Below are 57671 nucleotides of genomic sequence, written 5' to 3'. Positions count from 1 at the left end.
CAAATCCATCTTGAACAATATGCTTCCAGGTTTCCCCAAACTCAGGCGACAAATGCATACCGCTCACGATAACCTGCAGTTCCAGTGCAGGTATATCCTTTAGCCCTTTCATCAGCCAATACAAAAGGCCGTACTCGGCCCTTGTGCCGGTGAATACCGCCACCTTACCGACCACGTTGAAACTCCGGCAACACGCTACTTGGCAAATTTACTACTCGTGACTCCAGCCACAATGAATTAGTTAAGTCGCCTTTCATGCATTGACTGTACAATGGCAAATGACACATGAGCTTCCAGATAGGACGAGTCATCACACCCTTATCGTTTGTCGCTTTAAGAAGAGCATCACGGCGCTCAACCGAGTCACAAATAACTGTATTTAACCAATAATTTGAACGACACTCAGGTGGCTCTGTAAAGAAAGTCAACTCACTGCCAGCCAATAGCGCTGCATAACGGGACGCCAATTCGCGCTTGGCCATAACGAACATATCAAGTTGCTCTAATTGCGCGCAGCCTAAAGCAGCATTCAGGTTTGGTAATCTATAATTGAAACCCAATGCATCATGCACATATTCATAAGCGTGGGGTTGCTTGGCCGTCGTAGTCAGGTGTTTGGCTTTAACGCCGATTAGTTCATTCGATAGAATGGCACCCCCCCCACCAGTGGTTATAATTTTATTACCGTTAAAGCTGAGCACCCCTAAGGAGCCAAAAGTACCAGTATGTTGCCCTTTGTAATAACTCCCAAGCGACTCCGCTGCGTCCTCTACCAGAGTAATATTCCAAAGCTTACACACTTTCGTCAGCTGGTCGATCTCCACAGGATGCCCAAAAGTATGCATAGGCAGACAGGCCCGAATGACTTGACTAGTGTCTTTATTACGGCAAAGACCTTCATCATCTAAATAGGCGTGCTCTTGAAGCCATACACTCATCGCCGAAGGGGAAAAACCCAGAGTATGCAAATCAACATCAATAAACACTGGCATGGCACCGCAATAGGCAATGGCGTTGCATGTGGCCACGAAGGTCAAGGCCTGGGTCAATACCAAGTCACCTTCCTTCACATCAGCCAATATCAACGCCGTGTGCAGCGCTGCCGTACCGTTCACCGTGGCCGTAGCCCTGGGGCTGCCAGTATAAGCAGCCAAGTCTTTCTCAAAACGGTCAACAAAAGCCCCCACGCTCGACACAAATGTAGATTCAATCGTTTCAACTACATAATCACGCTCATGTCCGTTAAAGACTGGCGCATGAAGTGGAATGAAATCATTAGTGGCGTATTCGTCGCGCACAAATTTAATCAATGAATCGAACATGAGACTGCCTCAGACGTTGTATATATCAGCTTTATATTTAGCCAAATTTTCGGGAATGAGAAGCCAGTCGATTGTCGCTTGCAGACCCTCAGCAATAGAATAACTAGGCACAAAACCCGTCAAACGTTTGATTTTGGTGTTATCGCACCACAATCTAAAAACTTCCGATTTACCAGGGCGAATACGTTGATCATCAGTCAAAAACTCAACATCACTATTCATGAGTTCCTTGATGAGATTAAGTGTATCTCTCACCGATATTTCGTAGTTCGAACCGATATTCACCACCTCACCGATTGCCTCTTCGCATCTTGCCAATTGCAAGAAGCCCCGGCAGGTATCGGCTACGTAGTTGAAATCCCTCGTCGGAGAGACATCGCCCAACTTAATTTGTTTTTGGCCACTGGCTATCTGGGTGATAATTGTTGGAATAACGGCTCTGGCCGACTGCCTAGGACCGTATGTATTAAAGGGCCTGGCAATGGTCAGCGGCAAATCAAAAGAGTTGAAAAAACTCATCGCCATAGCATCAGCGCCTATTTTTGAAGCGCTATATGGAGATTGAGCTTGTAGAGGATGTTTTTCGTCGATTGGGACGTATTGGGCCGTACCATAGACTTCACTGGTAGACGTATGAATCACTCTTTTTACATTATTTTCCAGGGCTGCCTGGCAGATATTCAACGTCCCTTTTACGTTTGTATCTACATAGCTATCCGGAGCAACATACGAATAGGGGATTGCTATCAAGGCCGCGAGGTGAAAAACCACATCGACGTCCTTGGTTATGTGCTTGCAAAAGTGCGGATCTCTTACATCGCCACTGACCACTTCAACCTGACCAAGGCAGTTGATGTTCTCCAGCCAACCCCAATAGTTAAACGAATTGTACTGGGACAAGGCTTTTACGTGGTAGCCTTCTTGCACCAACAACTCAACCAAGTGAGAGCCAATAAAACCATCGGCGCCCGTCACTAAAACCTTATTCAATTTCCACCTCAGTACTGGTTGAATATTTAAATTTAGCACTGGTAGCTTTAGCTGGGCGACTCTGCTGCAGCGCTAGTCCAAAGCTAAAAACTAAATCTGACAAATTACCGCCCCAGAATTCATCGTTTCCCTGAAACAGGAGATCACTCAAACAACCTAGACCAACTGCATAATTTTGAGCTTCTTTGGCAAGCTCAACTGCCTTTGTTGATTCAATGAACTGATCAAAAGTATAGCTCCTTTCTTCTCCATTGAGAGCTACACAAATTACATCGATCTCCATGATGCAATTTCCTCCTCGGCATAGCCCATCCCTGACCTTGAATAATCCTGTTACTGAATCCGGCTGACTGGGGCGATTGCTTCACCAGGTCATCGCTGACTCGAGGCCACCCTCTAAAAGATACCGCCCCTCTTTGGCGCTCTGGATCGAACGCATGGGACCCTAACCCCTTTCTGCGGCGCGTGAGCGGAGAGAAAGCCAGAGGAGAACTCCACCAGCGTCGGTTATGCGCCGGCCATTCACCCACACATAAATCGCTAAGAGCAGCAATGATAGCGAGGCCAAGCCATTGGGCAAAATGGTTTTTTCAGACATACGCGCTGGCCCGCCATTGAACGACGCAATCCAGGCAGTATTTAGCAACAAATCAAATGGGACGATAGGGAAATCACCTGCATAGCCATCAGCCACTGAAAGCATCTGGCCACTATCGTAGAGGTGAGAACTGATGACAAGCCTGTCACTATATATTCCGAAATAGCCGTCGTCGCAGAATATCTCAACGACAATGGACTCCTCAGGTAAACGACTTTTTCAAGCTATTACTGATGCCGCCTTAAAAAAGCGAATCAAGGCAATGAACCTTCCAAGAATCAGGCCGACAACAGCGCCCAGGAACAAGTCAGCCCTTTATTCGGCTTGATCGGGCCTTCTGGCACCTCAGGGCTGCCATCCTGCCGCTGTACAGGAACACTCCCAGAGTCGACTTCAACTTACGGTAGAAGTTGTATCGCATCTGCAGTGATCGCAGATCTGATATAAATGCATCATCAGATGACCTTGGGCTCCAGCGCCTCGACTTCCACCGTCAAGGCTTCACTACCTGGCCGGCAATCCATTTTATTACCTGCCTCTACCGTTATATCAACCGCCGCCGTAGAGCTGATAGTCGGTGAAGTCAAACTAGTGATCCTTACCAAGACTACCGGGCTCACACATTCATTATTTCAATCGTCGACGCGCACTCACGAACCATGCGAGCAACGGCCCTAGCATCATACCGACGAGAAGGGCCAGTATCACGAAAACCGAAACAGGAAGCTGCGGAGCTGTCCATCCCAGAAATATCAGTGCCAGTGGCTGATTGTTTTCAAGCACGAACAGGACGATCGCTGAGGCCACGAGCAGCGCAAGTAAAACAAGGGCGAGGCGTTTAAAGTTCCGCATGTGGATTCCTTTGTTTTGGCGCTCCGTCAGAGCTCATCCCCCTCCTCCTCGTTCACACGATCCCTAAGCTCTTTACCCGGCTTGAAATGAGGAACAAATTTACCATCAAGGCTGACAGACTGACCGGTCTTGGGATTACGACCGACCCGCGGGGCGCGATAGTGCAGGGAAAAGCTGCCGAAACCACGGATTTCAATACGATCGCCCGTAGCCAGGCACTGGGACATCTGTTCAAGCATGGTCTTGATGGCCAGTTCCACATCCTTGGATGAGAGCAACCCTTGATGGGTGACAATTCGTTCGATCAACTCCGACTTCGTCATATTTTTCCCTTCTTTTTCAAGCAGCTAGGAAAATCGCTTGAAAAGGTTTTAGCATGACCGGAGTGATTTGAACAGCCCAAGTATTGACATTCTTCTTTGCTCCCTAGCCATCTCTTTCCATACAGGCAGGGAGACTTTCTTAAACTATCGACAGATGACCAGCATCGTGCGAGTCAGATAGCCAGCCGGATTAAAACCAAAGGGGTATTGATCGTTATCCTTGGCATCGTCGGATCGGGTAATGACTTTGTAGTCGGCACCCTTGCACTCTCTTGCCGCTCTCTTATGGCACTTCTCCCAGCCAGAGCCCAACCCTGAGCAGTCGACCTCAATACCGCTAACGCCATGCACTGCGTGAGTCTTGGCGCTTGTGGTGCAACCTGCCAATGCCAATATTGCGAATATCAGGATGAGTCTGCTCATTCATCTCCTTAAATATCCATCACTCGGCTGGGTGGCGCCTGATCTGACGCTATCGCGAGCAAGCTCGCTCCCACATCGCCCCAAGAAAACCAGGACATCTGTGGTCCAACCTTGATAGATGGTTGATCCGCTTAAAGAAAGAGACAGCTAGGCTGCAAGATTGGTTTCACAGCGAGACCAGACAGCGCACCTAGAACGAGTAAAGTCTGGCTTTCCCGAATCGCACCCACAAAAAAGGGCGACCGAAGTCGCCCTTTTTTATGGTCTGACAGAACTCAGTTCTGTTTTTCCATCTGTGCACGCAGCAGGTCGCCCAGAGTGGTAGGACCAGCAGCAATGTCAGCGGCTGGCTTGTCGCGCAGGCTCTGGATTGCTTCTTTCTCTTCAGCATCGTCTTTCGACTTGATGGAGAGCTGGATTACGCGGCTCTTGCGGTCAACGCTGATGATCTTGGCTTCTACTTCTTCGCCTTCTTTCAGAACGTTGCGCGCGTCTTCAACGCGGTCACGGCTGATTTCGGAGGCTTTCAGAGTCGCTTCGATATCGTCGGCCAGAGTGATGATGGCGCCTTTGGCGTCAACTTCTTTCACGATGCCCTTAACGATTGCGCCTTTGTCGTTCTCTTGAACGTACTCGGAGAACGGATCGCTTTCCAGTTGCTTGATACCCAGGGAGATACGCTCGCGCTCTGGGTCAACCGACAGGATAACGGTGTCCAGCTCGTCGCCCTTCTTGAAACGGCGTACGGCTTCTTCGCCCACTTCGTTCCAGGAGATGTCGGACAGGTGAACCAGACCGTCGATGCCGCCGTCCAGACCAATGAAGATACCGAAATCGGTGATCGACTTGATGGTGCCGGAGATTTTATCGCCCTTGTTGAACTGGCCAGAGAAGTCTTCCCATGGGTTGGACTTGCACTGCTTGATGCCGAGGGAGATACGACGACGCTCTTCGTCGATGTCCAGAACCATGACTTCCACTTCGTCGCCGACTTGTACGACTTTCGAAGGGTGGATGTTCTTGTTGGTCCAGTCCATTTCGGAAACGTGTACCAGGCCTTCAACGCCTTCTTCCAGCTCAGCGAAGCAGCCGTAGTCGGTGAGGTTGGTAACACGAGCGGTAACGCGGGTGCCTTCTGGGTAACGGGCTTTGATAGCGACCCATGGATCTTCACCCAGTTGCTTGAGGCCCAGGGAAACACGATTGCGCTCGCGATCGTACTTCAGAACCTTGACATCGATCTCGTCGCCAACGTTGACGATTTCCGAAGGATGCTTGATACGCTTCCAGGCCATGTCGGTGATGTGCAGCAGGCCATCGACGCCACCCAGATCGACGAATGCGCCGTAATCGGTGAGGTTCTTGACGATACCCTTGACCTGCTGGCCTTCCTGCAGCGATTCCAGCAGAGCTTCACGCTCGGCGGAGTTCTCGGCTTCCAGGACACTGCGACGGGAAACGACAACGTTGTTGCGCTTCTGGTCCAGCTTGATGACCTTGAATTCCAGCTCTTTGCCTTCCAGGTGCGTGGTGTCGCGCACTGGACGGACGTCAACCAGGGAACCTGGCAGGAACGCACGGATGCCGTTAACGTCGACAGTGAAGCCGCCTTTAACCTTACCGTTGATAACGCCCTTGACCACTTCCTCAGCTGCGAAGGCCGCTTCCAGAACGATCCAGCACTCGGCACGCTTGGCTTTTTCACGGGACAGCTTGGTTTCACCGAAGCCATCTTCAACCGAATCCAACGCAACGTGAACTTCGTCACCTACGTTGATGTTCAGTTCGCCAGCGTCGTTGTAGAACTGCTCAAGCGGGATCAGCGCTTCAGACTTCAGACCAGCGTGAACGGTTACCCAGCGAGCCTGGTAATCGATATCAACGATAACGCCGGTGATGATGGAGCCTGCCTGAAGGTTCAGGGTTTTCAAGCTTTCTTCAAAGAGTTCCGCAAAGCTTTCGCTCATTTTAATTCCTGTTGATTAGGGCGAAGTAAACGCCCATCTCCACACCCCAGACGGTGTGGGTTAGTTTCATATAAAAGAAGCACTACAGGACTATGACTGGTCCCCTGCGGAGCTTCCTGGTCACCCGGCGATATCGCGAATGGCGATCTCGCTCATGATGCGTTGCAACACCTGATCGATGGACAACTCCGTGGAGTCCAGCTGTATCGCATCGGCCGCCGGCTTTAGCGGGGCTACTGCGCGCTGGGTGTCACGCTCGTCGCGCGCACGGATCTCATCTAGCAGACTCGACAGACTAACATCCTCGCCTTTGCCCTTCAACTGCAAATATCGGCGACGCGCCCGTTCCTCGGCGCTGGCGGTGAGGAAAATCTTCAGCGGCGCGTCGGGGAAAACCACCGTGCCCATGTCGCGGCCGTCAGCCACCAGCCCCGGCGGTTCCTGGAATGCGCGCTGACGCTGCAGCAAGGCTTCGCGTACCGCCGGCAGCGCGGCGACCTGGGAGGCCCCGGCGCCTACGCTTTCGGTACGGATGACATCGCTGACTTCATCGCCTTCCAGAATGATGCGCTGGAGCTGACCGTCGGTCGCCGCAATGAATTGCACGTCCAGGTGAGCAGCCAGTGCCTTGAGCAGTTCTTCGTTGGTCAGGTCGACGCCATGATTGCCGGCGGCGAACGCCAGCAGACGGTACAAGGCACCCGAATCGAGCAGGTTCCAGCCCAGTTGCCTGGCCAGGATCCCGGCGACGGTGCCCTTTCCCGAGCCGCTTGGGCCATCGATAGTGATGACCGGTGCCTTGATGTTCACGACTGTGCCTCTTGTGCTACTCGGATACCAACCTGTGCGCATAGCGCCAGGAAGTTCGGGAACGACGTCGCGACGTTGGCGCAATCATGGATGCGAATGGGCGCGCTGGCGCGCAAAGACGCAACACTGAAGGCCATGGCAATGCGGTGATCGCCATGACCATGGACTTCGCCGCCGCCGATCTGGCCGCCGTCGATGATGATGCCATCCGGGGTTGGCTGGCATTTGACGCCCAGGGCGAGCAAACCGTCAGCCATCACCTGAATGCGATCCGACTCCTTGACCCGCAGTTCCTCGGCGCCCGTCAGCACGGTGCGGCCTTCTGCGCAGGCGGCCGCCACGAACAGCACCGGGAACTCGTCGATGGCCAGCGGAACCAGCGCCTCCGGAATCTCGATACCCTTGAGTTTAGCCGCTCGTACGCGCAAGTCCGCCACCGGTTCGCCGCCCACTTCACGCTGGTTTTCCAGTGTAATGTCAGCGCCCATCAGACGCAGGATGTCGATCACACCGGTACGGGTCGGGTTGATGCCGACGTGTTCGAGCACCAGGTCGGAGCCTTCGGCGATCGAGGCGGCCACCAGAAAGAACGCCGACGACGAGATATCGCCCGGCACTTCGATGTGGGTCGCGGCCAGCTTGCTACCAGACTCGACGGACGCCGTGGCGCCATTCACCGTGACCGGGTAGCCGAAGCCACGCAGCATGCGTTCGGTATGGTCGCGAGTCGGGGCCGGCTCGGTGACGGTGGTCTTGCCTTCGGCGTAGAGACCGGCCAGCAGCAGGCAGGACTTCACTTGGGCGCTCGCCATTGGCATGGTGTAAGTCAGGCCCTTGAGCTTGTTGCCACCGCGAATGACCATGGGTGGACGACCGTCAGCGGCCGTCTCGATGACTGCGCCCATTTCCCGCAACGGGTTGGCGACGCGATTCATCGGGCGCTTGGACAACGAGGCGTCGCCGGTCAGGGTGCTGTCAAAGTCCTGCGCAGCCAGCAGGCCGGACAACAGGCGCATCGAGGTCCCGGAGTTGCCGAGGTAGATCGGCCCGGGGGCCGGTTTGAGCCCGTGCAGGCCGACACCGTGAATGGTTACGCGGCCGTGGTGCGGACCTTCGATGACCACCCCCATGTCGCGAAACGCTTGCAGCGTCGCCAGGGCGTCTTCACCTTCGAGGAAACCTTCCACCTCGGTCACGCCTTCGGCCAGGGAGCCGAGCATGATCGAACGGTGGGAAATCGATTTATCGCCCGGTACACGAATACGCCCACTCAGGGAGCCACCAGGTTGTGCCAGGAAAATCAGATCGTTGGAGTTCATAGCGTCCACATAGGCCCGACGGGCCAGGATTTTACTGAAATGCTCGCGGGCCACCCTGGCGCGTGTGAAAACGCCCAGCAATTGGTGCCCGTCCCCTGCATCGACCGCGTCGCGCAAGGCGTCGAGGTCGCTGCGAAATGTATCGAGTGTGCGCAGGACAGCTTCGCGGTTGGCGAGGAAGATGTCGTGCCACATGACCGGGTCGCTTCCGGCGATTCTCGTGAAATCGCGGAAACCGCCGGCAGCGTAACGGAAGATCTCAAGATTTTCATTGCGTTTGGCCAATGAATCCACCAGGCCGAACGCCAACAGGTGCGGCAAATGGCTGGTGGCCGCCAGTACTTCATCGTGTCGCTCGACCTGCATGTGCTCGACGTCGGCGCCCAGCTCGCGCCACAAACGGTCCACCACCTTCAGCGCAGCTGGATCCGTCTGGTCGAGCGGCGTGAGGATCACTTTGTGACGACGAAACAGTTCGGCGTTGGAGGCTTCCACCCCGCTCTGCTCGGAACCGGCAATCGGATGACCGGGCACGAAACGCGCCGGCATCCCGCCGAAAGCCTCGGTGGCGGCGCGCACGACGTTGCCCTTGGCACTGCCGACGTCGGTCAGGATCGCTTGCCCCAGGTCCATGTTGGCCAGGCGTGCCAGCAGCTTTTCCATGGCCAGGATCGGCACCGCCAGCTGGATCACATCGGCGCCCTGGCAAGCGATCGCCAGGTCATCCTCGCAGCGATCGACCACGCCCAGCTCCACGGCCAGCCTGCGCGACTGCGGATCCAGGTCGACACCGACCACCTCGCGGCACAGGCCGCTTTCACGCAAACCCTTGGCAAACGAACCGCCGATCAACCCCAGGCCGACCACCACCAGGCGACCGATCATAGGGGCAGCAGGTTGCAGCGAAGTGACATCAACCACGAACCAGGACCTTGCTCAACGCCTCGAGGAAACGGCTGTTTTCCGCCGGCAGGCCGATGGTGATGCGCAGATGGTTCGGCATGCCGTAATTGGCCACCGGACGCACGATTACGCCTTCGCGCAACAGCCCCTGGTACACCGGCGCAGCGACGCGCCCCAGGTCGACACAGATGAAATTGCCTTTCGATGGAATCCAATCCAGGCCCAGCTCACGCAGGCCTGCTTCCAACTGCGCCATACCGGCCGCGTTGAGGCGACGGCTTTCAGCCAGGTAGGCTTCATCCTGCAAGGCAGCACAGGCAGCAGCCAGGGCGAAGCTGTTGACGTTGAACGGCTGGCGCACGCGATTCAGCACATCGGCCACCACCGCGGTGGACAGGCCATAGCCGACCCGCAGCGAGGCCAGGCCGTAGGCTTTGGAGAACGTGCGCGAAACCAGCAGGTTCGGGTAGGCCGCGAGGAAATCCAGGCCATCGGGCAGATCGCTGCCCTCGGCGTATTCGATGTAGGCCTCGTCCAACACTACCAACACGTGCGCGGGCACGTCCTGCAGGAAGTCATCCAGTGCCTGGGCATCGAACCAGGTACCGGTCGGATTATTCGGATTGGCAATGAAGACCACGCGAGTGTTGGCGTCGATGGCCGCCAGCATGGCCGGCAGGTCGTGCCCCCAGTCCTTGGCCGGAACCACATGGGCATCCGCGCCGACGGCCTGGGTCGCGATCGGGTAGACCGCGAACGCGTGTTCACTGAACACCGCGTTGAGACCTGGCGCCAGGTACGCACGGGCGACCAGCTCAAGAATGTCGTTGGAACCGTTGCCCAGCGTCACTTGGTTCAGCTCGACGCCACAGCGCTCGGCCAGCAGGCTTTTCAGCGCAAAGCCATTGCCGTCGGGGTAACGGGTCAGCTCGGCCAGCTCGTCGCGGATTGCCGCCAGTGCCTTGGGGCTCGCACCCAACGGGTTTTCGTTGCTCGCCAACTTGACGATGCTGGCCGGATCCAGGTCCAGCTCGCGGGCCAGTTCGTCCACGGGTTTGCCCGGAACGTAAGGCGAGAGTTGTTGCACGCCTGGCTGCGCCAGTGCGAGGAAGTTGCCACTCATTTGCTATCCGCCCTTAAAGAACTGCCTTGGGGTAGGAACCCAGCACCTTGAGTGCCACTGCTTCCTGACTGATTTTCTCCAGCACACCTTTTACCAGCGGATCACGATGGTGGCCGACGAAATCGATGAAGAACACGTAGGTCCATTTACCGCTGCGCGACGGACGGGTCTCGATCCGCGTCAGGTCGATACCGTTGTCATGGAACGGCACCAGCAGCTCATGGAGCGCGCCAGGCTTGTTGCTCATGGAAACGATGATCGAGGTCTTGTCGTCGCCGGTCGGCGGGACTTCCTGGCTGCCGATCATCAGGAATCGCGTGGAGTTGTCCGGGCGATCCTCGATTTTTTCGGCCAAACGCGTCAGCCCATAGAGACCGGCCGCCATGTCGCCGGCAATCGCCGCCGAGTTCCACTCGCCCTTGACCCGCTTGGCCGCCTCGGCGTTGCTCGAGACCGCCACGCGCTCGACGTTCGGGTAATGAGCGTCCAGCCACTTGCGGCACTGGGCCAGCGACTGGGCGTGGGAATAGATCCGGCTGATGCTGTCGGTCTTGGTGTTCTCGCCGACCAACAGGTGGTGGTGGATACGCAGCTCGACTTCGCCGCAGATCACCATGTCGTGTTCGAGGAAGCTGTCCAGCGTGTGGTTGACTGCGCCTTCGGTGGAGTTCTCCACCGGCACCACGCCAAAATTCACCGCACCGGCGGCGACTTCACGGAACACTTCATCGATAGCTGCCATCGGCTTGCTGATCACGGCGTGACCGAAGTGCTTCATGGCCGCTGCCTGGGTGAAAGTGCCTTCCGGGCCCAGGTAGGCAACTTTCAGCGGCTGCTCGAGGGCCAGGCACGACGACATGATTTCGCGGAACAAGCGCGCCATCTCTTCGTTGCCCAGCGGTCCCTTGTTGCGTTCCATGACACGCTTGAGCACCTGTGCTTCACGCTCGGGGCGATAGAATACCGGCACTTCGCCTTCGGCCAGGGAAGCCATCTTCACCCGGGCAACTTCCTGGGCGCAGCGCGCGCGCTCGCTGATCAGCTCCAGGACTTTCTCGTCCAGGGCGTCGATGCGCAGACGCAGCGCCTTGAGTTCTTGCTCAGACATCAGCCATGTTCCTTCTCGAACTCTGCCATGTAGGCGATCAGCGCATTGACGGCGTTGATGTCGACGGCGTTGTAGATGGAGGCGCGCATGCCACCGACCGAACGGTGGCCCTTGAGATTCAGCAGGCCGCGTTCGTCGGCACCGGCCAGGAACGGCTTGTCGAGACGGTCGTCGGCCAGGCGGAACGGCACGTTCATCCACGAACGATCGGTCTTGTTGATCGGGTTGCTGTAGAGGCCGCTGGCGTCGATGAAATCATACAGCGTGCGCTGCTTCACTTCGTTGAGCTTGCCGATGGCTTCGACACCGCCCTGCTCCTTCAGCCATTCGAACACCAGGCCGGACAGGTACCAAGCCAGGGTCGGCGGGGTGTTGTACATCGAGCCGTTGTCGGCCGCGACCTTGTAGTTGAGCATGGTCGGGCACAGCGAACGGGCGCGGCCCAGCAGGTCTTCACGAATGATGCTGACCAGGATGCCGCTTGGGCCGATGTTCTTCTGGGCACCGGCGTAGATCATGCCGAAACGGGAGATATCCACAGGGCGCGAGAGAATGTCCGAGGACATGTCGGCCACCAATGGCACGTCGCCAGTTTCCGGGATCCAGTTGAATTCCAGGCCACCGATGGTTTCGTTCGGCGCGTAGTGAACGTAGGCCGCGTCTTTGGACAGCTTCCACTCGTTCTGGCCGGGGATCGCGAAATAGTCGTAGGGCTTGGCGGTGGCCGCCACGTTGACGTGACCGTAGCGCGAAGCTTCTTCGATGGCTTTCTGCGACCAGATACCGGTGTCGATGTAGTCGGCGCTGCCGTTTTCCGGCAACAGGTTCAACGGGATCTGGGCGAACTGCTGGCTGGCGCCGCCCTGCAGGAACAGTACCTTGTAGTTGGACGGGATGTTCAGCAGATCACGCAGGTCCTGCTCGGCCTTGGTGGCAATGGACACGAACTCATCGCTGCGATGACTCATTTCCATGACCGACAGGCCCTTGCCGTGCCAGTCGAGAAGTTCACCCTGGGCACGCTTCAGGACCGCCTCAGGAAGCGCCGCCGGGCCGGCACAGAAGTTATAGGCTCTCTTGCTCACATCCAATCTCGCTCTGATCTGGTGGTCACTTAAATCTTCTGATCTACACACAACTCCCACAGGGGTACCGCTTACTCAAGACATGGATGAATCCGTGGCGAGGGAGCTTGCTCCCGCTGGGCTGCGCAGCGGCCCCTCTTTTTTGTGAGCGCTTCGCACTCAAGCGGGAGCAAGCTCCCTCGCCACAATGAATCAAACAAACCTCAGGAGAGCAGCATTACCCCGGCAGGGGATGGTGCAGTGTCGCAAATTTTCAAACGCAACAAACAACAAGGGGGCGAATCTTCATCCGCCCCCTGTGTGTCCGCTTAGTCCTGCGGTTCTTCTTCGTCTGCGGCAGCGTCGAGCGGTTGGTCGCCGACCGTGTCGTCGACATCGGAAACAAGGGTGCCGTCGAACGCCACGCCTTCTTCGCCTTCTTCGCCTTCCTCGCCTTCCAGCTCCTCGCCTTCGACTTCCGACGGTTCCTGAACCCGCTCAAGCCCCACCAGCGTTTCGTCGCTGGCCAGCTTGATCAGCGTCACGCCCTGGGTGTTACGGCCCAGGCTCGAGACTTCGGCGACCCGCGTACGCACCAGCGTGCCCTGGTCGGAAATCAGCATGATCTCCTCGCCATCGAGCACCTGGACAGCACCGACCAGGCGACCGTTACGGTCGTTGCTGACCATGGCGATCACGCCCTGGCCGCCACGCTTGTACTCGGGGAACTCGCTGATGGCGGTACGCTTGCCATAACCACGAGCCGAAGCGGTGAGGATCTGGCTGCCTTCTTCGGGGATCAGCATGGAAATCAGCTTCTGGCCTTCCGGCAGGCGCATACCGCGCACACCGCGGGCGGTACGGCCCATGGCACGCACGTCGGATTCCTTGAAGCGCGTAACCTTGCCGCCGTCGGAGAACAGCATGACTTCACGCTCGCCGTCGGTGATGGCAGCGGAAATCAGCACGTCACCTTCGTCCAGCTCCAGGGCGATCAGGCCGACGCTGCGCTGGCGACTGAAGGATTCCAGCGGGGTCTTCTTCACGGTGCCGTTGGCGGTGGCCATGAAGATGTAGTGACCCTCGGTGTATTCCTCCACCGGCAGCATGGTGGTGATGTACTCACCGTCGTCCAACGGCAACAGGTTGACCAGCGGACGGCCGCGGGCGGCTCGGGACGCTTCCGGGATCTCGTAGGTCTTGAGCCAGTACACCTTGCCTTTGCTGGAGAACAGCAGCAGCGTGGTGTGGCTGTTGGCGACCAACAGGTGAGCGATGTAGTCCTCGTCCTTGACGCCGGTCGCCGACTTGCCCTTGCCGCCGCGGCGCTGGGCCTGGTAGGCAGCCAGCGGCTGGGTCTTGGCGTAGCCGCCGTGGGAAATGGTCACCACGCGCTCTTCTTCCGGGATCATGTCGCCCAGGGTCAGGTCCAGGCGCGCATCGAGAATCTCGGTGCGGCGCACGTCGCCGTATTCGGCGCGGATCACTTCCAGTTCTTCGCGGATCACTTCCATCAGGCGCGTGGCGCTGTTGAGGATGCGGATCAGCTCGCCGATCTGGTTGAGGATTTCCTGGTACTCGGCCAGCAGCTTCTCGTGCTCCAGGCCGGTCAGGCGGTGCAGGCGCAGTTCCAGGATGGCCTGGGCCTGTTCCGGGGACAGGAAGTACTTGCCTTCGCGCAGGCCGTATTGCGGATCGAGATTCTCCGGGCGGCAGGAATCGGCACCGGCGCGCTCGACCATCGCCACCACCGCAGAGGATTCCCAAGGGGTGCTGACCAGCGCTTCCTTGGCTTCCGACGGCGTTGGCGAGGCCTTGATCAAGGCGATCACCGGGTCGATGTTCGACAGGGCAACGGCCTGGCCTTCGAGAATGTGACCACGCTCGCGAGCCTTGCGCAGTTCGAATACGGTACGGCGGGTGACCACTTCGCGGCGGTGACGCACGAAGGCTTCCAGCAGGTCCTTGAGGTTCAGGATCCGCGGACGGCCGTCGATCAGCGCAACGATGTTGATGCCGAATACGCTTTGCAACTGGGTCTGGGCGTAGAGGTTGTTGAGGATCACCTCAGGCACTTCGCCGCGGCGCAGCTCGATCACGACGCGCATGCCGTCCTTGTCGGACTCGTCACGCAGCTCGGTGATGCCTTCGAGCTTCTTCTCTTTCACCAGCTCGGCGATCTTCTCGATCAGGCGGGCCTTGTTCAGCTGGTAAGGCAGCTCGGTGATGACGATCTGCTGGCGACCACCGACCTTGTCGATGTCCTCGACGGTTGAGCGGGCGCGCATGTAAATGCGGCCACGGCCAGTGCGGTAGGCTTCGATGATGCCGGCGCGACCGTTGATGATCGCGGCGGTCGGGAAGTCCGGACCGGGGATGTATTGCATCAGCTCATCGACGGTCAGCTCGGGATTGTCGATGAGGGCCAGGCAACCGTCGATGACTTCACCGAGGTTGTGCGGCGGGATGTTGGTCGCCATGCCCACGGCGATACCGCTGGAGCCGTTGACGAGCAGGTTCGGGATACGGGTCGGCATGACCGCCGGGATCATTTCGGTGCCGTCGTAGTTCGGCACCCAGTCCACGGTTTCCTTGTGCAGGTCGGCCAGCAGCTCGTGGGCCAGCTTGGTCATGCGCACTTCGGTGTATCGCATGGCCGCGGCGTTGTCGCCGTCCACGGAACCGAAGTTGCCCTGGCCGTCTACCAGCAGGTAGCGCAGGGAGAATGGCTGCGCCATACGAACGATGGTGTCGTACACGGCAGTGTCGCCGTGGGGGTGATACTTACCGATCACGTCGCCGACGACACGGGCGGATTTCTTGTACGGCTTGTTGAAGTCGTTGCCCAGCTCGCTCATCGCGAACAGCACGCGCCGGTGCACGGGCTTCAAGCCATCGCGCGCATCCGGCAGCGCCCGCCCGACGATTACGCTCATTGCGTAGTCGAGGTAGGACTGTTTCAGCTCGTCTTCGATATTGACCGGGAGGATTTCTTTGGCCAGTTCGCCCATGAGAAGCCTGATTCCTTTTTCTGGTGAAACCTCGTCACATCCAGATGGGACGAACGAAGCTCGCCGCTGCAGAACAAATGCCATGCAGCGACTTACGACAAATCAACGAGTTATGCCATGGATCTGCGCAGTAAAGGCCACCTCGCGAGGCAGCCTTGGAAACCGCCGGATGTTATCACAAGAGCCGCCACGCACCTATCCCCCAGATGCGCATGGTGCGTAGTTAGTTGACCGGTGACAGGCTGATATGGGACCAGAGGGGCTTAGAAGCGCTGCGGATGGAGATTCAGGGGCCAAATGCAAGGGATTTGTTGCCTTTTAGGGCCTCATCGCGAGCAGGCTCGCTCCCACAAGGGTCCCTTATGCCTGAAACTTTAGACACACTCACTATCCACTGTGGGAGCGAGCCTGCTCGCGATGGCGGTGAAACAGACACCAAAAGTCTTCAGTGCAACCGCTTGCGGCACATCAACTGCGCCAGCTTGGCGGTGTCCGGACGCTCGATGATGCCCTTCTCGGTGACAATGACATCGATCAAATCCGCCGGTGTGACATCGAATACCGGATTGAAGGCGTCCACGTCCGCGCCGAGCCCCTTACCGCCGATTTCCAGCAGTTCGCGCTTGTCGCGCTCTTCCATCGGAATGTCGTCACCGCTGGCCAGGCTCATGTCGATGATCGAGCTCGGCGCCACCACCATGAAGCGTACGCCATGGTGCATGGCGCAGACCGCCAGCTGATAAGTGCCGATCTTGTTCGCCACATCGCCATTGGCGGCGATGCAATCGGCACCGACGATCACCCAGGTCACCCCCTTGGTCTTCATGATGTGGGCAGCGGCAGAGTCGACGTTGAGGGTCACCGGGATACCCTCGCAAGCCAGTTCCCACGCCGTCAGGCGCGAGCCCTGCAGCCAAGGCCGGGTTTCATCGGCATAGACGCGCTCCACCATGCCTTCAATGTACGCACCACGGACAACCCCCAGGGCCGTGCCGAAACCGCCGGTGGCCAGGGCGCCGGTGTTGCAGTGCGTGAGGATGGCCTGGGCGTTGCCCTGGTGCTTGCGGATCAGGTCCACGCCCAACTGGGCCATGGTCAGGTTGGCTTCGCGATCGCTCTCGTGGATGGCGATGGCTTCGGCCTCGAGCACCGCCAGCGGCTCGGCCTGCTCTTTCAAGCGCCCCAGCCGGTCGCGCATTCGATCCAGCGCCCAGAACAGGTTCGCCGCCGTCGGCCGGGCTTCGGTCAACAAGGCAAAGTCGGCTTCCAGCGCTGCTTGCCAGTCGCCGCCCTCGGCCATCCTGGCCCGCGCCGCTAGCACAACGCCATAAGCCGCACTGATGCCGATGACCGGTGCGCCACGCACTACCATCGAGCCAATGGCCTCAGCCACATCGGCGACACGGGTACAGGCGATCCAGTTCTCCTCGAACGGCAAGCTACGCTGATCCAGCAGGTACAGGACGCCATCACGCCAATCGATGGCCTTCACCTTCTCCGCAGCCAATAGTCGATCGCGCATCCTTCACCCCGTACTCATGAACAAAAGCCGCCGATTATAGCGATCCCTCCGCGAAGACGCTCGGGTATACTTCGCCATCCTTTATACCCCATGGAACCGTTCCACGATGCCCAAGCCTGCCGTTGCGCTCGACTTATTATTGCTGCCGACCTGGTTGGTGCCTGTCGAACCCGCCGGTGTAGTGTTCAAGGACCATGGCCTGGGCATTCGCGACGGTTGCATCGTGTTCATCGGCCCACGGGCAGAAGCATTGAAGTGTGACGCGGCCCAGGTCCGTGAGCTGCCCGGCATGCTGCTCAGTCCCGGCCTGATCAACGCCCACGGTCACGCGGCCATGACCTTGTTCCGCGGCCTGGCCGACGACCTGCCCTTGATGACCTGGCTGGAGCAACACATCTGGCCGGCCGAGGCCAAATGGGTCGATGAAGATTTTGTCCGCGACGGCACCAACCTGGCGATCGCCGAGCAGATCAAGGGCGGCATCACCTGCTTCTCCGACATGTATTTCTACCCCAAGATCGCCAGCACGTGCGTCCACGACAGCGGGCTCCGTGCGCAGATCGCCATTCCGATCCTCGACTTCCCGATCCCCGGAGCCGCCAGCGCCGACGAAGCCATTCGTCAGGGCATCGAGTTGTTTGGCGACCTCAAGCACCACCCACGGATCAAAGTCGCATTCGGTCCGCACGCGCCCTACACCGTAGGCGACGAGAACCTGGAGAAAATCCGCGTGATCGCCGAGGAACTGGACGCCGCCATTCACATGCATGTTCACGAAACCGCCTTCGAAGTGCAGCAGGCTGTGGATAACACAGGTGAGCGGCCGATGGCTCGCCTTGGGCGCCTTGGCCTGCTGGGGCCGCGCTTCCAGGCCGTGCACATGACTCAAATCAGCGACGAAGACCAGGCCTTGCTGGTAGAAAGCAATTGCAGCGTGATCCACTGCCCGGAATCGAACCTGAAGCTGGCCAGCGGTTTCTGCCCGGTGGAACGCCTGTGGCAAGCTGGCGTCAATGTCGCCCTTGGCAGTGACGGTGCGGCGAGCAACAACGACCTGGACCTGCTCGGCGAAACCCGCACCGCCGCCCTGCTGGCCAAGGCGGTCGCCGGTTCGGCCACGGCCCTGGACGCCCATAGGGCGCTGCGCATGGCCACGCTCAATGGCGCCCGGGCGCTGGGCATCGACGCGACCGTCGGCTCGCTGGAAGTCGGCAAGGCCGCCGATCTGGTGGCCTTCGACCTGTCGGGCCTGGCCCAGCAGCCGATCTACGACCCGGTGTCGCAGTTGATCTATGCCACCGGCCGCGATTGCGTCAAGCACCTGTGGGTGGGCGGCAAGCCGTTACTGGAAGATGGCCGTCTGACCCGCATGGACGAATCGAAACTGATCGCCACGGCCCAGGCCTGGGGCCGTCGCATCAGCGGCCACAACGAATAACCATGCCCCTTGAGCCATGGCTCGGGACACCTGATTTTTCAAGCTTTTCGAGGATCTGCACATGAGCAACGTCGACCACGCCGAAATCGCCAAATTCGAAGCCCTGGCCCATCGCTGGTGGGACCGCGAAAGCGAATTCAAACCACTGCACGACATCAACCCGCTGCGGGTCAACTGGATTGACGAACGGGTCAACCTGGCCGGCAAGAAAGTCCTCGACGTCGGTTGCGGTGGCGGCATTCTCAGCGAAGCCATGGCCCAGCGCGGGGCGACGGTGATGGGCATCGACATGGGCGAAGCGCCGCTGGCGGTGGCACAACTGCATCAGTTGGAATCCGGCGTCAGCGTGGAATACCGGCAGATCACCGCCGAAGCCCTGGCCGAAGAAATGCCCGGCCAATTCGACGTGGTCACCTGCCTGGAAATGCTCGAACACGTGCCGGACCCGTCCTCGGTCATCCGCGCTTGCTTTAGCATGGTCAAGCCGGGCGGCCAGGTGTTCTTCTCCACCATCAACCGCAACCCGAAGGCCTACCTGTTCGCCATCATCGGCGCTGAATACATCATGAAGCTGTTGCCACGCGGCACCCACGACTTCAAGAAATTCATCCGCCCTTCCGAGCTGGGCGCTTGGAGCCGCATGGCCGGACTGACGGTCAAGGACATCATCGGCCTGACCTACAACCCGCTGACCAAGCACTACAAGCTGGCCGCCGACGTTGACGTCAACTACATGATCCAAACCCTGCGCGAGGAGTAATTCGATGCGTCTCAAAGCGGTTCTCTTCGACATGGACGGCACGCTGCTCGACACCGCGCCGGATTTCATCGCCATCTGCCAGGCCATGCGCGCCGACCGTGGCTTGCCACCGATGAACACCCAGCACATTCGCGACGAGATTTCCGGCGGCGCGCGGGCGATGGTCGCGGTGACCTTTTCCATGGACCCGGAATCACCGGGGTTCGAGGAACTGCGCCAGGAATTCCTCGACCGCTACCTCAAGGGGTGCGCGGTCCATAGCCACTTGTTCGACGGCATGGCCGAGGTACTGGCCGATATCGAAGCGGCCAACCTGATCTGGGGCGTGGTTACCAATAAGCCAGTGCGTTTCGCCGAACCGATCATGCAGCAACTGGGCCTGGCCGAGCGCTCGAAAGTGCTGATCTGCCCTGACCATGTGAAAAACAGCAAGCCGGATCCGGAACCGTTGATCCTGGCGTGCAAGATGCTCGAACTGGACCCGGCCAGCGTGCTCTTCGTCGGCGATGACCTGCGGGACATCGAGTCCGGCCGCAGCGCCGGCACCAAGACCTGCGCGGTGACCTACGGCTATATCCACCCGGACGACAACCCCAAGCACTGGGGCGCGGATGTGGTGATCGATCACCCATTGGCCCTGCGCGAAGTGCTGGATAACGCGCTGTGCGGTTGCTGAGCTGATATCGCTTTTTGTGGCGAGGGAGCTTGCTCCCGTCCGGCGGCGAAGCCGTCGCCTGGGGACCGCTTCGCGGTCCAGCGGGAGCAAGCTCCCTCGCCACAAAAAGCTCGTTCGCCTTGAGCGCTGTGCGCCACCGCCCCCGTGCCGCTTTATTTTGTTGAGGTTTTTTTATGTTTGATTATTCCGCCCCCCCCGACCTGCTCAATGGCCGGGTGATCCTGGTCACCGGCGCCGGTCGCGGGATCGGGGCCGCTGCGGCGAAAGCCTACGCCGCCCATGGTGCCACGGTACTGTTACTGGGCAAGACCGAAGCCAACCTGACCCAGGTCTACGATGAAATCGAAGCGGCCGGTCATCCGCAACCGGCGGTGATCCCGTTCAACCTCGAAACCGCCCTGCCGCATCAATACGATGAACTGGCGGCGATGATCGAAACCGAGTTCGGGCATCTGGACGGCCTGCTGCACAACGCCTCGATCATCGGCCCGCGTACGCCACTGGAACAGTTGTCCGGTGAGAACTTCATGCGGGTGATGCACGTCAACGTCAACGCGATGTTCATGCTCACCAGCACCTTGCTGCCCCTGCTCAAGCTGTCCAAGGATGCGTCCGTGGTATTCACCTCCAGCAGCGTCGGCCGCAAGGGCCGGGCGTACTGGGGCGCCTACGGTGTGTCCAAGTTCGCCACCGAGGGGCTGATGCAGACCCTGGCCGACGAAGTCGATACCGTCGCCGCGGTGCGCGCCAACAGCATCAACCCCGGCGCCACCCGCACCAGCATGCGCGCCCAGGCCTATCCGGGAGAAAACCCGCTCAATAATCCAACGCCCGAAGCAATCATGCCGGTCTACCTTTACCTCATGGGCCCGGACAGCACCGGCGTCAACGGTCAGGCGTTCAACGCGCAATAATGACCCGGGCCGGCGTCGTGACGATTTACCGTCACAATGCCGGCCTTGGTCGATGCCAAACCAGGCGAACCGCCAAACCCACGTCGCGAAGCTACCGCAAGCTGTTTTCAATCCATTGATTCCTAATCGGTTTTTACCGTAATGAACCGAATGGCACGACTTTCGCTCTAACCTCTTCAAACATGCCATGTTCGGCAGGTAATGGACGTTGAGACGAGACTTATGCCTGCCATGGAAAGCGGACTAAACTCAAATCAGTTGTCCTACGGGACTGATGGACCAGTACGACGCGCAGCCCAAAGCCGCCACACCCAGCCTGCGGGACAGATTTAGCTTAGGGGCTAACGCCATATGAAAACGCCCACCCAGATCAACGCGGTCGATTTTGACAGCGCCAAATTGCAGCGCCTTGGCCTTGCCCAGCCGTCACCGCTCGCGGCACGCTCTGTCAGTCTTTCGCAATTGCGCCAGCAACTGAACCAGCAACTGCAGACCAGCCTGGAGCCCCAGCGCATCCTGGGCCTGTTTTTCCGGGAAGTTCAGCAAGTGGTGCCCCTGGATGCGTTGGCCTATCAGCATCAGGCCAGTGACCTGCGCCTGGAATTCGGGCAACGCGGGCATCACTCTCTCAGCTATAACCTCAGCCATGAAGGCGAACAGCTGGGGGAACTGGTATTCCGGCGCAACCAACGCTTCACCGAGGCAGAACAGGGCGACCTCGAATCCGTCATGTCGACGCTGCTGTATCCACTGCGCAACGCGCTGCTCTACCGTGCCGCCACCCAAAGCGCCCTACGCGATCCGCTGACCGGTACCGGCAACCGTATCGCCATGGACCAGACCCTGATGCGGGAAATCGACATGGCCAAGCGTCATTCGCAACCCTTGTCGGTGCTGATGCTCGACATCGATCATTTCAAGCGCATCAACGACAGCCATGGTCATGGCGTTGGCGACGAAGTGCTCAAGGCTGTTGCCGAGTCGATCAAGAGCCAACTGCGCAACGTGGACATGGTGTTCAGGTTTGGCGGTGAAGAATTCTTGATCCTGCTGGCCAACACCAGCCGGGATGCGGCAGCCATGGTGGGTGAACGGTTGCGTTATGCGGCCCAGGCCCAGGATTACTTCGCCGCAGGCACCCGGATCGAGCTCACGGTCAGTCTGGGGTGCGCCACCCTGCTACCGGGGGAATCCTCGGAAAGCCTGCTGCGCAGGGCCGACAGCGCGCTGTATGTGGCCAAGCGCGAAGGCCGTAACCGACTGGCGATGGCCGGCTGAAACAACGAGAGAATACAAGAACACCGACACCCTTGTGGGAGCGAGCTTGCTTCGGGCGGCGATCCGACGATGACGGCAGTACATCCAACATCTGCGCAAGCTGACCCAGCGCTATCGCGAGCAAGCTCGCTCCCACAGGGATTTGGGGTAGGGTTGAAACCAGCGCTCACCCAAAAACAACTGTGGGAGCGAGCCTGCTCGCGATAGCGGCCTGTCAATCAACCTCCCCGTCGACTGTCAGACCTCTTCGCGAGCAGGCTCGCTCCCACATGGGTTGTGGCTATCTGTAGCGGTAGTAATCAGCTCCCGGCCAATGCCAGGCGCTCACGCGTCGATGACGCCCTGCTGGCAGGCTCCGACTGTTCCAGTTGCATGCATCGCTCCAGGAACAGATACATGTAGTCATAGCTCTTGCACACAGCCTGGCGCAGCTCCGTTTGCAAGGCCTTGCTCGGGTTCATCCCCGCCAGCGTACAGATGATTTCCAGGGCTTCCCAAGGATGGGCATCGTCGTACTGGGCATGCATCTTCAGCCATTTCATCGCGCGCTTGCGGTCTTCCTCGGCGAAGGCCGCCGCGTAGACACCGCTGGAACACACCAGCGCCGACCACTCTCCCGTGGCGCCCTCGATGGCATAGTTGGTCGCGGCGATGGCCACGATCAGCGAGTCCGAGGAACTGGTGTGCCAGCACCAGTGGCTCAAGGCATGAAGCTCAGGCGGTACCTGCTGGGCCTGCAAATCTTCCAGGGTCACGCCATGGGCGGCGCTCCAGTTGACCCAGTAGTCGGCATGGTTGAGTTCGACACGAATGTTACGCATCAGCCAACGACGCGCCATGTCCTCGCCGGGATGGCGGGCAAAGCGGGTCTTGGTGAGGTTCTGTGCCATGTATAAAGCAAACTGTTCGACGACCGGCCAACCACCAATGAGGTAGTGGCGCATGGTCTTGGCGCTGAGCTTGTTGTCGCGCATGCGCTGATACAGTTCGTGTTCTACAACCCGGCGCTTGCTCTCGCTGCAATCGGTAATGAGCTGCTGTGCCCATTTCGGATAGCTTGTGGCGTCCATGAGCGGGCCTGTTCGGTTGAATGTGTCGATCACTGTCGGGCTCCTTTTGATTGTGATTTCTTCGGATCAACAAGCGTTTCAGCGGAACGTGCCGGGCGCCTTGAACAACAGCGGCTGGGGCCGGGCCGGCCGACATTGCAACGTGTCGCAGGTAAACAATTGCGGGCGTTCGATCACATACCCCTGAGCGTAGTCCACCCCTATCTCCAGCAATGCCTGCTCGATCTGGGCGGTTTCTACAAACTCGGCAATCGTGCGCTTACCCATCACATGGCCGATGTGATTGATCACTTCGACCATTGCACGGTTAATCGGGTCGTCCAGCATATCCTTTACGAAACTCCCGTCGATCTTCAAGAAGTCTACAGGTAAATGTTTCAGGTAAGCGAATGAAGACATTCCGGCGCAAAAGTCATCCAGCGAGAAATAACATCCCAAGCTCTTGAGTTCATTGATAAAGCGGATCGCACTGCCCAAATTCGAAATAGCGCTGGTCTCTGTAATTTCAAAACAAATCATTTCCGGCGGAATCGAGTAGGCGGCGAACTGTTTACGCAAGAAGTCGAGGAACGCCTGATCTCCGATAGTTGTGCCTGACAGATTAATCGCACACATCGCCATGGGACCCTGTCGCGATTCATTCAGGCACTGGCGGATGATCTTGAAGACGTTCTCCACCACCCAACGATCCAGGGAAGTCATCAGGCCATAACGTTCCGCCGCCGGAATGAAGCTGTCCGGCAGGATCATCCGCCCGGCTTCGTCATGCAGGCGCAGCAGGATCTCGATATGCCCGCCGCCATGGTCGCCCGGGCCCAACGCAGCGATTTCCTGGGCGTAGAGGCAGAAGCGGTTTTCCTCCAGGGCCATGTGCAAGCGCTGAACCCAAGCCATCTCGCCAAAGCGCAGGGACAACTCCGAGTCGTCGGCGTGATAGACCTGGACCCGGTTGCGCCCCTTCTCCTTGGCCATATAGCAGGCCATGTCGGCGGCCCGCAGGGATGCCTCCAGGGTCGTCGGCGTCTGGGCGATATGCACAAGACCGATGCTCACGGTGGTCACGAACGGCCGGCCTTTCCAGACAAAGTGCAGGTTCTGCACGGTCTGGCGCAGGCCATCGGCGATCTTTTCCGCCGCCTCCGGCGAACAATTCTCCAGCAGGATCCCGAACTCATCCCCACCCAACCGGGCCAGGGTGTCATTTTCCCGCAACCCTGATTGCAGCAAGGCGCAGATATGCCGCAACAACTCATCGCCCGCCGCATGGCCACAGGTGTCGTTGACCAGCTTGAACTGGTCCAGGTCGAGGAACATCAAGGCATGGCGCCCGACCTGGCGCGTGAGGTTGTGCAACGCCTGTTCGAGGCGATACTCGAATTCCCGGCGATTGGCCAGGCCGGTCAAGGCGTCATGGGTGGCCTGCCATGACAGGTTGGCGATGTATTGCCGCTCCTGGGTCATGTCGTGCAGCACCAGCACCGCGCCACTGACCTTGCCCGCATGGCGGATCGGCGCACCCACCAGGGTGACCGACACGGTGCTGCCATCCAACCGCTGGATCAGTTTCGAATGTTCGCTGGCGCCGCTGAGCCGACCACTGAGGATGTGCTCGATCAGTGTCAGCCCCTCGGTCTGGGCATTGTCATCGAGCAAATTGAACAGCGCGGCCAGGGGCAAGCCCGTGGCGTGTTCGGCCTTCCAATGGGTCATCGCTTCGGCGGCGGGGTTCATGTAGGCGATGGCGCCCTCGACATCGGTGGTGATCACCCCGTCACCAATGGATTGCAGGGTGATCTGCGCCCGCTCTTTCTCCATCTGCAGCGCATTGGCGAATACCTGCCGCTGGGCCAGCAACTTATGGGTACGCAACAACGCCAGGACGATCAACCCCAGGGCGGTGGCGAAATTGGTCACCAACAACAACCGCAGGATGAAACGCGAGCCCTCGCCCAGCGCGTCGCTGAACGCCTTGGCAGCCGGGGTGACTGAATCGTTGATGGCAAATATCTGGGCCTTCCAGCCGCGGATATCCGTCTCCGAAGCCCGGCCTGCAGTAATGCTGCTGTGCATCTGCCGGGCGACGTTATCCAGCTCGATCAGATAGCCGTCGCCCACCGTCCAGAGATCGATGGCTTCTTCCAGGTAACTGAAGTGACGGAAATTCAGATAAAGCCAGATCAGGCTGGACACATCGTCCGGGTGATTGCCACCCTTGAGGATACCCGCCCGCGCCGCTTCCAGGTCCGGCGGTGCGCGATCCAGCGCCACCCGCAGTTCATGGCCGCCCTCGGGTACGGCGATGGCTTGCTGGTATTTGCGGAAAATCGCCTCGTCGCGGCTGTCGGCGTAGAGGTTGAGGTAATAGATGGCGTCTTTCTGCCCCTTGGACCAGAGACTTTCCCCCGCCACGTAGCCGCGAACCGCGGACAACACGTAGAGGCTGACACCGCCCAGCAATGCCTGAAATAGCACAACGGCGATAAAGGGCCAGACGATGCCCAGCAGCCGTGGCGTTCCGAGAGTCTGCTTTTGCTTCATGAGGTCCCTTGCACAGGTATTGCCGGACGAACACCCGCCAGAATTCCGCTCCTGACTCAATAGCCTAGGCTAGTTTTCGACCCTTCGAATGAATGGATGAACAGATCGACAGACTTTGCGTGGAATTTGGGAAAAACGGTGGGTTTGCCTGCTTTTTTTCGATACTAAGCGCAGAAAACCGCTGGAAACTCAAGGCTGCTGTATCTGCTGCAAATGACCGTAGAGTCGAGCGTACAGCCCTCCCTCGGCAATCAACTGCAAATGGTCGCCGTCTTCGGCGATTTGCCCACCGTCGAACACCAAGACCCGATCAGCCTGTTTCACCGCCGAGAGCCGGTGGGCAATGATCAACGTGGTGCGCGCACTCAAAAAGCGCGCCAGGGCCTGATGAAGGTTGTACTCGGTGGCCGCGTCCAGGGCCGAGGTAGCTTCGTCGAGAATCACCACCCGTGGGTCGGCCAGTACCATGCGGGCGATGGCCAGCCGTTGGCGCTGCCCGCCCGACAACCGCACCCCGGAACGCCCCACTACGCTTCCCAGGCCTTGGGGCAACGCCCGTACCGTGGCGTCGAGCTGAGCGATTTCCAGTGCCCGCCAGCAATCGTCGTCGCTGCACTCGCGGCCCATGGCGAGGTTGGCCCGCACCGTGTCGTTGAACAGCGCCGGATGCTGCAACACCACGGCAACATTCTCCCGGATGGTTTCCAGGCCAATCTCCTGCTGCGTGGCGCCACCGAAACGAATGCTGCCCGACTGGGGCGTGTACAGCCCCAGTAACAACTGCACCAAGGTGCTCTTGCCGCCGCCGCTGGCCCCGACGATGGCGACTTTCTCCCCTGGCGAGATGGACAGGTTCAACTGGTCGAGCACCAGCTCCTCGCCGTAACCGAAACTCAACCCCCGGATCTCGATGCCCACGGTGTCACGGCCCTTGAAGGGGTCGACGACGCCCGTATACTGCGGCTCGTCGGCCCGGGCCAGCAGCTCATTGATTCGATTCAAGGCGCCGCCGGCCGCGTAATAGGCGTACTGCAGGTTCAACAGTTGCTCGACCGGACCGATCATGAACCAGAGGTAGCTGAACACCGCCAGCATCTGGCCGATGGACAGATCGGAAAAGACTACGGTGAGCATGGCCGCCGCGCGAAAAATATCGATGCCGAACTGGAACAGCAAGCCACTGGCGCGGTTCGAAGCGTCGGTTTTCCACTGTGAGTTCACGGCGTAATCGCGGACTTCCTTGGCACGCCCCCCCAAGCGCCCAAGGAAATAGCCCTGGCGGTTGCCGGCGCGCACTTCCTGGATGGCATCCAGGGTTTCGGTCAAGGCCTGGGTGAAACGCGAAGTGCTGTCGTTCTCCAGTTTCTTGAGGTGCTTGACCCGCTTGCCCAGTTGCACCGTGGCGTAGATCACCAGCGGGTTGAACAGCAGGATCAACAGCGCCAGCTCCCAGTGCATCCACACCAGGATCCCGGCAGTGCCTACCAGGGTCAGCATCGCCACCAGGAAACGGCTGAGGGTTTCGCCGATGAATTTGTCGAGGGTGTCCAGGTCGGTGACCAGGTGGGCCGCCACGGTGCCGCTGCCCAGGCTTTCGTACTCACCCAAGGAAATTCGCTTGAGGCGTTCGATCAAGCGGATGCGAATGCGATAGACAAGGTCCTTGGCCAGCCGGGCGAACAAGCGCGCCTGCACCACGTTGAACAGCAAGGCGCCACAACGCAGGGCCAGGGTCGCCAGCAACATCAGCCCGATATAACCGGCTGAGCTCTGCCACGCCGTGGGCAAGGCATGGTTCATGACTTTCAAGGCTGCATCGCCGTGGCCCAGCAGGACTTCGTCCACCAGCAACGGCAACAGCAACGGAATCGGCACGCTGCACAGCGTCGCCAACACGGCCACGCCGTTGGCGATCCATAGGGCTTTTTTATGCTTGAGGGCCAGGCGACGGATCTCCGCCCAGCTCAACCGGTCGATGCGCGGCGCCGCCGATGGGTCTGGCGGCCGCTCAGGCACAGGTCGCGCGCTCCAGCCAGCGGCCCAGCAACGGCGACAACTGGCTCAGGGGCTGGTAGCCATTGGTCAGCAAGGCCAACTGGCCGTCGCGCTCAGCCAACAGCGTGGGGAACCCGGCAATGCCCAAGTCCTGTACCCAGGTGAAATCCGCCGCAGTGGCCGCATGTTGGTCGGCGCGGTCGAAGGCCGCGGCGAATTCGATGCGTGGCAATCCGGCCTGTTCGGCCAGCTCGACCAGGACGCTGGCGTGGGTGACGTCGCGGCCTTGCACATAAAAGGCCTCCTGGATCAGCTTCACCAGCTTCCAGGCCAGGTCCGGGGCCAGGCTGCGGGCCGTCACCAATGCCCGGCAGGCCGGCTCGGTGTCGTAGACGAAACCGTCCGGCAACGCGCCTTCAAGCTTGAAGGGCTGGCCAGTGGCCTGGGTCACGGCCTGCCAGTGCTCAAGGATGTAGCGCCGGGTGGTCGGCTCCAGCGCCGAACCGCTGCCGGTGCGCAAACCGCCCACCACCAGGTGCAACTCCACACCCGCGGCGTGCGCCTGCTCGACCAATGCCTCGGCCACCGGCGCAAAACCCCAGCACCAGGAACACATCGGGTCCATCACATAGAGCAGGCGTGACGCCATGGTTCAAGCCTCGGAAGATGTCTGCTTGTAGTTGTAGCCGATCGGGTGCGGCATGTTGCGCGCCTTGGCCAACTCGATCTGCTTCTGCCGGTCGATGGCGCTGCGACGGGTTTTCTCGCTCAGCTTATCCCAGCAATGCGGGCAACTGATGCCAGGCACATAGTGCTCCGAAGCGCGGTCTTCGACGCTCACCGGAGTACGACAAGCGTGACATTGATCGTAGTCCCCTTCGCTGAGGTCGTGGCGAACGGTCACGCGGTTATCGAACACGAAGCAGTCGCCGCGCCACTTGGTTTCTTCCCGAGGGACCTCTTCGAGGTATTTCAGGATGCCGCCCTTGAGGTGATAGACCTCGTCGAAACCCTGGCCGAGCATGTAGCTGGAGGCTTTTTCACAACGAATGCCGCCGGTGCAGAACATCGCGACTTTCTTGTGCCTGGCCGGGTCGAAGTGGGCCTTGATGTACTCGGGGAACTCGCGAAAGCTGGTGGTCTTGGGGTCGATGGCGCCTTCGAAGGTGCCGATGGACACTTCGTAATCGTTGCGGGTGTCGATCAACAACACTTCCGGATCGCTGATCAGTGCGTTCCAGTCCTGCGGCTCGACGTAGGTGCCGACCTGCTTGTTCGGGTCCACACCTTCGACGCCGAGGGTGACGATTTCTTTCTTGAGCTTGACCTTGGTGCGGTAGAACGGCTGCTCGTCGCAGTACGACTCTTTATGGTCGATGTCGATCATGCGCGGATCGTTCTTGAGCCAGGCCAGCAGGCCATCGATGCCTTCGCGGGTGCCGGAGACGGTGCCGTTGATGCCTTCTTGGGCGATCAGCAGCGTGCCTTTGATGCCGTTGTCGAGCATGGCCTTGAGCAGGGGCTCACGCAGTTCGACGTAATCTTCAAGGGTGACGAACTTATACAGTGCCGCCACGACAATGGGTTGTGCCATGGGTGTTTCTCCAGGTGGCTACCCTCGTAAAGGGTGAACCGGATGCGAAAAAAAACGCGCCGGGTGAGCGGCGCGTTGCGGATTCTAACAAAAACAAGGTGGCTTTAGGAGGAGCCTTTGTGGCGAGGGAGCTTGCTCCCGCTGGGTTGCGCAGCAGCCCCAAAAACTGATTGGGATCAGCCTGACACGACGCTGATTGGCTTGGGGGCCGCTTCGCAGCCCAGCGGGAGCAAGCTCCCTCGCCACAAAAGCGCCCTCGCCATAACAGGTTGCCCAGTCAGGGCTTGCTGCCACCGGCACAGGTCGGCGAAGCCGGCGCGGCGTCGATCTGCGCCCACTCCTCTGGCGTGTAGGTGTGCAGCGCCAACGCATGGAATTCGCCCATCAGCTCGCCCAGCGTGCCGTAGACTTTCTGGTGGCGCTTGACGCGATTGAGCCCTTCGAACTGCTGGCTGACCACCACGGCCTTGAAGTGAGTCTGCAGGCCACGACTGTGCATGTGGCTTTCATCCAGCACTTGCAAGTGCTCGGGCTGCAAGAGCCCGAGCGTCGATTCGATGCGTTGTTGCATGCTCATACCGGGCTCCGCTTACGGCTTTTTCTTGGCTGGAGCGGCTTTTGGCTCGAGCTCGGCCGTCATGTCCGCCAGCAGCTTGTTGACCACTGGCACCGCGCTTTCAAGCTTGGCCTGGGTCAACTGGGCCGATTGCTGGGTCAGTTGCGGCATTTTCTCCAGGACTTTCTTGCCCAGTGGCGACTGGTAGAAAGCGACCAGGTCCTTGAGCTCCGACTCGCTGAAGTTGCTGGTGTAGAGCTTGACCATGTCCGGCTTGAGCTTGTTCCAGCCGATGGCTTGGTCCAGCGCGGCATTGGCCTTGGCCTGGTAGGTTTCCAGGGTGGCTTTTTTCGACTCAGGGGCTTTGGTCTGCTCAAAGCGCTGGGCAAACATCTGCTGCACTTGCATGTACACCGGCGTGCCGAGCTTGTCAGCATGCGCCAGGGTCAGGAACGCTTCGGCGCTGGCGTTGTGGCTGGCGGTATCGGCGAAAACAGGGCCGCTGGCACACACCAGAGCAACTGCGGTACAGATGGCACGAAGACGGGTCATCGAGTTTCCTTTCATTACAGGCGAGGTAAAACCCCAAGGGCGACCATTCTGCGCCTAAAAAACGCCGGGCCTCAACCCCGATGCTTGTCGGGTCCGATTGACGGGCCGGAGCGACTGCTCCTAGATTGAGGGAACCGGTGCCGCCCATCCGGGCCTAAACTGCGCATTCAGCCTTTAAGGAGTTTGACCCGATGAGCCGTATCGAAACCGACAGCCTTGGCCAGGTTGAAGTCCCGGACGACGCCTACTGGGGCGCCCAGACGCAGCGTTCCATGATCAACTTCGCCATTGGCAACGAACGCATGCCGCTGTCGGTGTTGCACGCCTTGGCGCTGATCAAGAAAGCCGCCGCGCGGGTCAATGATCGCAATGGCGACCTCCCCGCCGACATCGCCCGCCTGATCGAACAGGCCGCCGACGAAGTGCTGGACGGTCAGCATGACGACCAGTTCCCGCTGGTGGTCTGGCAGACCGGCAGCGGGACCCAGAGCAACATGAACGTCAACGAGGTGATCGCCGGGCGCGCCAACGAACTGGCCGGCAACCCCCGCGGCGGCAAGAGCCCGGTACACCCCAACGACCACGTCAACCGCTCGCAGAGTTCCAACGACTGCTTCCCCACGGCGATGCATATCGCCGCCGCCCAGGCCGTCCATCAGCAATTGCTACCGGCTATCAGCGAACTGTCCGGCGGCCTGGCGGAGCTGGCGGCGCGCCACATGAAGCTGGTCAAGACCGGCCGCACCCACATGATGGATGCCACGCCGATCACCTTCGGCCAGGAACTGTCGGCGTTCATTGCCCAGCTTGATTACGCCGAACGGGCAATCCGCGCCGCGCTGCCGGCAGTCTGCGAACTGGCTCAGGGCGGCACAGCCGTGGGCACCGGGCTCAATTCACCCCATGGTTTCGGCGAAGCGATCGCCGCTGAACTGGCGGCGCTGTCGGGCCTGCCATTCGTCACCGCACCGAACAAATTTGCCGCGCTGGCCGGCCACGAACCGCTGACCTCGTTGTCCGGCGCGCTGAAGACCCTCGCCGTGACCCTGATGAAAATCGCCAACGACCTGCGCCTGCTGGGCTCCGGGCCACGGGCCGGGTTCGCCGAGGTGAAATTGCCAGCCAACGAACCCGGCAGCTCCATCATGCCCGGCAAGGTCAACCCGACCCAGTGCGAAGCCTTGTCGATGCTGGCCTGCCAAGTCATGGGCAACGACGTGACCATCGGTTTTGCCGCCAGCCAGGGGCATTTGCAGTTGAACGTGTTCAAACCGGTGATCATCCACAACCTGCTGCAATCGATTCGCCTGTTGGCCGACGGCTGCAGCAACTTCCAACAGCACTGCATCGCCGGACTCGAGCCGGATGCCGAACAGATGGCCGCGCACTTGGAGCGTGGGTTGATGCTGGTGACCGCGCTGAACCCGCACATCGGCTATGACAAGTCAGCGGAAATCGCCAAGAAGGCCTACGGCGAAGGACTGACCTTGCGCGAGGCGGCGCTACAACTGGGGTACCTGACCGATGATGAATTCGATGCCTGGGTGAGGCCGGAGAATATGTTGGAGGCCGGTAGCCAGGGCTAACGCCAGCCCTGTGGGAGCGAGCTTGCTCGCGATGAGGCGGGCAGGCTCGACATCTCTATTGCCTGTCAGACCGCCATCGCGAGCAAGCTCGCTCCCACAGGGGGCTAACGCCCCACACGCCGGGCCCTGAGCCCGGCGATCAGCGAGGGCCCCAGCGCGACCAGCGCCGACCCCAGCACCACCAGCACCGCCCCGCCATAGCCCAACAGATTGATCTGCTCGGCATGGACATAAGCAGGCCACCACCAGGCCGCCATCGCCACCGCGGCGAAGGTCACCAGCGGCGTGATCGCCAGGGTCGCGCTGACCCGCGACGCTTCCCAGTGGGCCAAGGCTTCGGCAAACGCGCCATAGGCAATCAGAGTGTTGAGGCAGCAAGCGAGTAACAACCAGCCTTGCAGCGGACTCAATTGCAGCGCCTCCAATGGATGCACCCAGGGCGTTAGCAGTAGCGCGCAGAACAGGTAGATCACCATCATCACCTGCAATGAATTCCACACCGTCAACAATTGCTTCTGGCCCAGGGCATAGAAGGTCCAGACCGTCGACGCCAGCAACACCATCAGCACCCCGGCGGTGTAGTCACTCAGGGACGTCAGCAACTCGCCCAGGCGCTGATTGAAAAACAGGGTGAAACCGATCAGTAGCACCAGCAGGCCAATGCCCTGCCCCACGCTGAACCGCTCCTTGAACACGAACAGGCTGGCGACCAGCAACATGATCGGCCCCATCTGCACCACCAGTTGCGCAGTCCCGGGGCTCAAGCGGTTCAGGCCCATCAGGTACAATACATAGTTGCCCACCAGCCCAAGCACGGCCATCGCCACCAGCCAGCCGCCGCGCGGGCCGAGAACCTTGCGACTGGGCAGGCGCCGAGTGGCAGTCAAATAGATGAACAGCAAACCGCCAGACACCAGCAAGCGAAACCAGGTCACGGTGACCGGGTCCATCACCTGCAGCACTTGCTTGAGCTTGATCGGCAGGATTCCCCAGAGCAGGGCCGTCAACAGGGCGAGGAACAAGCCGTAGACCCAGCGACCGGACGATATGTGCATGCAACCCTCGAAGCCCAAGACAAAGAACGCATTCTAGGCATCTATCGCCAAGCAACACAGGAACAGTTGGGGATTAATTGGACCGGCCATGGACATGGCACATGGCCGCCTATCGGCTGGCCAAGCAGCCATCAGCGTCTGGTTCTAAACTTCACTCAACCTGTTCCCGCCGCCCTTTTTGGAGCCCCTCATGCTTGGCAAACGCGCCCAGGACCTCGCCCCTGCGATGGTCTTTCCCAGTGACCGGATTTGCCGCATCAACGGCGAATTTTACTTCAATACCCGGGAAGGCACCCAGGAAGGGCCATTCGCCAGTCGCGAGGAGGCGATGCGGGAGGTGGAGGCGTATGTCCAACGGATGCTGCAATTGACTCAGGTCGCCAGCTAAACACTCCCACGGCTGGCGCAACACTCTTGTGGCGAGGGAGCTTGCTCCCGCTGGGTCGCGAAGCGGCCCCCTGCACCATCGATAAACCGCATCGACCGGTTGACGACTGCTTCGCTGCCGAGCGGGAGCAAGCTCCCTCGCCACAAAAGCTCCGTGGCCACAAAAGCCGCTGGCACCATGAGCCCGTGGTTATCTCACCGCCTCGAACAACCCCGTAGCCCCCATCCCGCCGCCCACGCACATGGTCACGACGCCATAGCGCAGGTTGCGCCGTTGCAGCTCGCGCACCAGATGCCCGACTTGCCGCGAACCGGTCATGCCGAACGGATGGCCGATGGAGATCGAGCCGCCGTTGACGTTATATTTCTCGGGATCGATTTCCAGCCGATCGCGGCTGTACAGGCACTGGGAAGCAAACGCCTCGTTGAGTTCCCACAGGTCGATATCGGCGATCTGCAAGCCCTTGGCCTTGAGCAGCTTGGGCACCGAAAACACCGGGCCGATGCCCATTTCGTCCGGTTCGCAACCGGCCACGGTGAAACCACGGAAAAACGCCTTGGGCTTGAGCCCCAGCGCCAGAGCTTTTTCCAGGCTCATGACCAAGGTCATCGATGCCCCGTCGGACAGTTGCGACGAATTGCCCGCGGTCACCGAACCGTCTTCGGCGAACACCGGCTTCAGGCCCGCCAGGCTTTCATAGGTGGTGTCCGGGCGGTTGCAATCATCGTGATCGACCACGCCATCGAGCACCTGCACCGCGCCGGTCTGCTTGTCCTCGACCCGGTACTTGATGGCCATCGGGATAATTTCATCATCGAACAATCCTGCTGCCTGGGCCTTGGCGGTGCGTAGCTGGCTCTGCAACGCGTAGCGGTCCTGTTCCTCGCGGCTGACCTGGTAACGGCGGGCGACGATCTCGGCGGTCTGGCCCATGGGGAAATAGATCCCGGGCACCTGCTCCTTGAGCAGCGGGTTGATCAGGTTGTCGGTGTTGACGCTTTTCATCGTCAGGCTGATGGATTCCACACCACCCGCCACAATGATGTCGCTGCAACCGGAAGCGATCTGGTTGGCGGCGATGGCAATGGCTTGCAGGCCCGAGGAACAGAAGCGGTTGAGGGTCATGCCGGCCGTGCCGATGCCCAACTGCGAGAGCACCGCCACGTTGCGCCCTATGTTGTAGCCCTGGGCGCCCTCATTGGACCCCGCCCCGACGATGCAGTCCTCGACACTGGCCGGGTTGATGTCGTTGCGCGCCAGCAAGGCGTTGACGCAATGGGCCGCCATGTCATCAGGACGGGTCATGTTGAACTTGCCGCGAAAGGACTTGGCCAGGCCAGTCCGTACGCTGTCGACGATCACCACTTCACGCATGGCTGTACCTCATTGTTCTGGTCAGTTGAGAGTGGATCGAGCATAGATCCACTGGATAACCGACCGCGACAATCATTCACCTCGCGTATGCGTGCCCATCGCCCTAGCGCTTCTTCTTGCGAGCCTGCCTGGCACTCCGCTCGAAAGCCGCCTCCAGCGCCTGGTTGAGGGTGCGCAACACCTTGACCCGCGCCCAGCGCTTATCGTTGGCCTCCACCAGGGTCCAGGGGGAAATCTCGGTACTGGTGCGGTCGACCATGTCGCACACCGCGGCGCGGTAGGCGTCCCACTTGTCGCGGTTGCGCCAGTCATCCTCGGTGATCTTGAAACGCTTGAACGGGATCTCCTCACGCTCCTGGAAACGCTCCAGCTGGGTTTCCTTGTCGATGGCCAACCAGAACTTGACCACCACCACACCGGCATCGGCGAGCTGTTCCTCGAAGTCGTTGATTTCACCGTAGGCCCGCAGCCAATCGGCCTGGCTGCAAAACCCTTCGACCCGCTCCACCAACACCCGGCCATACCAGGAACGGTCGAACATGGTGAACTTGCCGCGGGCAGGAATATGCCGCCAGAAACGCCACATGTAGGGGTGGGCGCGCTCTTCTTCCGTGGGGGCGGCAATCGGCACGATGCCGTATTGGCGCGGGTCCAGGGCCGCCGTGACCCGCCGGATCGCCCCGCCCTTGCCTGCCGCGTCATTGCCTTCGAACACCGCCACCAGGGCATGCTGGCGCATGCGTTTGTCCCGCAGCAGGCCGGCGAAGCGCGCCTGCTCGGTGATCAATTGTTCTTCGTAGTCGGCCTTGTCCAGGCGCCGGGTCATGTCCAGGCTGTCGAGCAACGTGATCTGGCCGTCCAGCTCCGGCAGCGGCGCCACGCTGACCTTTTGCGGCTTGACCTTGGACCGGTCCAGGGCCTGGCGCAAACCGTCGAGCAGGATCCGCCCGACGGTGAGGCTGCGATAACAACTGTCCATGCCTTCGATCACATGCCAGGGCGCGTAATCGCGGCTGGTGCGGCGTAGCACCCGCTCGCCATATTTGACGAACTTGTCGTAGGTCTGGGACTGCTGCCAATCCAGCGGGCTGATGCGCCAACTGTGCAGCGGGTCATCCTTGAGCCCCTTGAGCCGGGCCTTCATCTGTTTCTTGGAGAGGTGGAACCAGAACTTGAAGATCAGCGCGCCTTCATCGCAGAGCATTTTTTCCAAGCGCTCGGCACCGGCGATCGCCTGGTCGAGTCGCGGGTCCTTGAACTCGCCATGGACCCGGCCCTGCAACATCTGGCTGTACCAGTTGCCGAAGAAAATCCCCATGCGCCCCTTGGCCGGCAGCATTCGCCAATAGCGCCACGCGGGAGGCCGCGCCAGTTCCTCGTCGGTCTGCTGGTCGAAAGTGCGCACCTCGATCAGCCGCGGGTCCATCCATTCGTTGAGCAATTTCACCGTCTCGCCCTTGCCCGCGCCTTCGATGCCGTTGATCAACACGATGACAGGAAAGCGGCCCTGCTGCTGCAGTTCGAACTGCGCTTCCAGCAGTGCTTCACGCAGGGCCGGCACCTCGGCCTCAAAGGTGTCTTTATCGATCACATGACCGATTTCAGCGGATTCAAACATGGGCAGCTCCTTCCAAGGATGGCTCAAGACTAGCGGATTGGATGCGGCCCGTGTGTTTGTGTAGGAGCGTACGCACGAGAGCAATTGGCAATTGATCGGCTAGAATGGCCGCCGTAGTTTTTTCCGAGCCAGCCATGACCCCCATCCAGCAACACGCCCAACTCGACTGGGATGACCAGGGGCGCCCGCGCTCGCGGGTGTTCGACGATGTGTATTTTTCCGACCAGTCGGGCCTGGACGAAACCCGTTATGTGTTCCTTGAGCAAAACAACCTGGCCGAGCGTTTCGCTGCGCTGGCCGATGGCGAGCGGCTGGTGATCGGTGAAACCGGGTTTGGCACCGGTTTGAATTTCCTCTGCGCCTGGCAATTGTTCGAACAGTGCGCGCCGGCAGGTACCCGACTGCATTTTGTCAGTGTCGAGAAATATCCCTTGAGCCCCGAGGACCTGCGCCGGGCCCTGGCCCTGTGGCCGCAACTCAGCCTTCAGGCGGAGCAGTTGCTTGGGCAATACGTGGCGATCCACCAAGGTTTCCAGCGCCTGGTCTTGGCCAATGGGCGGGTGACGCTGACCTTGTTGATCGGCGATGCCCTGGAGCAATTGCCGCAGCTGGACGGGCAGATCGACGCCTGGTTCCTGGACGGCTTCGCACCGGCCCGAAACCCCGAGATGTGGACCGCCGAGCTGTTCGCCGAATTGGCCCGGCTGGCCGCGCCCGGCGCCACCCTCAGCACCTTCACCAGCACTGGCTGGGTCCGGCGCTTGCTGAACGCGGCGGGCTTCAAGATGAAGCGCACGCCAGGCATCGGCCATAAATGGGAAATCCTGCGCGGCGTGTTTCTCGGCTGGCCCGAGCAGACGCCCGCGCCATCCCCGGCGAAACCCTGGTACGCCCGCCCCTTGCCGCTCACCGGCGAGCGCCGGGCCCTGGTGATCGGCGGAGGCCTGGCCGGTTGTGCCAGCGCGGCGAGCCTCGCCGCCCGTGGCTGGCAGGTGACGTTGCTGGAGCGTCATGCCGGGTTGGCCGAGGAAGCCTCAGGCAACCCCCAGGGCGTGCTGTATCTCAAGCTGTCGGCCCATGGCACCGCGCTGTCCCAGATGATCCTCAGCGGCTTCGGCTACACCCGACGGGTGCTGGAGCAACTGCAACGCGGCGTTGACTGGGATGCCTGTGGCGTCTTGCAATTGGCCTTCAACAGCAAGGAAGCCGAGCGCCAGGCGCAACTGGCCGAAGCGTTTCCAACGGACTTACTTCACACCTTGGATCAATCCGAGGCCCAGGTTCGGTCCGGCATCGGCCTGGCCTCGGGTGGTCTGTTCTATCCCGAGGGCGGTTGGGTGCATCCACCGGCGTTGTGTCGCTGGCAAGCCTCGGGGCCAGCGATTGATGTGCACCCCCATCATGACGTACTGCAACTGCGCCGGGTCAACGGCCAATGGCAGGCGTGGGACGGCGAACGCTGCCTGGCCAGCGCGCCGGTAGTGATCCTCGCCAGCGCTGCCGAGATCAAACGCTTCGAACCGGCTGCCAACTTGCCGCTCAAGCGCATTCGCGGGCAGATCACCCGACTGCCGCAAACCCGTCGCAGCCAGAGCCTGGCGACGGTGGTTTGCGCCGAAGGTTATGTCGCCCCACCACGGTTGGGCGAACACACCCTGGGCGCCAGTTTCGATTTCAACAGCGACGACCTGACCCCCACCGCGGCCGAGCACGCCGGCAACCTGCAGATGCTCGAAGAGATCTCCCAAGACCTGGTGGAGCGCCTGGACGCTGGCGCCCTGGACCCGCAGCACCTTGAAGGCCGCGTGGCGTTCCGTTGCACCAGCCCGGACTATTTGCCAATCGTCGGACCGTTGGCCGACCGTCAGGCTTTCACCGAAACCTACGCGGCACTGGGCAAGGACGCCCGCCAAGTGCCAGACGCCCCGTGCCCCTGGCTCAATGGCCTGTACATCAATAGTGGCCACGGTTCCCGAGGCCTGATCACCGCCCCCCTGTCGGGCGAACTGATCGCCGCCTGGCTGGACAACGAACCGCTGCCACTGCCCCGCAGCGTGGCCGAGGCCTGCCATCCGAACCGGTTCGCGTTACGGGCCTTGGTCCGGGGCAAGGCCTGACACCCATTAAAGGCTTTCCCCAATCCCCTGTGGGAGCGAGCCTGCTCGCGATAGCAGTGTGTCAGTCGCCTCAAACGTCACTGATCCACCGTCATCGCGAGCAAGCTCGCTCCCACAGGTTCTCTTCTTATCCTTGAGTCATACGGCAGGCCCCCACCCCGTCGGCTTATAACGCATCGATCTAAAACTCACAGCAATCCCTCCGGCCAGTTTCAGGGTACCCGTCCTTTCGGCGCGTGCGGCTTGCCCCCATCGAATACCCTCCTTACGGCGTTCTGCCGACCGTTCAATCCATCCCATGCATGACCCCATTCAAAGCAGCCACCTGATCCGGTATGATCCGCCGCCTGTTACATTCTGAAGCACCCCCTATGATGTGATCGCTACCGGCAATGGAATGGCTTGCACATACCGCCCAGCAAATCAAGCTAACGTACTTGATTATCTGGTTTATGGAAGCTCAATAGAACGAGTTAACGCATGTATATATTTAACAACAAGACTAAGACAGCAGCATTGATATTAGTCGGCCCTCTGGGATGCTATATCGCCTACCAAATACTGTTCATCGGACGATATCTCAATCCTGAAAAATACCCGCTACTTACTTCCACATACATGAATAGCGCGACGATTATAGACTCGGTCTGTGCGCTTGCTGTCGCCCTACTGGGATTCCTGCTTTCTCGACGCTTAGGTCTTCTCGACGATTTCTCCCCATCGCTTGAGCGTATATCGACACTCTCTCTTGCGTTGATAACAACAGGTATTCTAGGCCTTCTGGCACTGAGCATGTATCGGGTTTTTGGGACGCTCTCTCCTAGCTATGTCGTTCAAAATTACCATACGTACAGTTTCATGGTAACCAACGGCGCTGCCTGGATAGTCCTTGCAATGTATTCTGCCTTGCTTCTTCAGCTGATGAATATGTATTTCAGTGGCGTCACTTTGAAGAATGGTATTTTCCTACTGCTGAGTCTGCTTATCGTGTCGTTCAGCGGTGGTCGCGGAATTCTAATTCTATTCGCGCTTATGTTCATCGTCATGCTTATGTTCCAGCGCGTAAGCCTCTTGAAATTTTTGATCGCCTCCACTCTCGCAGTCGCTTCGATGGGAGTGTCATACGCTATCGTCACCAATATGCGCGCGCCCTCGGCGCCCAGTGAGACTATGTCGCGTGTAGAGAAGATAGCCGGCAAGGAGGCTACTCAAGGGGGGATCGGAAAATCAGTGGCTGTGGACCCCACGAACAGTTTTGAGGACCTGAATTACAACGCCGCATTCATTTCAGAGGATGTCTTGAGTGCGATCCAGAATAACAAAATTGAACCCAGGGCGTATGCCATTGAAGATGCGATGACGCTATTCATACCTCGTCAGCTGATGCCAAGCAAACCAATCTCCACGGCCGAGACCCGTGCACTTTATCCTAAGGTGGCTAGCCGCGGTACGAACATCACTTTCCCGCTCAAGGCGAACATGCTCATGCACTTGGGAGGCTGGGCGTTCTATACAGACTGGATCGTGGTAGTGATCTGTCAGTCGCTGATGATATTGGGCATTTCCCGGCGCACTAGCGCGCCCAGCATACTTGGGTTCGCCATGCTGTTCTGCGGTATCGGATTCACGCTCATCGCTCGCGGCGGAATATTCAATGCCCGTCTACTGGTGATCGTACTGTGCATATTCGCAGCCTATGCGGGATACCGTGCTTTGTTGCACATTCAGACTGCTTTGTATGCGAGCAGACGCGGACGCCTTGCTGGCCCGCCTTCGGCCACCTGATGAACATCGGTCCACAAAGACAGGAACGTCTTTGTGGACCGCTTCGCCTAAAATCGGCCTACAGAATATGAATACTATTGGGTATCAATCCTCGCAGGAGCGTTTGATAAACAAGTCATTCACAGCGTTCTGGCAGGATCGATCGGCACTCATTCGCCTGGGACAGGGACAGGGACAGGAACAGGGACAGCTACTTGCCGTCTAGTCCTTGCGACTTCTTTTCCAGCCTGAAAAGGCCAGAATGACACCAACCATAATCAGCATCACTCCGGGAATTTCAATCGATTTCGATCTCAAAAAGAAGTTGATTGATATCCCTATTCCGCCTAACGAAAGCAAAACTCCAGATATAAATGTTCCACTTCTAAGCACCTTGTACATTGAAATCCCCTTCCATGATTTCGCCCATCTTACACAAAGCCGCTATGTGCGGAATGGCGCTCAGGCTCGAAGCAAAGCCCGTCAAACCACGATGGATGCCTTACCTGGCCCATTACCCACTCGACAAAATCACGCCGGTACTGAGATGAGCTGATTCTGAGGAATCCGGCGAATTCAATCCCCCAACCAGGGTGGTCAAACGAGAGATCGAGCCGTTCAGTCGAGAGGAAGCAGATGATCCGATCGCCAGACTGTGCAAAGTGACGAGCGGCCTGCAATCAATTTACGCGTGTTTTTTCGAGTTCTCTTTCTATACAGGCATGCGTCCTGGCGAGGCGGTGGCCCTGCGCTGGAGCGAGCTTGATACGCGCCAAGGTGTGCCGTATCAGGCTGCACGGCAAGATCAAGGAAAGGACGAAGACGAGGGTGTCGCGGAAAGTTTTATTGAACGAACAAGCGCTACAGGCACTCGAAAAAGCCAGACCTCTTACGGCGGCGCGCTCTGATTATGTTTTCGCGCCGGAAGGATCGGGTGAAAGATCAGAGCTGTACATCCGTTCCGAAACAGGGGCTAAGCGCTATTGGTTGGCAGCGCTGCGCAAGTCGGGAATTCGATCTCGCCGGATGTATGACACCAGGCACACCTACGCAACGATGTGCCTGATGCCTGGGATGAACCCGGCATTCATCGCTGCGCAGCTCGGACACAGCGTCCAAGTATTGCTTTCAACCTATGCCAAGTGGATCAGTTCTTCGAGTGATTTCGCGGAGCTTGAAAAGCTGGATTTACCGAAAAACGGTACAAAATTGATACTTGATTCGAGGTAGATGCGCCTAGCCCCAGCAAACACAAGGCCTTTTGGAATATGTGCGGATTAGCTGGAGAGTTACGTTTCGATCAACAACCTGCGGACCTTGCGGCCGTAGAGCGAATCACCCATCACCTGGCCCCTCGCGGCCCCGATGCCTGGGGTTTTCATAGCCAGGGGCCGATTGCCCTCGGCCATCGACGCCTGAAAATCATGGACCTGTCGGACGGCTCGGCTCAGCCGATGGTCGACAACCAACTGGGCCTGTCCCTGGCCTTCAACGGCGCGATCTACAACTACCCGGAACTGCGCAGCGAGCTCGAAGGCCTGGGCTACACCTTCTATTCCGGTGGCGACACCGAAGTGCTGCTCAAGGGCTATCACGCCTGGGGCGAAGCACTGTTGCCCAAGCTCAACGGCATGTTTGCCTTCGCCATCTGGGAACGCGATGCCAAGCGGCTGTTCATCGCCCGCGACCGCCTCGGCGTCAAACCCCTGTACCTGTCGCGCACCGGCCAGCGCCTGCGCTTCGCCTCGGCACTGCCGGCGCTGCTCAAGGGCGGCGACATCAACCCGATGCTCGACCCGGTGGCCCTCAACCATTACCTGAATTTCCACGCGGTGGTCCCGGCGCCCCGCACCTTACTGGCCGGTGTGGAAAAACTGCCGCCCGCCACCTGGATGCGCATCGAAGCCGACGGCACCACCGAGCAGAAAACCTGGTGGACCCTGCCCTACGGTCCCCGAGCCGATGAACAGCACCTGAACCTGGAAGACTGGATCGACCGCGTGCTCGACAGCACCCGCGAAGCCGTCGCCATTCGCCAGCGCGCTGCCGTGGATGTCGGCGTGTTGCTGTCCGGAGGCGTCGACTCGAGCATGCTCGTGGGTCTGTTGCGGGAAGTGGGCGTGGAAGACCTGTCCACCTTCTCCATCGGCTTCCAGGATGCCGGCGGCGAGCGCGGTGACGAGTTCCAGTATTCGGACCTGATCGCCAAGCACTACGGCACTCGCCACCACCAACTGCGCATCGACGAAAAAGAGATCATCGAGCAACTGCCCGCCGCGTTCCGTGCCATGAGCGAGCCCATGGTCAGCCACGACTGCATCGCCTTCTACCTGCTGTCGCGGGAAGTGGCCAAGCATTGCAAAGTCGTACAAAGCGGCCAGGGCGCCGATGAGCTGTTCGCCGGTTACCACTGGTACCCGCAGGTCGATGGCGCCAGCGATCCGTACGCGGCCTATCGCGCGGCGTTCTTCGACCGCAGCTACGAAGAATATGCCGCCACCGTGCAGCCCAACTGGCTGACGGCCAATGACGCGGCCGGTGACTTCGTCAGGGAACATTTCGCCCAACCCGGCGCCGATGCCGCGGTGGACAAGGCCCTGCGCCTGGACAGCACCGTGATGCTGGTGGACGACCCGGTCAAGCGCGTCGACAACATGACCATGGCCTGGGGCCTGGAAGCGCGCACGCCGTTCCTCGACTATCGCCTGGTGGAGCTTTCGGCCCGGGTCCCGGCGAAATTCAAGCTGCCCGATGGCGGCAAGCAGGTGCTCAAGGAAGCCGCCCGACGGGTGATCCCCGGTGAGGTGATCGACCGCAAGAAGGGTTATTTCCCGGTACCGGGCCTCAAGCACCTGGAAGGCGATACCCTGGCCTGGGTTCGTGAGCTGTTGCTGGATCCGAGCCAGGATCGCGGCCTGTTCAACCCGGCCATGCTCGACCGCCTGCTCACCGACCCCAACGGCCAACTCACGCCGTTGCGCGGTTCGCGGCTATGGCAACTGGCGGCGCTGAACCTGTGGCTCAGCGAGCAAGGAATCTGATTGATGAAACCTCATGCAACCGTTCACAACCAACGCCTCTTGCGCGGCCAGGCGCCCTCTTACGAACGCCTGCAGGCACGCCTGGCCGAAGACGGCAGCGAATTGGGCGCCGACCCGATCGCGGTGCATTGCGGCTGGGGCCGATTGCTGATCGGCCACACCTTCCCGGACCCGGCGAGCCTGGCCCGGGAACTGCTCAACGAACAACCCGGCGAACGCGACATTGCCTTGTACGTGGCCGCCCCCCAGCAAGTGCTGGGACTGGAGCCGGCGCAACTGTTCCTCGATCCGTCCGACACCTTGCGCCTGTGGTTCAGCGACTACCGCCAGTCCACCCGGGTGTTTCGCGGCTTCCGGATTCGCCGGGCCCAGAGCGAGAGCGACTGGCAGGCCATCAACCAGCTCTACCAGGCCCGGGGCATGCTGCCCATCGATCCGCTGCGACTGACTCCGCGTCACGAGGGCGGCCCGGTCTACTGGCTGGCCGAAGACGACGACACCGGTGCGGTGATCGGCAGCGTCATGGGCCTGAATCATCAAAAGGCTTTCAACGACCCGGAAAACGGCAGCAGCCTCTGGTGCCTGGCCGTCGATCCGCAATGCCCCCGGCCCGGTGTCGGCGAAGTGCTGGTGCGCCACCTCATCGAGCATTTCATGAGCCGAGGCTTGAGTTATCTCGACCTGTCGGTGCTGCACGACAATCGCCAGGCGAAAAACCTCTATGCCAAACTCGGCTTTCGCAACCTTTCGACCTTCGCCATCAAGCGCAAGAACGGCATCAACCAGCCGTTGTTCCTCGGCCCCGGCCCCGAGGCGCAATTCAACCCTTACGCCCGGATCATTGTCGAAGAAGCCCACCGTCGAGGCATCGAAGTGCAGGTGGACGATGCCGAGGCCGGCTTGTTCACCCTGGTCCACGGCAGCCGTCGGGTGCGCTGCCGCGAATCCCTGAGCGACCTGACCAGCGCCATCAGCATGACCCTGTGCCAGAACAAAAGCCTGACCCACAAGGTGCTGAAAAACGCTGGCCTGAACCTGCCGGCCCAACAATTGGCGGGGAATGCCGACGACAACCTGGCGTTTCTCGATGAGCACGAGCGGGTGGTGGTCAAGCCACAGGACGGCGAGCAGGGCCAAGGCGTGGCGGTGGACCTGCGCACCATCGAGGAGGTGCAGGGCGCCATCGAAACGGCTCGGCAGTTCGATAGCCGGGTATTGCTGGAAAGCTTCCACGAAGGGCTGGACCTGCGCATCCTGGTAATCGGCTTTGAAGTGGTGGCGGCGGCGATCCGGCGCCCGGCGGAGGTGATCGGCGACGGTCGGCACACCATCGGCGCGTTGATCGAAGCCCAGAGCCGCCGACGGCAGGCCGCCACGGGCGGCGAAAGCAAGATCCCGATGGATGCCGAGACCCTGCGCACCCTCAATGCGGCGGGGTACGACTACGACAGCGTACTGCCGGCCGGGGAGCACCTGTTTGTCCGGCGTACGGCGAACCTGCATACCGGTGGCGTGCTGGAGGATGTCACCGGCATTTTGCATCCGACCCTCGCCGATGCGGCGGTGCGCGCCGCGCGGGCACTGGACATCCCCATGGTCGGCCTCGACCTGCTGGTACCAGCGGCCGATCAACCCGAGTACGTGTTCATCGAAGCCAACGAACGCGCCGGCCTGGCCAACCACGAACCCCAACCCACTGCCGAACGCTTTGTGGACTTGCTGTTTCCCCATAGCCAGACGGTGGTTTAGCCCTTCTTCCGTGGCGAGGGAGCTTGCTCCCGCTGGGCTGCGAAGCGGCCCCTCTGCGTAGCCATCCGGGTTTGTGCATCGACCTGGAGCTCAAAGGGGACCGCTTCGCGGTCCACCGGGAGCAAGCTCCCTCGCCACAGGGTTCCCCTACTTCAACTGAATGTTCCGCGAGGAGTTTCCATGATCAGCAAAATTCCCGAACCGGATCTCGAATACCTGCAAAAGGTCCTGCTGGAAATGCTCGCCATTCCCAGCCCGACCGGTTTCACCGACACCATCGTGCGCTATGTCGCCGAGCGGCTCGAGGAGCTGGGTATCGCTTTCGAAATGACCCGTCGCGGCACGATCCGCGCCACCCTCAAGGGCCGCAAGAGCAGCCCCGACCGGGCCGTGTCGGCGCACCTGGATACCATCGGTGCCTCGGTGCGGGCCATCAAGGACAACGGTCGCCTGACCCTGGCCCCGGTGGGTTGCTGGTCCAGTCGGTTTGCCGAAGGCAGCCGGGTCAGCCTGTTCACCGACACCGGCGTGATTCGTGGCAGCGTGCTGCCGTTGATGGCGTCCGGGCATGCGTTCAATACCGCCGTGGATGAAATGCCCATCAGTTGGGACCACATCGAATTGCGCCTGGACGCCTATTGCGCCACCCGCGCCGATTGCGAAACCCTGGGGGTGGGCATCGGCGATTACGTGGCCTTCGACCCCCTGCCGGAATTCACCGAAAGCGGCCACATCAGCGCCCGGCACCTGGACGACAAGGCCGGGGTCGCGGCGCTGCTAGCGGCGCTCAAGGCGATTGTCGACAGCGGCGAAGAGCTACTGATCGATTGTCACCCGCTGTTCACCATCACCGAGGAAACCGGCAGCGGCGCAGCCGCCGCGCTGCCCTGGGACGTCAGCGAATTCGTCGGCATCGACATCGCCCCCGTCGCCCCTGGCCAGCATTCCAGCGAACACTCAGTCAGCGTGGCGATGCAGGATTCCGGGGGCCCCTACGACTATCACCTGTCGCGGCACTTGCTGAAACTGGCCAAGGAGAACGACATCTCGGCACGCCGCGACCTGTTCCGCTACTACTTCAGCGACGCTCATTCGGCCATCACCGCCGGTCACGATATCCGGACCGCCCTGCTCGCCTTCGGCTGCGACGCCACCCATGGCTATGAGCGCACCCACATCGACAGCCTGGCCGCCCTCAGCCGTCTGCTCGGCGCCTATATCCTCAGCCCACCGGTGTTCGCCAGCGACGCACAACCGGCCCAAGGCTCGCTGGACCGCTTCAGTCACCAGATCGAGCACGACGCACAGATGGAAAGCGACACCCGGGTGCCGTCGGTGGATAGCCTGGTGGGGCAGCGGTCGGATAGCTGATCCAGAGCTTTCATTGCCTGGTATATCGCCATCGCGAGCAAGCTCGCTCCCACATGGGCTCTTCAGCGCAACCTAGAACCCTGTGGGAGCGAGCCTACTCGCGATGAGGCCAGAGCAGCCCCACAACACCCAAGGCTAGCCGCAAAAGCCCATTGGCCGTAGCATCGCCCCATTGTCTAGCCGAGGTACCCCATGCTCATCCCCCACGACCAACTCGAAGTCGACACGCTCACTCGCCTGATCGAGGATTTCGTGACCCGCGACGGCACCGACAACGGTGACGACACGCCCCTGGAAACGCGGGTGCTACGGGTCCGGCAAGCCCTGACCAAAGGCCAGGCGCTGATCGTCTTCGACCCTGAAAGCGAACAGTGCCAACTGATGCTCAAGCACGACGTGCCCAAGCACCTATTCGACTGAACAGGCCTTGCGGGCGGCGTTGGCCTTTTTCCTCTGGATCTTTTCATAGATTTCGGAGCGATGGACATCGACGTGCCGTGGCGCTTCCACGCCAAAACGCACGGTGGTGCCGCTGACCGACAGCACACGGACGGAAATATCGTCACCGATGGAAATCAACTCACCCACAGCGCGGCTTAATACGAGCATGGTTCTTGTCCTTAAGAATGTCTGGACCCTGACCATGCCCGCCCTGCTTCCTGTTCTCAAGACACCCGCGAGAATTCAGTAAGGCCCTACAAGGAAAGTTCTTGCGACTGAAGGAAACTTCCTGCAAAAACCCTGTTGGACCGTAGGTTATTTCAGGAAGCTGAGAGCCGTGGGCCGAATAGAATCACACCTGCCCCCAGCACGCAGAGCCCCACGCCGATCCAGTCGGACCCCAGTGGCCTGACCCGTTCCACCACGGCCAGCCAGGCGATCGAGGCAATGATATAGATGCCGCCATAGGCAGCGTAGGCGCGTCCGGCATAGGTTGCTTCGATGCGGGTCAGCAACAACGCGAACAACGTCAGGCTGAGCAGCGCCGGGGCGATCCACCAGGCGCTCTTGCCCTGGCGCAGCCACATCCAGAAGGCGTAGCACCCGGCGATTTCAAACAGCGCGGCGAGAAAAAACCACAGGTAATTGAGCATGCAGATGTCCATCAGGAAGGCCGAATGGCGCCATCCTGAGGACATCGCGCAGCCAGGTCAATTCAGGTTCTGGCGGGCCTTGGCGCGCATCTTGTCGGCCATGGCCGTCATTTCGTCATAGAGCAACTGTGGATTCTTCTGCTTGAGAGCCCAGGCCATCCGCCCCTGCTCATGGGGCAGGATCATGAACTGGCCCTCGGCGACCTGTTGGTAGATGTAGTCGGCGATGTCGGCGGCGCTGATCGGTGAGCTTTCCAGCAACTTGCCAACCTGAGCCTTCATGGCAGGCGTCGGGCCGCGGAAGGAGTCCAGCAGATTGGTCTGGAAAAACGACGGGCACACCACATGAACACCGACTTCCTGCTGCGCCAGCTCCACCAGCAGGCTCTCCGAAAGCGCCACCACGCCCGCCTTCGCCACGTTGTAGTTGCTCATGGCTGGTCCTTGCATCAGGGCAGCCATGGAGGCGATGTTGATGATCTTGCCGCGGCTTTTTTCCAGCAGTGGCAGGAACGCCTTGCAGCCCTTGACCACACCCATCAGGTTGATCGCGATCTGCCAGTCCCAATCCTCCAGGGAGAGTTCGCTGAAGAACCCGCCCGAGGCGACGCCGGCATTGTTGACGATGATATCGATACCGCCGAGCTTTTCTTCGCAAGCCTGGGCGAACGCCGTCAACTGGCTGTAGTCGCGCACATCGCAACGCTGGATGAAGCCGTCGCCACCGGCAGCGCGCACCAACCTGAGGGTTTCCACAAGACCCGGCTCGCTGACATCCGACAAGGCCAGGCGCCAGCCCTCGCGGGCCCAGCGCAGCGCGATTTCGCGACCCAGGCCGGAGCCGGCCCCAGTGATCATCATGCGATTTTGCATAGCAAACAGCCTTGTTCCGGGAGAGATAGGCCGAGTGTAGCGAAGGCGTCTGCGGGACCCACGCTCCATCAGATTGCTGAATGGCGGGGGCAAACTGTAGGAGCTGGCGAAGCCTGCGATCCTTTGATCTTTCGCTTGGGATTCAAGTGTCTGGGGAAAGATCGCAGCCTCGTTTCACTCGACAGCTCCTACACAGCGCCTACCAGCGCCTACAAAAACTTTGAATTTTTTACAGGACGTTACGGTCGGACCTATTAAGCCGCCCGGATTTAACGCATGCGTGCTGGTAGTTGGAAGTTGCATCAATCCAAAACTGACCAATAAGGAAATCTACAATGGGCACAATACTTATCATTATCCTGATCCTCCTGCTGATCGGTGGTCTTCCGGTCTTCCCGCACTCCAGAAGTTGGGGTTACGGTCCGTCCGGTATCATTGGTGTAGTGTTGGTGGTGCTGTTGGTCCTGCTATTACTGGGCAAGATATAAACCATTAAGTTAGCGCAAAAAAAAGAGGCCTTTACAGGCCTCTTTTTTATGTTCGCCGGTGATCAGTCCGGCTTGCCGTCAACAACCCCGGCTGTGTTATCCAGCAGGCTCTTGGTCGCCGTTTGCAAGAACGATTCGAGCTTGAGCTTCATCTCGGCGGTCTCCGGTGCATCCGGGATGACCTCTGCATGTGGGTTGGCGCCCAGTTGATAGCGGAACAGCTTCGGTGCCATTGCCTTTTCCTCCGGCAACACCAGGATCTTGTCGTCGTGGATAAACGCGGTGGTCTGATCGCTACCCGACGGTTTGATCACGCCAAAACCCGTGTCGCCTGGCGGCAGATTCAACAGGTCGCGGCCCCAGCATTGGTTGCGCACTTGCCCGCCGAGCCGGCCCATGATGGTCGGGACGATATCGACCTGGGTGCCGACGGTGTGATTGCGCTGGCCGAACTTTTCCTGGACGCCCGGCCCGATCAGCAGCATCGGCACATTGAAGCGGCCCAGGTCCATCTCGGTGATCTGGCGCTCGTTGCCGAAGCCATGGTCACCGACCACGACGAACAGGGTTTCCTTGAAATAAGGCTCCTTGCGGGCTTTCTCGAAGAACTGGCCCAACGCCCAATCGGCATAACGCATGGCCGTCAGATGTTCGTTCAAGCGGCCACGGTCAGTGACCGGTTCCACCGGCAACGGTGTCGGCAGCGCATAAGGCGTATGGTTGGACAGCGTCTGCAGCAACGCATAGAACGGCTTGCCGTTTTCCCGGGCCTTGAGTTCGATCAGGCCACGGTCGAACATGTCCTGGTCGGACACGCCCCAGGTCGGGTCGGAGAACACCGGGTTCACGAAGTCGTTACGCCCGATGAATGTGGTCATGCCCTGGCTGCTGAAGAAACCGGACTGGTTGTCCCAGGCAAAATCGCCGTTATAGACATACACGTCGTCGTAATCGCGGGCGCTGAGCAACTGTGGCAGGCCCGACAGCTTGTGGCTGCCTTCCGGCGTCTGCATCAGGTATTCGAAACCCGGCAGGTTCGGGAAGCACGCCATGGTGGCGAACATGCCTTGGTGGGTGTGGGTGCCGTTGGAGAAGAAACGGTCGAACAACAGGCCTTCCTTGGACAACTTGTCCAGGTAAGGCGTGATATTGCCCGGTGCCCCCAAGGCGCCCACCGAGTGACCGGCCATGCTCTCCATGAGGATCACGACGACGTTCTTGATCGGCAGGGTCTTGTCTGCCGGCGGCGTATAGTCGCGGCGCACGGCGGCGGTCTCGGTGTCCACGAGTTTATCGTCAGACAGCACCAGCATGTCACGCACGGTCTGCTGCGCCAGCGGCTGCTCCAGCGTGGCTTTCCAGATGTTGTCACGGTCTTCGGACATCCGGCTCTTGGCCGCCGCCACCAGCGACAGCGTGCCATTGAGGCCCAACTGGTTGGCGAAATTCGAATCGGTGGTGTAGACGTCGCCCCAACGCAGCGGCGGACCTTGGCGCAGGGTGCCACGCGCAGCGGCCACGGCCACCAGCAGGCAGACCATGAACACGGCGACACGTCCGTACCACGGCGCGATCTGTCGGGTGCCGATAGTGCCGCCACTGAACGGTCCACGCGGACGGGTCGCACGGTCGGCGCCCTTGAACGCCAGACTCAGGATAATGGTGCCGCCCACCCAGGCCAGCAGATAGCGCACCACCGGGAAACCGTACCAGAGCATGCTCATCACGGTTTTCGGGTCTTCCTTCACATACTGGAAGACCAGGCCGTTGAGGCGCTGGTGGAATTCACGGTAGAAGTCCATCTCCATCAAGCCGAGGAACAGCGCGATGCTGGAGGTGACGGTCAGCCAGAAACGAAAAAAGCCACGGGCGGCCATCGCTCTTGCGCTGAACAACGCCAGCAGCAACGGGATGCTGAGGTAGACCACCAGACGCACGTCGAAGCGCAGGCCGTTGGCGAACGCTTCAACGAAGGTCGAGGCCGGGGTGTCGAGGATCATCTCGCGGTTATAGACCAGCAGCGCCACGCGCAGCAGGCTCAGCATGACCATCATCACCAGGGCGCAAAGCAACGTGTAGGCCAGGTGCGATTTGACGGTCGGTTGCAGCAGGCGATGCGTGGTGCGCTGCTGACTCAGGGCGTCCGGGATTGCCATGTCGTTTAAGGACCCTATTGGAGTTGGAGTGACAAAAAAGAAACAACGGCGCGCCCTCTGTTGGCCAAAGCCTGGCCCCGGGGCTTGCGCGAGTGCGCAAATGTTGCACGAACGGCTATGGCATTGCCATTAAATAACCGGCGGCGATATGAGCGCGGGGGATTGTCCGCAAGATTTAGTGAAAATTTCGTGCAATGAATATCCGGAAACACAAAAAGCCCGGCCAGTTGCTGAAGTTGAGCCGAGCGCTATTGTGGCAGAGGACTTGATGTGGCGAGGGAGCTTGCTCCCACTCGGCTCTGTAGGAGCTGTCGAGTGCAACGAGGCTGCGATCTTTCCCCAGACACTTGAGTCCCAAGCGAAAGATCAAAAGATCGCAGCCTTCGGCAGCTCCTACACGCAGCCCTGCGGGAGCAAGCTCCCTCGCCACAGGGTTTTCGATTACTTCCAGTCCCGTGTGGAAGCGATCACTGTCAATGAAACTGCCGCCCCAACCCCGCCGGCACGCCTTCGATGGTGGTTTCTTCCCACGGACCATTCGGGCTGACGGAGCGGCTCCAACCGTTGTTCCAGCGGAAATAGGTGCGCTGGCGATAGAAGGTATTGGTCTGGTTGTCCAGCACATACACCCCCAGCTTGGCGTCCCAGTGGCTGTTGCCACCCGGTGGCGGGGCAAAGCTGGCGGAGGTGCGTGGCAGCGGCTTGGCTGGTTTGTTCGGAGTGACAGGTTTGCCCGGCGGTGGGGACGGGGCCGGTTTGGTGGTCGGGGTCGACGGCGGGATCGGCGGCAACGGCGCCGAGGGCTCCGACGGGCGCTGGACCGCACAAGCGCTCAGGCCCATGACGAGCGTGAGCAGGGTGATACGAGCGATGGCGGTCATGGTGCGAATTCCTGTTATTTATCCGGGCTGTCGATGGTCAATTGTTGTTGCGCCGTGGTGCTGCTCGCCAGTGGCTGGCTGCGGCCGACCCACTCACCGGCGGTCGGCTGACCGGCCCGGGAGATGCGCGCCATCAGTTGGACTTCGGGGAAGTTCGACAGTTTCAACTGCGGCATCATCGCGTCCGCGTCACCCAGTTCTACCGTGACCGGCAGATCGGCCACCGTCAGGCGCTTGGCGGCCAGCGGCGCTGGCGGGCCGGAAACGGCGCGGGCGAAGATGAACACGCTGTCGCTCGGCTGCACCTTGGCCTTGAGGGCTGGCGCAAGGTCGACGCGGACCTTGAGCAGTGCCCCGGTCTTGACCGCCGGTGCCTGGGCGACGTTGCCACCGCTGGCTTGCAGTTTCTCGGTGGCACGGGTGATGCCACCCTGCAACGCCTCACGGGATTTGTCGCCTTCCGGCAGTTGCGCGAGCAGGCGCCCCCAGTAATCGATCGCCTCCTGATAGCGTTCGCCTTCAAACGCGGCGATGCCCAACAGGCCGAGGCTGGTGACTTCCTTCGGATCGAGCTTCAGCGCCTCGTCGGTCAGGGCCTGAACCTTGTCCGACCATTTCTTGCCATCGGCGAAATACTGCGCCTGGGCCCATTGGCCCAACAGCTCCGGTTGGCGACCGGCCACCGCCACGGTGCGCTCGAAGATCTTCGCCGCGTCCGCGGGCCGATCCTGGGCCATGTAGGTACGTCCGAGGAAATACAGGCCTTCGGCGGAGTCCGGCTGCGCCGCCACTGCACGTTCCAGGCGCTGGGTCATTTCTTCCATCGACTGCGGCGCCTGGGCGAATTCACGGGTCAGCTCGACCTTGTCGGCAGCGCCGAAATGCAGGTAAAGCGCCAGGCCCAACACCGGCACCAATACGGCGGCGAGCAACGGCAACGGCTTGCCCAACCGCGATTCGCGCGGCACATCGGCGCCCTCGGTGTCGGCGAGCAGTTCACGGGCGGCTTCGGCGCGGCCAGTGTCCAGTTGTGCGGCGTTGAGCACGCCCTCCTCCCGCTCGGTTTGCAGTTCGGCAACACGCTCCTGATACAACGCCACATTGAGCGCGGTGCGGTCCTCCTCACGTTGAGCACGACGACCCCGCAATACAGGAATCAACAGAAAACTCAGGGCAACCAGAAGAAGCAGACCTGCGGCGAGCCAGAAATCAATCATGCTTGGTTTTATCCAACAGTTGGTCGAGGCGCTGGCGCTCTTCGACAGAAAGCGTGTCCGGGGCGGCCGTGCGCTGGACCCGGCGCCGACGCACGATGACTGCGATGATCACAAAACCACCGAGCAACAGCCCGGCGGGACCGAACCAGAGCAGTGCGGTCTTGGAAGACAGGGCGGGGTTGTAGCGCACGAACTCACCGTAGCGATCGACCATGAAGTCGATGATCTGCTGGTTGTCCTTGCCCTCGCCGAGCATGCGGAAGATTTCCTTGCGCAGGTCGGCGGCAATCGGCGCGTTGGAGTCGGCGATGTCCTGGTTCTGGCACTTGGGGCAGCGCAGTTCCTTGGTCAGTTCGCGAAACCGCTCGCGCTCGCCGTCGTTGGCGAATTCATAGGTGTCGATGGCGGCCTGGGCCACACCGACCAGGCTCAAACCGAGGACGGCGGCCGCTAACCAACGCTTCATGGCTTGGCCTCGTCCACCAGGGCCTGGTACTTGGCGGCCAGTTTCTCGCGCCAGACCTGTTCGTCGATCACGCCAATGAATTTGTCGCGGATCATGCCCTTGGCATCGATGAAGAAGGTTTCCGGCGCGCCGTAGACGCCCAGGTTCAGGCCCAGGGAGCCGTCTTCGTCACGAATGTCCAATTGATACGGGTTGTGGAACTCGGCCAGCCACTTCAAGGCGTCGGCATTGACGTCCTTGTAGTTGACGCCGTAGATCACCACGCCGTTCTGGGCCAGCTTGTTCAGCACCGGGTGCTCGACCCGGCAGGAGATGCACCAGGTGCCCCACACGTTGACCAGCGCCGGCTTGCCCAGCAGATCGGCACGGGTCAGGGTCTTGTCACCTTGCACCGAGGGCAGGGTGAACTCGGGGAACGGCTTGCCGATCATCGCCGAGGGCAACTCGCTCGGATTCAAATACAGGCCCCGGTACAAAAACACCGCCATCAACAGGAACAGCGCCAGCGGCAACACCATCAACCAACGTTTCATGCAGGGGCTCCCGTCACGCCCAGGGCTTCACGCACCTGGGTTCTCACCTTGACTCGATAACGCCGATCCAGCGCCGCCAGCACCCCGCCCAGGCCGGTGAGCAACCCACCGAACCAGATCCAGCGCACGAACGGCTTGACGTGGACCCGCACCGCCCAAGCGCCGTCGCCCAGAGACTCGCCCAGGGCCACGTAGAGGTCGCGGGTGAAACCGGCATCGATTCCGGCTTCGGTCATGACTGAGTTCTGCACGGTGTAGAGGCGTTTTTCCGGGTGCAGCACGGTGATTTCCTGGCCGTTGCGAATGACCCGTACGGTGCCTTTGTCAGAGGTGAAGTTCGGCCCCTCGAAATGTTTGGCGCCTTCGAAGACGAATTGATAGCCCCCCAGGTCCATGGACTCGCCCGGCGCCAGGCGCAGGTCGCGCTCCGCGCTGTTCTGGCTGGACAGCACCACGCCCAGGGCGCAGACGGCGATGCCCAGGTGGGCGATCTGCATGCCCCAATAACTACGGGTCAGGGTCGGCAGGCCTTTGATCAGGCCTTTGTGGCGGGTCTTGTCGAAAATGTCCCGGACACCGGCGAGCAATACCCAGGCCGCCAGCACGAACGTCGCCAGCACCGCCCAGTTGAAGTCGCCATAGGCCACGCCGGCCACCACGGCCAAGGCAGCCGTGCCCAGCAGCACCGGGGTCAACATGCCCAGCAGCCACTTGACCGGGGTGTCTTTCCAGCGCACCAGCATACCGATGGCCATCACCACCATCAGGATCGCCATCAGCGGGATGAACAATGCGTTGAAGTACGGCGGGCCCACCGACAGCTTGGCGCCGGACAGCGCATCGAGTACCAACGGGTACAACGTCCCCAGCAGGATCATCGACGCGGCCACCACCAGCACCAGGTTGTTGCCCAGCAACAGGGTTTCCCGCGACCAGAGGTTGAAGCCGACCTGGCTCTTGACCACCGGCGCACGCAGGGCGAACAACGTCAGCGAACCGCCGACCACGAACAGCAGGAACATCAGGATGAACACGCCACGCTCGGGGTCCGAGGCGAAGGCATGCACCGACGTCAGCACCCCGGAACGCACCAGGAACGTGCCCAGCAAGCTCAGGGAGAACGCCGCAATGGCCAACAGCACCGTCCAGCTCTTGAACACCCCGCGCTTTTCCGTGACCGCCAGGGAGTGGATCAGCGCCGTGCCCACCAGCCAGGGCATGAACGAGGCGTTTTCCACCGGGTCCCAGAACCACCAGCCACCCCAGCCAAGCTCGTAGTAGGCCCACCACGAACCGAGGGTGATGCCGATGCCGAGGAAGGCCCAGGCGACGATGGTCCACGGGCGCGACCAGCGTGCCCAGGCAGCATCGAGGCGACCACCGAGCAACGCGGCGATGGCGAAGGCGAAGGCCACGGAAAAACCGACGTAGCCCATGTACAGCATCGGCGGGTGAACGATCAGGCCGATATCCTGCAACAACGGGTTGAGGTCGCGGCCGTCCATCGGCATCTGCGGCAGGATGCGCTTGAACGGGTTGGACGTGACGATCAGGAACAACAGGAAACCGGTGCTGATCATGCCCATCACCGCCAGCACCCGGGCCAGCATCACCTGGGGCAACTGCCGGGAAAACACCGAGACCGCGAAAGTCCAGCCGGCGAGGATCAATGCCCACAGCAACAGCGAACCTTCGTGGGCGCCCCACACGGCGCTGAACTTGTAGTACCAGGGCAAGGCGCTGTTGGAGTTGCTGGCGACGTACTCGACGGAAAAATCGTCGACCATGAACGCATAGGTCAGGCAACCGAAGGCGAACAGCATGAAGGCGAACTGGCCCCACGCTGCCGGCTGGGCCAGGCTCATCCACAAGCGGTCGCCGCGCCAGGCTCCCAGCAACGGCACCACGGCCTGTACCAGGGAAAAACACAGGGCCAGGATCATCGCCAGGTGGCCCAACTCGGGAATAAAGATGCCAGCCGTCATCGATCAGCCCTCCTTCACGGGCGCGGGCGCCGACTGGCCGCTGTCTTTCAGGGCCTTGGTCACTTCCGGCGGCATGTATTTCTCGTCGTGCTTGGCCAGCACTTCGTCGGCCACCACCACGCCATCGGCGTTGAGCTTGCCCAGGGCGACGATGCCCTGCCCTTCGCGGAACAGGTCCGGGAGGATGCCGCGATAGGTAATGGTCACGGTCTTGCTGAAGTCGGTGACATTGAATTTAACGTCCAGCGAATCCCCGGAGCGCACCAGCGAACCTTTTTCCACCATGCCACCCGCGCGGATACGCGTGTCTTTCGGCGCTTCGCCATTGGCGATCTGGGTCGGGGTGTAGAACAGGTTGATGTTCTGCTGCAAGGCACTCAGGGCCAGGCCGACCGCGGCACCGACACCCACCAGGATCGCCAGAATGATGACAAGACGTTTTTTGCGCAGCGGATTCACTGACCGTTCTCCCGGCGCAGACGACGCGCCTCTTGTTGCAGATACCGCTTGCGGGCCAGGATCGGCACCGCCACGTTGAGGGCCAGCACCACCAGGCAAATGCCATAGGCTGACCAGACATACAGGCCATGATGGCCCATGGCGAGGAAATCGCCGAATGAAGCGAAACTCATCGAGCGGCCTCCAGGCTGTTCTGCACTTCGGCCTTCACCCAACTGGCCCGGGACTCGCGCTTGAGCACTTCCAGGCGCATGCGCAGCAACAACACCGCGCCGAAGAAACAATAGAAACCCAGCACCGTCAGCAACAGCGGCAGCCACATTTCGACGGGCATCGCCGGTTTTTCGGTGAGGGTGAAGGTCGCACCCTGGTGCAAGGTGTTCCACCATTCCACCGAATACTTGATGATCGGGATGTTGATCACGCCGACAATCGCCAGCACCGCGCAGGCCTTGGCGGCACTGTCACGATTGCTGATGGCGTTGCCCAGCGCAATAAGACCGAAGTACAGGAACAGCAGGATCAGCATCGACGTCAGTCGCGCATCCCAGACCCACCACGAACCCCAGGTCGGCTTGCCCCAGATGGCCCCGGTGACCAGCGCCACGGCAGTCATCCAGGCACCGATCGGGGCGGCGCATTGCAGGGCCACATCGGCCAGCTTCATCTTCCACACCAGCCCGACCACGCCGCAGACAGCCAACATCACGTAGACCGACTGGGCCAGCATCGCCGTGGGCACGTGGATGT

General features: G+C 60.3%; 54 protein-coding genes (2 of these 54 running past the window's edge). 16 read left to right on the top strand and 38 right to left on the bottom strand.

All coding sequences use genetic code 11. From position 1 onward, the window contains the following. From neuC to mtnA, 16 genes are all read right to left on the bottom strand, one after another. Nucleotides 1–175 carry the 5' end (the start) of a UDP-N-acetylglucosamine 2-epimerase gene (neuC, locus tag AD659_RS09100; protein ID WP_053120398.1) on the bottom strand. It extends 986 nt beyond the left edge of the window, so 175 of the gene's 1161 nt are visible here — the first part of the coding sequence; the start codon lies at nt 173–175; its stop codon lies beyond the left edge, outside the window. Further along, entirely contained in the window at nt 165–1322 is a 1158-nt protein-coding gene (locus AD659_RS09095; RefSeq protein WP_053120396.1) for a LegC family aminotransferase, read from the bottom strand. Before AD659_RS09095 ends, neuC begins: the two co-directional genes overlap by 11 nt. Before the next feature lie 9 nt (nt 1323–1331). After that, complete coding sequence (locus AD659_RS09090) at nt 1332–2312, bottom strand: NAD-dependent 4,6-dehydratase LegB (RefSeq protein WP_053120394.1); 981 nt, start codon at nt 2310–2312, stop codon at nt 1332–1334. After that, complete coding sequence (locus AD659_RS29740; protein WP_153043995.1) at nt 2305–2595, bottom strand: hypothetical protein; 291 nt, start codon at nt 2593–2595, stop codon at nt 2305–2307. The genes AD659_RS09090 and AD659_RS29740 overlap by 8 nt, the downstream gene beginning before the upstream one ends. Before the next feature lie 770 nt (nt 2596–3365). Next, nucleotides 3366–3497: a hypothetical protein gene (locus AD659_RS30350; protein WP_269457828.1), complete on the bottom strand. Its 132-nt coding sequence runs from the start codon at nt 3495–3497 to the stop codon at nt 3366–3368. A 40-nt stretch (nt 3498–3537) separates the two neighbouring features. After that, on the bottom strand, nt 3538–3762 hold the full coding sequence (locus AD659_RS09085; protein ID WP_053120392.1) for a lipopolysaccharide assembly protein LapA domain-containing protein: 225 nt from the start codon (nt 3760–3762) through the stop codon (nt 3538–3540). Between the two features lie 26 nt (nt 3763–3788). After that, nucleotides 3789–4085, bottom strand: coding sequence for an integration host factor subunit beta (ihfB, locus tag AD659_RS09080; protein ID WP_003199243.1), 297 nt, complete (start codon nt 4083–4085; stop codon nt 3789–3791). Nucleotides 4086–4229: 144 nt separating this feature from the next. Next, complete coding sequence (locus AD659_RS09075; protein ID WP_053120390.1) at nt 4230–4508, bottom strand: hypothetical protein; 279 nt, start codon at nt 4506–4508, stop codon at nt 4230–4232. 275 nt (nt 4509–4783) lie between these two features. After that, complete coding sequence (rpsA, locus tag AD659_RS09070) at nt 4784–6475, bottom strand: 30S ribosomal protein S1 (protein WP_053120388.1); 1692 nt, start codon at nt 6473–6475, stop codon at nt 4784–4786. Nucleotides 6476–6595: 120 nt separating this feature from the next. Then, entirely contained in the window at nt 6596–7327 is a 732-nt protein-coding gene (gene cmk, locus AD659_RS09065) for a (d)CMP kinase (protein WP_053121341.1), read from the bottom strand. Continuing rightward, complete coding sequence (locus AD659_RS09060; RefSeq protein WP_053120387.1) at nt 7282–9489, bottom strand: bifunctional prephenate dehydrogenase/3-phosphoshikimate 1-carboxyvinyltransferase; 2208 nt, start codon at nt 9487–9489, stop codon at nt 7282–7284. Before AD659_RS09060 ends, cmk begins: the two co-directional genes overlap by 46 nt. A 28-nt stretch (nt 9490–9517) precedes the next feature. Next, the gene (gene hisC / locus AD659_RS09055; protein WP_053120385.1) at nt 9518–10630 is read right to left on the bottom strand and encodes a histidinol-phosphate transaminase; all 1113 of its coding nucleotides are present in this window, start codon (nt 10628–10630) and stop codon (nt 9518–9520) included. 13 nt (nt 10631–10643) lie between these two features. After that, nucleotides 10644–11738 carry a prephenate dehydratase gene (gene pheA / locus AD659_RS09050; RefSeq protein WP_003199233.1) on the bottom strand — a complete coding sequence of 365 codons (1095 nt, stop codon included), beginning with the start codon at nt 11736–11738 and terminating at the stop codon, nt 10644–10646. Beyond that, nucleotides 11738–12823: a 3-phosphoserine/phosphohydroxythreonine transaminase gene (gene serC, locus AD659_RS09045; RefSeq protein ID WP_053120383.1), complete on the bottom strand. Its 1086-nt coding sequence runs from the start codon at nt 12821–12823 to the stop codon at nt 11738–11740. Before serC ends, pheA begins: the two co-directional genes overlap by 1 nt. 308 nt (nt 12824–13131) lie before the next feature. Then, a complete protein-coding gene (gene gyrA, locus AD659_RS09040) occupies nt 13132–15813 on the bottom strand; it encodes a DNA gyrase subunit A (protein WP_053120381.1) in 2682 nt (893 codons plus the stop codon). Between the two features lie 445 nt (nt 15814–16258). Beyond that, nucleotides 16259–17335 carry an S-methyl-5-thioribose-1-phosphate isomerase gene (gene mtnA / locus AD659_RS09035; protein WP_053120379.1) on the bottom strand — a complete coding sequence of 359 codons (1077 nt, stop codon included), beginning with the start codon at nt 17333–17335 and terminating at the stop codon, nt 16259–16261. 106 nt (nt 17336–17441) lie between these two features. Here mtnA and AD659_RS09030 point away from each other — a divergent pair, with 106 nt between their 5' ends. The 5 genes from AD659_RS09030 (at nt 17442) to AD659_RS09010 (ending at nt 22401) form a co-directional block, all read left to right on the top strand. Then, entirely contained in the window at nt 17442–18773 is a 1332-nt protein-coding gene (locus AD659_RS09030) for a TRZ/ATZ family hydrolase (protein ID WP_053120374.1), read from the top strand. A gap of 61 nt (nt 18774–18834) precedes the next feature. Continuing rightward, nucleotides 18835–19533 carry a bifunctional 2-polyprenyl-6-hydroxyphenol methylase/3-demethylubiquinol 3-O-methyltransferase UbiG gene (gene ubiG / locus AD659_RS09025; protein WP_053120369.1) on the top strand — a complete coding sequence of 233 codons (699 nt, stop codon included), beginning with the start codon at nt 18835–18837 and terminating at the stop codon, nt 19531–19533. A 4-nt stretch (nt 19534–19537) separates the two neighbouring features. After that, on the top strand, nt 19538–20209 hold the full coding sequence (mupP, locus tag AD659_RS09020; RefSeq protein ID WP_053120367.1) for an N-acetylmuramic acid 6-phosphate phosphatase MupP: 672 nt from the start codon (nt 19538–19540) through the stop codon (nt 20207–20209). 173 nt (nt 20210–20382) lie between these two features. Continuing rightward, complete coding sequence (locus AD659_RS09015; protein ID WP_053120365.1) at nt 20383–21123, top strand: YciK family oxidoreductase; 741 nt, start codon at nt 20383–20385, stop codon at nt 21121–21123. Between the two features lie 351 nt (nt 21124–21474). Then, nucleotides 21475–22401 carry a GGDEF domain-containing protein gene (locus AD659_RS09010; RefSeq protein ID WP_053120363.1) on the top strand — a complete coding sequence of 309 codons (927 nt, stop codon included), beginning with the start codon at nt 21475–21477 and terminating at the stop codon, nt 22399–22401. A gap of 299 nt (nt 22402–22700) precedes the next feature. Here AD659_RS09010 and AD659_RS09005 read toward each other — a convergent pair whose 3' ends face one another. From AD659_RS09005 to AD659_RS08975, 7 genes are all read right to left on the bottom strand, one after another. Continuing rightward, nucleotides 22701–23471: an iron-containing redox enzyme family protein gene (locus AD659_RS09005; RefSeq protein ID WP_408003299.1), complete on the bottom strand. Its 771-nt coding sequence runs from the start codon at nt 23469–23471 to the stop codon at nt 22701–22703. 78 nt (nt 23472–23549) lie between these two features. Further along, a complete protein-coding gene (locus tag AD659_RS09000; RefSeq protein WP_053120357.1) occupies nt 23550–26009 on the bottom strand; it encodes an EAL domain-containing protein in 2460 nt (819 codons plus the stop codon). Nucleotides 26010–26198: 189 nt separating this feature from the next. Then, on the bottom strand, nt 26199–28025 hold the full coding sequence (locus AD659_RS08995; protein ID WP_053120356.1) for an ABC transporter ATP-binding protein: 1827 nt from the start codon (nt 28023–28025) through the stop codon (nt 26199–26201). After that, nucleotides 28018–28620 (bottom strand): DsbA family protein, encoded by a 603-nt coding sequence (locus AD659_RS08990; protein WP_172681720.1) that lies wholly within the window; start codon nt 28618–28620, stop codon nt 28018–28020. Before AD659_RS08990 ends, AD659_RS08995 begins: the two co-directional genes overlap by 8 nt. Before the next feature lie 36 nt (nt 28621–28656). Then, on the bottom strand, nt 28657–29598 hold the full coding sequence (trhO, locus tag AD659_RS08985) for an oxygen-dependent tRNA uridine(34) hydroxylase TrhO (RefSeq protein ID WP_053120354.1): 942 nt from the start codon (nt 29596–29598) through the stop codon (nt 28657–28659). Nucleotides 29599–29875: 277 nt separating this feature from the next. After that, nucleotides 29876–30175, bottom strand: coding sequence for a BolA family protein (locus tag AD659_RS08980; RefSeq protein WP_053120353.1), 300 nt, complete (start codon nt 30173–30175; stop codon nt 29876–29878). Between the two features lie 12 nt (nt 30176–30187). Next, nucleotides 30188–30706 carry a DUF2059 domain-containing protein gene (locus AD659_RS08975; protein WP_018602923.1) on the bottom strand — a complete coding sequence of 173 codons (519 nt, stop codon included), beginning with the start codon at nt 30704–30706 and terminating at the stop codon, nt 30188–30190. A 191-nt stretch (nt 30707–30897) separates the two neighbouring features. Between AD659_RS08975 and AD659_RS08970 the strand changes: the two genes are divergently transcribed. Then, on the top strand, nt 30898–32292 hold the full coding sequence (locus tag AD659_RS08970) for a class II fumarate hydratase (protein ID WP_053120351.1): 1395 nt from the start codon (nt 30898–30900) through the stop codon (nt 32290–32292). A gap of 104 nt (nt 32293–32396) precedes the next feature. Here AD659_RS08970 and AD659_RS08965 read toward each other — a convergent pair whose 3' ends face one another. Next, nucleotides 32397–33347 (bottom strand): DMT family transporter, encoded by a 951-nt coding sequence (locus AD659_RS08965; RefSeq protein ID WP_053120350.1) that lies wholly within the window; start codon nt 33345–33347, stop codon nt 32397–32399. A 190-nt stretch (nt 33348–33537) separates the two neighbouring features. Between AD659_RS08965 and AD659_RS08960 the strand changes: the two genes are divergently transcribed. Next, nucleotides 33538–33735, top strand: coding sequence for a DUF6316 family protein (locus AD659_RS08960; RefSeq protein WP_053120349.1), 198 nt, complete (start codon nt 33538–33540; stop codon nt 33733–33735). Between the two features lie 189 nt (nt 33736–33924). On the opposite strand, the gene AD659_RS08955 is transcribed toward AD659_RS08960, so the two are convergent. Next, on the bottom strand, nt 33925–35109 hold the full coding sequence (locus AD659_RS08955) for a thiolase family protein (RefSeq protein ID WP_053120347.1): 1185 nt from the start codon (nt 35107–35109) through the stop codon (nt 33925–33927). Nucleotides 35110–35212: 103 nt separating this feature from the next. Further along, the gene (gene pap, locus AD659_RS08950; protein ID WP_053120346.1) at nt 35213–36727 is read right to left on the bottom strand and encodes a polyphosphate:AMP phosphotransferase; all 1515 of its coding nucleotides are present in this window, start codon (nt 36725–36727) and stop codon (nt 35213–35215) included. Between the two features lie 134 nt (nt 36728–36861). Here pap and mnmC point away from each other — a divergent pair, with 134 nt between their 5' ends. The 8 genes from mnmC (at nt 36862) to AD659_RS08915 (ending at nt 47189) form a co-directional block, all read left to right on the top strand. Next, a complete protein-coding gene (gene mnmC / locus AD659_RS08945; protein WP_053121338.1) occupies nt 36862–38844 on the top strand; it encodes a bifunctional tRNA (5-methylaminomethyl-2-thiouridine)(34)-methyltransferase MnmC2/FAD-dependent 5-carboxymethylaminomethyl-2-thiouridine(34) oxidoreductase MnmC1 in 1983 nt (660 codons plus the stop codon). Nucleotides 38845–39324: 480 nt separating this feature from the next. Continuing rightward, nucleotides 39325–40629: a hypothetical protein gene (locus AD659_RS08940; RefSeq protein ID WP_053120345.1), complete on the top strand. Its 1305-nt coding sequence runs from the start codon at nt 39325–39327 to the stop codon at nt 40627–40629. Between the two features lie 241 nt (nt 40630–40870). Further along, on the top strand, nt 40871–41164 hold the full coding sequence (locus tag AD659_RS30150) for a hypothetical protein (protein WP_231987731.1): 294 nt from the start codon (nt 40871–40873) through the stop codon (nt 41162–41164). A gap of 206 nt (nt 41165–41370) precedes the next feature. Then, nucleotides 41371–41838, top strand: a complete 468-nt coding sequence (locus tag AD659_RS30145) for a tyrosine-type recombinase/integrase (protein WP_053120344.1) — start codon at nt 41371–41373, stop codon at nt 41836–41838. Between the two features lie 38 nt (nt 41839–41876). Next, complete coding sequence (locus AD659_RS08930; RefSeq protein WP_053120343.1) at nt 41877–43649, top strand: N-acetylglutaminylglutamine amidotransferase; 1773 nt, start codon at nt 41877–41879, stop codon at nt 43647–43649. A gap of 3 nt (nt 43650–43652) precedes the next feature. Then, nucleotides 43653–45398 (top strand): N-acetylglutaminylglutamine synthetase, encoded by a 1746-nt coding sequence (gene ngg / locus AD659_RS08925; RefSeq protein ID WP_053120342.1) that lies wholly within the window; start codon nt 43653–43655, stop codon nt 45396–45398. A gap of 180 nt (nt 45399–45578) precedes the next feature. Next, on the top strand, nt 45579–46769 hold the full coding sequence (locus AD659_RS08920) for an osmoprotectant NAGGN system M42 family peptidase (RefSeq protein WP_053120340.1): 1191 nt from the start codon (nt 45579–45581) through the stop codon (nt 46767–46769). A gap of 192 nt (nt 46770–46961) precedes the next feature. After that, the gene (locus AD659_RS08915; protein WP_003199186.1) at nt 46962–47189 is read left to right on the top strand and encodes a YheU family protein; all 228 of its coding nucleotides are present in this window, start codon (nt 46962–46964) and stop codon (nt 47187–47189) included. Here AD659_RS08915 and csrA read toward each other — a convergent pair. The 3 genes from csrA to AD659_RS08900 all read right to left on the bottom strand — a co-directional run bounded on the left by csrA (nt 47178) and on the right by AD659_RS08900 (nt 48736). Next, entirely contained in the window at nt 47178–47378 is a 201-nt protein-coding gene (csrA, locus tag AD659_RS08910; RefSeq protein ID WP_053120338.1) for a carbon storage regulator CsrA, read from the bottom strand. The genes AD659_RS08915 and csrA overlap by 12 nt on opposite strands. 152 nt (nt 47379–47530) lie before the next feature. Continuing rightward, nucleotides 47531–47863, bottom strand: a complete 333-nt coding sequence (locus AD659_RS08905; protein ID WP_053121337.1) for a YnfA family protein — start codon at nt 47861–47863, stop codon at nt 47531–47533. 57 nt (nt 47864–47920) lie between these two features. Beyond that, nucleotides 47921–48736: an SDR family oxidoreductase gene (locus tag AD659_RS08900; protein WP_053120337.1), complete on the bottom strand. Its 816-nt coding sequence runs from the start codon at nt 48734–48736 to the stop codon at nt 47921–47923. Nucleotides 48737–49071: 335 nt separating this feature from the next. Here AD659_RS08900 and AD659_RS29145 point away from each other — a divergent pair, with 335 nt between their 5' ends. Further along, nucleotides 49072–49224, top strand: a complete 153-nt coding sequence (locus AD659_RS29145) for a DUF3309 family protein (protein ID WP_003183939.1) — start codon at nt 49072–49074, stop codon at nt 49222–49224. A gap of 62 nt (nt 49225–49286) precedes the next feature. Here AD659_RS29145 and AD659_RS08895 read toward each other — a convergent pair whose 3' ends face one another. The 9 genes from AD659_RS08895 to AD659_RS08855 all read right to left on the bottom strand — a co-directional run. After that, nucleotides 49287–51380 carry an LTA synthase family protein gene (locus tag AD659_RS08895; RefSeq protein WP_053120335.1) on the bottom strand — a complete coding sequence of 698 codons (2094 nt, stop codon included), beginning with the start codon at nt 51378–51380 and terminating at the stop codon, nt 49287–49289. 473 nt (nt 51381–51853) lie between these two features. After that, the gene (locus AD659_RS08890; protein ID WP_053120333.1) at nt 51854–52261 is read right to left on the bottom strand and encodes a hypothetical protein; all 408 of its coding nucleotides are present in this window, start codon (nt 52259–52261) and stop codon (nt 51854–51856) included. A gap of 14 nt (nt 52262–52275) precedes the next feature. Beyond that, complete coding sequence (gene ccmI / locus AD659_RS08885; protein ID WP_053120331.1) at nt 52276–53478, bottom strand: c-type cytochrome biogenesis protein CcmI; 1203 nt, start codon at nt 53476–53478, stop codon at nt 52276–52278. Then, complete coding sequence (locus AD659_RS08880; RefSeq protein ID WP_053120329.1) at nt 53471–53944, bottom strand: cytochrome c-type biogenesis protein; 474 nt, start codon at nt 53942–53944, stop codon at nt 53471–53473. Before AD659_RS08880 ends, ccmI begins: the two co-directional genes overlap by 8 nt. Beyond that, a complete protein-coding gene (locus AD659_RS08875) occupies nt 53941–54477 on the bottom strand; it encodes a DsbE family thiol:disulfide interchange protein (RefSeq protein WP_053120327.1) in 537 nt (178 codons plus the stop codon). The genes AD659_RS08880 and AD659_RS08875 overlap by 4 nt, the downstream gene beginning before the upstream one ends. Next, entirely contained in the window at nt 54474–56462 is a 1989-nt protein-coding gene (locus AD659_RS08870; RefSeq protein WP_053120325.1) for a heme lyase CcmF/NrfE family subunit, read from the bottom strand. Before AD659_RS08870 ends, AD659_RS08875 begins: the two co-directional genes overlap by 4 nt. Before the next feature lie 3 nt (nt 56463–56465). Continuing rightward, nucleotides 56466–56921, bottom strand: coding sequence for a cytochrome c maturation protein CcmE (gene ccmE / locus AD659_RS08865; RefSeq protein ID WP_053120323.1), 456 nt, complete (start codon nt 56919–56921; stop codon nt 56466–56468). After that, on the bottom strand, nt 56918–57094 hold the full coding sequence (gene ccmD / locus AD659_RS08860) for a heme exporter protein CcmD (protein WP_003199159.1): 177 nt from the start codon (nt 57092–57094) through the stop codon (nt 56918–56920). Before ccmD ends, ccmE begins: the two co-directional genes overlap by 4 nt. Continuing rightward, nucleotides 57091–57671: the 3' portion of a heme ABC transporter permease gene (locus AD659_RS08855; protein WP_053120321.1), read on the bottom strand. Its footprint extends 175 nt past the window's final position; the window shows 581 of its 756 coding nt (coding positions 176–756); the start codon falls outside the window, past its right edge — the gene reads right to left on this strand; the stop codon is at nt 57091–57093. Before AD659_RS08855 ends, ccmD begins: the two co-directional genes overlap by 4 nt.

This window comes from Pseudomonas thivervalensis, assembly GCF_001269655.1.
Lineage (GTDB): Bacteria > Pseudomonadota > Gammaproteobacteria > Pseudomonadales > Pseudomonadaceae > Aquipseudomonas > Aquipseudomonas thivervalensis.
Note: the sequence above shows the minus strand (reverse complement) of the source record. Positions and strands in the feature narration are given on the sequence as shown.

What these genes read in the sequence shown, in the direction of transcription:
- AD659_RS09095 (WP_053120396.1), bottom strand. Translation starts at nt 1,322, where the DNA reads ATGTTCGATTCATTGATTAAATTTGTGCGCGACGAATACGCCACTAAT.
- AD659_RS29740 (WP_153043995.1), bottom strand. Translation starts at nt 2,595, where the DNA reads ATGGAGATCGATGTAATTTGTGTAGCTCTCAATGGAGAAGAAAGGAGC.
- AD659_RS09085 (WP_053120392.1), bottom strand. Translation starts at nt 3,762, where the DNA reads ATGCGGAACTTTAAACGCCTCGCCCTTGTTTTACTTGCGCTGCTCGTG.
- ihfB (WP_003199243.1), bottom strand. Translation starts at nt 4,085, where the DNA reads ATGACGAAGTCGGAGTTGATCGAACGAATTGTCACCCATCAAGGGTTG.
- AD659_RS09075 (WP_053120390.1), bottom strand. Translation starts at nt 4,508, where the DNA reads ATGAGCAGACTCATCCTGATATTCGCAATATTGGCATTGGCAGGTTGC.
- rpsA (WP_053120388.1), bottom strand. Translation starts at nt 6,475, where the DNA reads ATGAGCGAAAGCTTTGCGGAACTCTTTGAAGAAAGCTTGAAAACCCTG.
- cmk (WP_053121341.1), bottom strand. Translation starts at nt 7,327, where the DNA reads ATGCGCACAGGTTGGTATCCGAGTAGCACAAGAGGCACAGTCGTGAAC.
- AD659_RS09060 (WP_053120387.1), bottom strand. Translation starts at nt 9,489, where the DNA reads ATGATCGGTCGCCTGGTGGTGGTCGGCCTGGGGTTGATCGGCGGTTCG.
- hisC (WP_053120385.1), bottom strand. Translation starts at nt 10,630, where the DNA reads ATGAGTGGCAACTTCCTCGCACTGGCGCAGCCAGGCGTGCAACAACTC.
- pheA (WP_003199233.1), bottom strand. Translation starts at nt 11,738, where the DNA reads ATGTCTGAGCAAGAACTCAAGGCGCTGCGTCTGCGCATCGACGCCCTG.
- gyrA (WP_053120381.1), bottom strand. Translation starts at nt 15,813, where the DNA reads ATGGGCGAACTGGCCAAAGAAATCCTCCCGGTCAATATCGAAGACGAG.
- mtnA (WP_053120379.1), bottom strand. Translation starts at nt 17,335, where the DNA reads ATGCGCGATCGACTATTGGCTGCGGAGAAGGTGAAGGCCATCGATTGG.
- AD659_RS09030 (WP_053120374.1), top strand. Translation starts at nt 17,442, where the DNA reads ATGCCCAAGCCTGCCGTTGCGCTCGACTTATTATTGCTGCCGACCTGG.
- ubiG (WP_053120369.1), top strand. Translation starts at nt 18,835, where the DNA reads ATGAGCAACGTCGACCACGCCGAAATCGCCAAATTCGAAGCCCTGGCC.
- mupP (WP_053120367.1), top strand. Translation starts at nt 19,538, where the DNA reads ATGCGTCTCAAAGCGGTTCTCTTCGACATGGACGGCACGCTGCTCGAC.
- AD659_RS09015 (WP_053120365.1), top strand. Translation starts at nt 20,383, where the DNA reads ATGTTTGATTATTCCGCCCCCCCCGACCTGCTCAATGGCCGGGTGATC.
- AD659_RS09010 (WP_053120363.1), top strand. Translation starts at nt 21,475, where the DNA reads ATGAAAACGCCCACCCAGATCAACGCGGTCGATTTTGACAGCGCCAAA.
- AD659_RS09005 (WP_408003299.1), bottom strand. Translation starts at nt 23,471, where the DNA reads ATGGACGCCACAAGCTATCCGAAATGGGCACAGCAGCTCATTACCGAT.
- AD659_RS09000 (WP_053120357.1), bottom strand. Translation starts at nt 26,009, where the DNA reads ATGAAGCAAAAGCAGACTCTCGGAACGCCACGGCTGCTGGGCATCGTC.
- AD659_RS08990 (WP_172681720.1), bottom strand. Translation starts at nt 28,620, where the DNA reads ATGTGTTCCTGGTGCTGGGGTTTTGCGCCGGTGGCCGAGGCATTGGTC.
- trhO (WP_053120354.1), bottom strand. Translation starts at nt 29,598, where the DNA reads ATGGCACAACCCATTGTCGTGGCGGCACTGTATAAGTTCGTCACCCTT.
- AD659_RS08980 (WP_053120353.1), bottom strand. Translation starts at nt 30,175, where the DNA reads ATGAGCATGCAACAACGCATCGAATCGACGCTCGGGCTCTTGCAGCCC.
- AD659_RS08975 (WP_018602923.1), bottom strand. Translation starts at nt 30,706, where the DNA reads ATGACCCGTCTTCGTGCCATCTGTACCGCAGTTGCTCTGGTGTGTGCC.
- AD659_RS08970 (WP_053120351.1), top strand. Translation starts at nt 30,898, where the DNA reads ATGAGCCGTATCGAAACCGACAGCCTTGGCCAGGTTGAAGTCCCGGAC.
- AD659_RS08965 (WP_053120350.1), bottom strand. Translation starts at nt 33,347, where the DNA reads ATGCACATATCGTCCGGTCGCTGGGTCTACGGCTTGTTCCTCGCCCTG.
- AD659_RS08960 (WP_053120349.1), top strand. Translation starts at nt 33,538, where the DNA reads ATGCTTGGCAAACGCGCCCAGGACCTCGCCCCTGCGATGGTCTTTCCC.
- AD659_RS08955 (WP_053120347.1), bottom strand. Translation starts at nt 35,109, where the DNA reads ATGCGTGAAGTGGTGATCGTCGACAGCGTACGGACTGGCCTGGCCAAG.
- pap (WP_053120346.1), bottom strand. Translation starts at nt 36,727, where the DNA reads ATGTTTGAATCCGCTGAAATCGGTCATGTGATCGATAAAGACACCTTT.
- mnmC (WP_053121338.1), top strand. Translation starts at nt 36,862, where the DNA reads ATGACCCCCATCCAGCAACACGCCCAACTCGACTGGGATGACCAGGGG.
- AD659_RS08940 (WP_053120345.1), top strand. Translation starts at nt 39,325, where the DNA reads ATGTATATATTTAACAACAAGACTAAGACAGCAGCATTGATATTAGTC.
- AD659_RS30150 (WP_231987731.1), top strand. Translation starts at nt 40,871, where the DNA reads ATGACACCAACCATAATCAGCATCACTCCGGGAATTTCAATCGATTTC.
- AD659_RS08930 (WP_053120343.1), top strand. Translation starts at nt 41,877, where the DNA reads ATGTGCGGATTAGCTGGAGAGTTACGTTTCGATCAACAACCTGCGGAC.
- ngg (WP_053120342.1), top strand. Translation starts at nt 43,653, where the DNA reads ATGAAACCTCATGCAACCGTTCACAACCAACGCCTCTTGCGCGGCCAG.
- AD659_RS08920 (WP_053120340.1), top strand. Translation starts at nt 45,579, where the DNA reads ATGATCAGCAAAATTCCCGAACCGGATCTCGAATACCTGCAAAAGGTC.
- AD659_RS08915 (WP_003199186.1), top strand. Translation starts at nt 46,962, where the DNA reads ATGCTCATCCCCCACGACCAACTCGAAGTCGACACGCTCACTCGCCTG.
- csrA (WP_053120338.1), bottom strand. Translation starts at nt 47,378, where the DNA reads ATGCTCGTATTAAGCCGCGCTGTGGGTGAGTTGATTTCCATCGGTGAC.
- AD659_RS08905 (WP_053121337.1), bottom strand. Translation starts at nt 47,863, where the DNA reads ATGCTCAATTACCTGTGGTTTTTTCTCGCCGCGCTGTTTGAAATCGCC.
- AD659_RS08900 (WP_053120337.1), bottom strand. Translation starts at nt 48,736, where the DNA reads ATGCAAAATCGCATGATGATCACTGGGGCCGGCTCCGGCCTGGGTCGC.
- AD659_RS29145 (WP_003183939.1), top strand. Translation starts at nt 49,072, where the DNA reads ATGGGCACAATACTTATCATTATCCTGATCCTCCTGCTGATCGGTGGT.
- AD659_RS08895 (WP_053120335.1), bottom strand. Translation starts at nt 51,380, where the DNA reads ATGGCAATCCCGGACGCCCTGAGTCAGCAGCGCACCACGCATCGCCTG.
- AD659_RS08890 (WP_053120333.1), bottom strand. Translation starts at nt 52,261, where the DNA reads ATGACCGCCATCGCTCGTATCACCCTGCTCACGCTCGTCATGGGCCTG.
- ccmI (WP_053120331.1), bottom strand. Translation starts at nt 53,478, where the DNA reads ATGATTGATTTCTGGCTCGCCGCAGGTCTGCTTCTTCTGGTTGCCCTG.
- AD659_RS08880 (WP_053120329.1), bottom strand. Translation starts at nt 53,944, where the DNA reads ATGAAGCGTTGGTTAGCGGCCGCCGTCCTCGGTTTGAGCCTGGTCGGT.
- AD659_RS08875 (WP_053120327.1), bottom strand. Translation starts at nt 54,477, where the DNA reads ATGAAACGTTGGTTGATGGTGTTGCCGCTGGCGCTGTTCCTGTTGATG.
- AD659_RS08870 (WP_053120325.1), bottom strand. Translation starts at nt 56,462, where the DNA reads ATGACGGCTGGCATCTTTATTCCCGAGTTGGGCCACCTGGCGATGATC.
- ccmD (WP_003199159.1), bottom strand. Translation starts at nt 57,094, where the DNA reads ATGAGTTTCGCTTCATTCGGCGATTTCCTCGCCATGGGCCATCATGGC.